Raw genomic sequence first — 44,668 nt, forward strand, 5'->3', positions numbered from 1 at the left:
GTACTGCACCGGGGACGGTGTGGGAGAGTAGGTCGCCGCCGGACAATCTTTCATGTGGGCCCTCACCTTTCGGTGGGGGCCTTCGTGTTTTCCGGGGAGAGGTCCCGCCGGTCGGTGAGAACCCTTCTGTTCTGGTATCTCGCGATGGGAAAGGGTCACACCGGGCGGTGCGGCCCTTTTTTGCGTTGAGGGTACTCGTGTCCGGAACCTGACCGGGACGTCAGTAGGCTGGAGACGTGGACTATCGAGCGGTTGAACAAGCGATCATGCAGCGCGGAGTCGAGTGGAACTTCGAGCCCAGTCTCGACAGGATCGCCGCGCTTGTGGATCTGCTGGGTTCCCCGCAGCACTCCTATCCAGTCGTGCACGTGGCCGGTACGAACGGTAAGTCGAGCACGACCCGGATGATCGAGGCGCTGCTGCGCGAGCGCAATCTGCGTGTCGGCCGGTTCACCAGCCCGCATCTGGTCTCCATGCGCGAGCGCATCAGCGTGGACGGTGCTCCACTGAGTGAGGAGCGCTTCGTCGAGGTCTACGAGGACATCGCGCCCTACCTGGAGATGGTCGACGCTCAAGGGCGGCGGCTCTCCTTCTTCGAGACGCTCACCGCGATGGCGTTCGCGGCGTTCGCCGACGCCCCCGTGGACGTCGCGGTCATCGAGACGGGAATGGGCGGCATCACCGACGCCACCAACGTCGCGGACGGCACTGTGGCGGTCATCACGCCCATCTCCCTCGACCATGTCGACTACCTCGGGCCCGATGTCGAGACGATCGCGGGGGAGAAGGCCGGCATCATCAAGGCCGGGGCGACCGCCGTGCTCGCGCAGCAGGAGCTCCCCGCAGCCGCGGTGCTGATGCGGCAGGCGGCCGAGACGGGCGCCACCGTGGCACGCGAGGGGCTGGAGTTCGGAGTGCTGGGCCGGGAACTCGCCATCGGCGGGCAACTGCTCCGGCTCAAGGGCCTCAAGGGGACCTATGACGACATCCTGCTTCCTCTCTACGGTGCCCACCAGGCGAGCAACGCCGCCTGCGCCCTGGCCGCGGTCGAGGCACTGACCGGCGGGGACGAGCCTCTCGACACCGAGCTGGTGCGACAGGCGTTCCTGGGGGTGCGCTCGCCCGGCAGGCTGGAGGTGGTGCGCCGGGGCCCCACGGTCATCGTCGACGCCGCGCACAACCCGGCGGGGATGCGCGCCACTCTGGACGCGGTGCACGAGTCCTTCGACTTCGCGAAGCTCATCGGAGTGGTGGCGGTGTTCGAGGACAAGGACGTCGAGGGCATCCTGGAACTGCTGGAACCGATGATGGACGAGATCGTGGTGACCAGGAACTCCTCGCCAAGGTCCATGGACGTGGACGATCTCGCCGCGCTGGCCGAGGAGGTCTTCGGTCTCGACCGGGTGCACCAGGTCGAGCGGTTGGACAGTGCGATCGACAGGGCGATCGGCATGGTCGACGCTCTGGGAGAGTTCAGCGGTGCCGGGGTGTTGATCACAGGTTCCGTGGTCACCGCCGGTGACGCGCGGCTTCTGCTCAAGGCGGACGAGACGCAATGAGCGGTGGGTGCCGACGGCCGACGGCCGGGCGACTGAGGAGGAGCGAGAAATGATCACGGTCACTCCGGGCATGAGGCGCCTCTGCGCCAGTGTGCTCGGCATGGAGGCCATAGTCGTCGGGCTGTTCACGCCGGTGGCCATCAACACGCAGGGTGTCGAACCGGCTGTCGCGGCCACCGTCGGGCTGGGTCTGGCGCTCCTCTGTGTTCTGGTCATCGGCCTGCTCAGGCGGCCTTTCGCCTACATCGTGGGAAGCCTGATCCAGCTGCTCGCCATAGCCTCCGGCTTCATGGTCCCGACCATGTTCCTCCTCGGAGTGATCTTCGCCGCGCTGTGGATCACAGCGATATTCGTCGCTCGCCGTGTCGAGGGCGTGACTTCTCGCTAAAGTCGGCCAACATGGCCGTCCCTCCCATCCAGCCGACCCGGGCAGTGGGCGCCGGGCCCACGGGCCTGGTGCGCGCACTCCGTGTCTCGTTGATGCTCGACGTCGTCCTCGGACTGCTCGTCGCAGTAGTGCTGCCGCTGGCGATCGTCGCCATCCCCAACACCATCTCGGTGGTCGCCGCCCTCCTGCCGCCGGAAGTCTCGCAGATAGCGATGATCAGGGCGCATGGGCTGGCGCTCCCCGCGATGGTCCTGACCATGCCGGTGGCCGCGGTGCTCGTACGCCGGGTGCGGGCGGCCCCGATGGTGGTCGCGGGGCTGACCCTGCTCGCCTTCGCGGACGCCGCCGGCGGCTATGCGGGGTCCACGATGCTGGTGGGGGGCCTGCGGGTCCTGCACGGTGTCGGCGCGGGCCTGCTGGTCCCCGCCACCCTGATGGCCGTCTGGGGGCGCTCGTCGTTCCTGCGGGCACTGTGGGCGGCCGTGCTGGCGGCGAGTCTCCTGGCCGCACAGGCGCTCGCGCTCTGGCCCCTCGACCAGGTCGACTCCTGGCGCGTCACCCTGCAGCCGTACCCGATGCTCACCGGGGTGGCGCTCGCGCTGGCCGCGCTTTACCTCGTGCTGTGGCTGAAGGACGGTGGGAGCACCGCCGGTCCGGGCGCGGCCGTCGCGGCACGCGGGCGCACGCTGTGGGCGGTCGTGCCCGCCGCGGGCGTCGCGGCCCTCGCGCTGGGAAGCACGTTCGACTGGTCGGCGGGTCTTGTGATCCGCGCGGCCCTGGTGTCCGTCGCCGTGCTGCTCGCCCTGGCCTCCTCGGGGGCCTCACGGGGAGCCGTCGGCCGCGCGCCGGCCTACGCGATGGTCGCGGTCGGCGTGGTGGTCCTGCCCACCGCGGCCCAGGTCACCTATGTCGAACTCGGCGGGCTGGGAGGTCCTGGCCTGTCCGGCCTCTGGTCGGCCTTCGCGATCGCCACCCTGGTGGCCCTCCTCGCCGCCGCGCTGACGAACCGGCTGGGCGCGACGGCGATGCCCATGGTCACCGCCGGTGGACTGGTGGTGGTGGTCGCGGGCCTGTGTGCGGTGCGGCTGTTCCTGCCCGCTCCGGGCGGGCTCGCGCTGATCCTCCCGTTCACCCTGCTCGCGGGCGGCGCCTCGATGGCCATCACCGGCGCGTTGCGCTCCTGTGCCGAGGAGGCCGCGCTCCTGGCGCTGTCGTTGTTCTTCCCCGCGGTGCTGGCCGGATTCCTGCTGGGCAGCGGCGTCCAGGTCGCCCAGCTGCGGGAGGCCAAGTCTCCGCAGGCGCTGGTCGACGGGTTCGTGGACGCTCTGCACCTGTGGGCGCTGATCGGGGGCGGCCTGGTGCTGGTGGTGATCGTGCTCGCTGCCGTGCTGGCCCGACTCCTGCCGGGGAGTCCGGGGAGTCCGGGGAGCCCGCCGGATGCCGGTACGGTGGACACCTCACCCGTGGCGAGCCCCTCCTCCGGGCTGGTGCCCTCTCCCGCGGGGGAGATCGATCCCGCCGGCGGTGCATGGCGGGAGGCCGTCACGCGAGGACAGCCAGGGCCCACGGTGGTGCGGCCGCGCTCCGAGGCGGTGACCGGTTCCCACACGCCGGCCCGCTCGAAGCCGGAGGCCGGGCCGGAGCGAGGGTCCGTCGCCGCGGCCGGAGGAGGTACCGGAGCGGGCAAGGGCAACAGGTCCAGGCCTCGGCACGAGCCGGACCGCGTTCCCGAGCGGGACCCCGACGCGGAGCCGGAGCCGGAGAAGGTGGTCGCGCCGCCGGTGGTGGTGCCACCGCCCGCGCCCTCCCCGGAGGACGGCCCGGGAAGCGGTCCGGCCCTGCAGTGACTCCGCCGACCACGGGAAAGCGCGCGAAGGGCGGTAAACTTCGCGCGATTACCGCAGTCAGCGACCCATACGTGTTCGAAGGAGAACCTCAGTGTCCGAGCGCACCCTTGTCCTGATCAAGCCCGACGGTGTGGCGCGTGGTCTCATCGGCGACGTGATCGCCCGTGTCGAGCGCAAGGGCCTGAAGGTCGTGGCGCTGGAGCTGCGCACCCTGGACGTCGACACCGCCAAGACGCACTACGCCGAGCACTCCGAGCGGCCGTTCTTCGGTGAGCTGGTGGAGTTCATCACCTCCGGTCCGCTGGTCGCGCTGGTGCTGGAGGGACCGCGCGCCATCGAGGCCTTCCGCTCCCTCGCCGGCCTGACCGACCCGGTCAAGTCCGCTCCCGGCACCATCCGCGGCGACCACGCTCTGGAGATCGGCGAGAACGTCGTCCACGGCTCGGACTCCCCCGAGTCCGCCGCAAGGGAGATCAAGATCTTCTTCCCGGATCGCTTCTAGGCGCCCGCTTTTATCGTGTTTGTCGGGCCCCGCCGTCCAGAAGGACGGCGGGGCCCGACCTGTTTGGCTAACCCAAGATTTTGCTGCGGTAGGCCGGCTCATTGCGCTCAAGGGTGGGTGCGTCACGTTACGATTCGAGTGCGTTCCGTAGTTTTCGCCGACGACCTGACGGAAGGAGGCCAGCCTTCCTCATGGGCAGCAATCTTGCTTTTTTGGGCCGTGACATGGCAGTCGACCTCGGCACCGCGAACACCCTCGTGTACGTCAGAGGGCGCGGAATCGTGCTCAACGAGCCGTCCGTCGTAGCGATCAACAGCATCACCGGGAAGATCGTGGCCGTTGGCATCGAGGCCAAGCGGATGATAGGCCGTACTCCAAGCAATATCATCGCGATCCGTCCGCTTAAGGACGGTGTCATCGCCGACTTCGACGTCACCGAGCGCATGCTGCGCTACTTCATCCAGCGGGTGCACAAGCGCCGCCATTTCGCCAAGCCGCGCATCATCATCGCCGTGCCGAGTGGGATCACCGGGGTCGAGCAGCGGGCGGTCAAGGAGGCCGGATACCAGGCGGGCGCCCGCAGGGTCTACATCGTTGAGGAACCCATGGCCGCCGCGATCGGCGCCGGGCTCCCCGTGCACGAGCCCACCGGCAACATGGTGGTCGACATAGGCGGCGGCACCACCGAGGTGGCGATCATCTCGATGGGCGGCGTGGTGACCAGCCAGTCGATCAGAGTGGGCGGTGACGAGCTCGATCAGGCGATCATCGCCTTCGCGAAGAAGGAGTACTCGCTCATGCTCGGTGAGCGCACCTCCGAGGAGATCAAGATGGCCATCGGCTCCGCCTGCATGCTCCCGGAGGAGAGCCATGCCGAGATCAGGGGGCGTGACCTGGTCAGTGGCCTGCCGAAGACGATCGTGGTGTCGGCGGCCGAGATCCGCAAGGCCATCGAGGAACCGCTCAACGTGATCGTCGACGCGGTCAAGACCACACTTGACAAGTGCCCGCCGGAGCTATCCGGAGACCTCATGGACCGGGGAATCGCCCTCACCGGAGGCGGGGCGCTCCTCAAGGGCATGGACGAGCGGCTGAAGGCCGAGACCGGCATGCCGATCCACCTCGTCGACAACGCCCTCGACTCCGTGGCGCTTGGCACGGGCAAGTGCGTCGAGGACTTCGACGCCCTGCAGCAGGTCCTGGTTCCCGAGCCGCGGCACTGATGAAGGACACCCGCCGGGCACGGGTCAACCTGGGGCTGCTGTTGGCCGCCGCGCTCGTGCTCGTGACCATCGACCACCGTTCGGCCACGCAGTCCCCGTTCGGGCCGCTCCGCATGGTCGGCACGACATTGTTCGGCACCGCGGAGAGCGTGGGGTCGGGGATCGTGCGGCCGGTCGGCGAGTTCTTCGAGACGATGACCGGGGCTCCTTCCGCGCGTGGACGCATCGAGGAGTTGCTCGCGGAGAACCAGCGGCTCAAGCGGGACCTGGTGGCGCAGAGCCTCGACCGGGGGCGTTCGGAGGAACTGCGCAAGCTGCTCGGAGTCTCGGGTACCGGCGGATACAAGATCCTGCCCACCCAGGTGATCGCCCGGCGCGGGGCTCCCGGGTTCGAGGAGGCCGTCGAACTCGACGTGGGGCGCCTTGACGGGGTGCGCACCGAGATGACGGTGCTGAACGCCGACGGCCTGGTCGGCAGGGTGATCCACGTGGGCGCGTCCACCTCGACCGTGGTCCTGCTCAGCGACCCCGCCTCAGCGGCCGGAGCCCGGCTGGAGGGAAGCAACGAGATCGGAGTGGTGCACGGGGTGGGGGAGAACGGCCGCCTGGTCCGCTTCCGGCTGCTCGACTCGACCGCGCCCATCATCCCCGGCCACCGCATCGTGAGTTTCGGCTCCCAGCGCGGCGCCCCGTACGTGGCGGGGGTGCCGATCGGGGTGGTGGAGCGGGTGGAGGCCACGCCGGGTGAGCTGACCCGCATCGCGTACGCACGGCCGTACGCCGACCTCACCGCGCTGGACGTGGTCGGCGTGGTGGTGCAGGCGCCGCGCCGCGACCCGCGTGACGCGGTGCTCCCCTCCGGCCCGCGAAAGGCGGCGCCTCCCCGCTTCCAGCGAGAGGGGGTCTGACGGGATGGGGCGCAACGCGATCTTCGTGGCGCTGCTCCTGGGAATCATGATTTTCCAGGTGACCGTCGTCAACAGGCTGCCGCTGCCAGGGCAGGCCGCGCCGGATCTGGTGCTGCTCGCCGTGGTGGGGTACGCGCTGGCCCGCGGGGCAGCGGCGGGGGCGGCCATGGGTTTCGCCGCCGGGCTTCTCAGCGACGTGCTGCCACCGGCTGCGCACCTGTTCGGGCACCACGCGCTGGTGCTCTGCCTCGTCGGCTTCATCGCGGGACGCGCCGTGGAGAGCCATCCGGGGGCGGGGCCGCTCGCGGCGCTGGCCTGCGCGGTCGCCGGTCCGGTGATCGCGGTGGCGACCGGCGCTCTGCTGGGAGACCCGCGGACCGGTGTGTCCATGCTCACGACCGCGCTGCCGCAGGCGGTGCTCTACAACCTGCTCGCCGCGTCGCCGGTGGTGTGGGTGGTGCGAAGGCTCGTCTGCGGGCCGGAGCCGCGCCCCGTCCAGGTGCTCGGATACGTCATGCGGAGCCGCCTGTGAGGCATCTCGTGCTGGGGAACACGTGAGCGGCGGTGGGAGGAGCGGGCATGGGCCTGATGCGGGGGCGGCTGGTCATGGTGCAGTTGCTGGTGGTGTCGATGCTGGCGTTGCTCACCGTCCGGCTCTGGCAGGTGCAGGTGGTGCGCGGTCCGGAGTACGTGGTGGCCGCCACCGAGACGCGTACGCGCGATGTCGTCGTTCCCGCGGTACGCGGACAGATCCTTGACTCGACGGGCCGTCCGCTGGTCCGAAACCGGACCACGCTGGTGGTCTCGGTCGACCGCACCCGCCTGAACCGGATGGAGGGCAACGGCAAGGAGGTGCTCGAGAAGCTGGCCGCCGTGCTCGGCCGTCGCCCTGCCGAGCTGCGGGAGCGCATCAGGGCATGCGGGCCAGGGGTCGCCCGTCCCTGCTGGCCGGGCTCCCCGTACCAGCCGATCCCCATCGACGCGGATGTCACCACGCGCGAGGCCCTGCAGATCCTGGAACGGCAGGAGGAGTTCCCCGGGGTCACGGCCGAGGTGCAGGCGGTACGGGAGTATCCGAGCCGGAGTGCGGGAGCGCAGGCGCTCGGCTACCTGCAGCCGATCACGCAGGAGGAGCTGAACAGGCGCGACGGGCTCAGGGCGGCGTTCTCCGGGGTCGACCTGGTGGGCAGGGACGGCCTGGAGTCGGTCTACGACGTGTCGCTGCGGGGGACGCCGGGGATGCGGCGGGTGCAGGTCGACCGGCTTGGCAAGGTCATCGGGGTGGAGCAGCACGTGCCTCCGGTGCCGGGTGACACGCTCATCACCAGCATCGACTCCAGGGTGCAGGCCACGGCGGAGAAGGCGCTGGCCGAGGCGATGAAGGGCGCGCCCACGGCCGACGGCGCGGCGGCGGTGGTGCTGGACGTGAAGACGAGCAGGGTCATCGCCCTGGCCAGCGCGCCGACGTACGATCCGGCGATCTGGACCGGGGGAATCTCCGAGGTGCAGTACCAGCGCCTGCTGTCCGGCAAGGCGGGTAAGCCGTTGGTCTCCCGGGCCATCAAGGGCGAGTTCGCGCCTGGCTCGACGTTCAAGGTGTCGTCGGTGGCGGCGATGCTCAAGGACGGCTACCCGTTGCACGGTCAGTACGACTGTCCGGGGTCCTTCATGGTGGGCGACCGGCCGTTCAACAACTTCCGGGGTATCGGGCTGGGAACGCTCACCCTGCACATGGCGCTGGTGAAGTCCTGCGACACGATCTTCTACCGGGCGGCCTACGAGCAATGGCTGCGCGACGGCGGGCTCAATCCCAAGGGGAGGACCAAGGAACCGATGGCGGCCATGGCGCGCGCCTACGGTTTCGGCCGCCCCACCGGCATCGACCTGCCGGGTGAGTCGGCGGGACGGATCCCTGACCGGGCGTGGAAGAAGACGCTCTGGTCGGTGACCAAGGACACCAACTGCAAGCGGGCCAGGACCGGCTATCCGGAGGTGGCCAGAAGCAGCCCCAGCAGGGCCGCCTTCCTCAAACGGCTGGCGTACGAGAACTGCCTGGAGGGGTACCAGTGGCGGCCCGGTGACGCCGCCAACTTCTCCATCGGGCAGGGCGACGTGCTGGTGACGCCGCTGCAACTGGCGGCGGCCTACGCGGCGCTGGTCGGGGACGGCAGGCTGCGCAGCCCCCGACTGGGCTGGGCACTGGTGCGCCCCGACGGCACCAAGGTCAAGGAGATCGAGGTGCCGGTGGTGGGCAGGCTGCCGCTCTCATCGCGGGAACGGGCCTACATCAAGGGAGCGCTGAGCGAGGTCGCCTCCGACGGCACCGCGGCCGGGGCCTTTGTCGGGTTTCCCATGAACAAGGTCAAGGTCGGTGGAAAGACCGGCACCGCCGAGGTCTACGGCAAGGCCGACACGTCGTGGTTCGCCTCGTTCGCCCCGACGGACAAGCCGCAGTTCGTGATCGTCGCCATGGTCTCCCAGGGCGGGATGGGCGCCCAGACCGCGGCTCCGGCGGTGCGGAAGATCTACGAGGGCATCTTCGGATTCAAGCCCGACGGCAAGCAGGTCTCCCCGATCCTGCCGGGCGGGCGCCCGGTGAGAGCGCTTCCGGTGATCGCGAAAGACGGGACGGTGGCGCGATGAGGTCCGCTGTGCTGTCCGCGGTGCGGTCCGTGACGGCGTCGGCGGTGACATCCGCCAGGAGGGCGGCGTGAACCGGGTGGCGGCCGCGCCGCCGAGGGCGTCGCTGGCCGGCAGGACGGTGGCGGCGGTCGCCGCGGTGGGCCGCATGGACGGGTTGATGCTGGTCGCCGTAGCCGCCCTGGGGGTCATCGGCACGATGCTGGTCTGGTCTTCGACCAGGACCTGGGCGGCCGGCTCCACCGGACTGGTCAAGAAGCACATCCTCAACCTCGTCATCGGGGCCGTGCTGGCCGGTACGGCCGCGATGCTGGACCACCGGACGCTGAGGACCTTCGCGCCGCTGGTGTACGGCGTGACGCTGATCGGGCTGCTTCTGGTGATCACCCCTCTCGGCAGCACGGTTAACGGCGCACACTCGTGGATCATGCTGGGCGGTGGTTTCGCGTTCCAGCCCTCGGAGTTCGCCAAGCTCGGCCTGGTGCTGATGCTCGCCATGCTGCTGGCCCAGCCCGCTCGCGGCACCGACCGGCCGAGGAGTTTCGACGTCGTGATCGCGCTGGTGGTGGCCGTCTTCACCATGGGGTTGGTGATGCTCCAGCCCGACCTGGGAACCACGATGGTCATCGGGGTGATCACGGCCGGTGCGATCGTCGTGGCCGGCGCCCGCAAGCGCTGGATCGGCGGACTCACCCTCGGCGTGGTCGGCGCGGGGGTGGCCGTCTGGTTCCTCGACATCCTGGAGCCGTACCAGATCGCCCGGTTCACCGCGTTCCTCAACCCGGCCAGCGATCCACGCGGGGTCGGCTACAACAGCACCCAGTCGTTGATCGCGATCGGGTCGGGAGAGGTGTTCGGCAAGGGGCTGTTCGGGGGTGGTCAGACCACCGGCCGCTTCGTACCCGAGCAGCACACCGACTTCATCTTCACGGTGGCGGGGGAGGAGTTCGGCTTCCTCGGTTCGGTCACCGTGGTGGCACTGCTCGGGGTGATCCTGCTGCGGGGGGTGCGGATCGCGCGGGAGTGCGAGGACCGGTTCGGCACGCTGGCGGCCGGGTCGATCGTGTGCTGGCTGGCCTTCCAGTCGTTCGTCAACATCGGGATGACGGTCGGGATCATGCCGATCACCGGTCTTCCCCTGCCGTTCGTCTCCTACGGCGGCACCGCCACCTTCGCCAACATGATTGCTTTTGGGATACTTCAAGCGATTCACATGCGCCGGCAGTCCTTCTAGCACCGGCATGGGTGACTGCCTATGGCACTCTCTCCAGGCGGATATTCTTGATGCCATGTCTGTCGAGTCGCTGTTTCCCCGCCTGGAAGCGCTCCTGCCCAGAGTGCAGAAGCCGATCCAGTATGTCGGAGGTGAGCTCAACTCGGCCGTCAAGGACTGGGACGAGACGACGGTCCGCTGGGCGTTGATGTATCCGGACGCCTACGAGGTAGGTCTGCCCAACCAGGGCGTCCAGATTCTCTACGAGATCCTCAACGAGCTGCCGGAGACGCTGGCCGAGCGGACCTACGCGGTCTGGCCCGACCTGGAGGCGCTCATGCGCGCCGAGGGCGTACCTCAGTTCACGGTCGACGCGCATCGTCCGGTACGGGCGTTCGACGTGCTCGGTCTCTCCTTCTCGACCGAGCTCGGCTACACCAACATGCTGACCGCGCTGGATCTGGCGGGCATCCCGCTGGAGGCGTCGGAGCGGGGCGACGATGATCCGATCGTCCTGGCCGGCGGTCACGCGGCGTTCAATCCCGAACCGATCGCCGACTTCCTCGACGCCGCCGTGCTGGGCGACGGGGAGCAGATCGCCATCGCGATCACCGAGGTCATCCGCGAGTGGAAGGCCGAGGGCTCGCCCGGCGGGCGCGACGGGCTGCTGATGCGGCTGGCCGAGTCCGGCGGGGTCTACGTGCCGAAGTTCTATGACGTCGACTACCACCCCGACGGCCGTATCCAGCGCGTCGCACCCAACAGGTCGGGTGTGCCGTGGCGGATCCACAAGCACACGGTCATGGATCTGGACGAGTGGCCGTATCCGAAGAAGCCGCTGGTCCCGCTGGCCGAGACCGTGCACGAGCGGTTCAGTGTGGAGATCTTCCGCGGCTGCACCCGGGGTTGCCGGTTCTGCCAGGCCGGCATGATCACCCGCCCGGTGCGTGAGCGCTCGATCACCACGATCGGCGACATGGTCGAGGCGGGCGTGAAGGCGTCAGGTTTCAACGAGGTCGGCCTGCTGTCGCTCTCCTCGGCCGATCACTCCGAGATCGGTGAGGTCGCCAAGGGGCTGGCGGATCGTTACGAGGGCACCAACACCTCGCTCTCGCTGCCCTCGACCCGGGTCGACGCGTTCAACATCGACCTGGCCAACGAGTTCTCCCGCAACGGCCGACGCTCCGGTCTGACGTTCGCCCCCGAAGGCGGCTCCGAGCGGATGCGCAAGGTGATCAACAAGATGGTCACCGAGGAAGACCTGATCAGGACCGTCACCACCGCGTACACCCAGGGCTGGCGGCAGGTGAAGCTCTACTTCATGTGCGGCCTGCCCACCGAGGAGGACGTCGACGTCGAGGGCATCGCCGACCTGGCCAAGAAGGTGATCAAGGCCGGCCGGGAGGCCACCGGGTCGCGCGACGTCCGCTGCACGGTCTCCATCGGTGGCTTCGTTCCCAAGCCGCACACCCCGTTCCAGTGGGCCGGCCAGGCCGACCACGAGACGGTCGACCGCAGGCTCAGGGCGTTGAAGGAGGCCCTGCGCGGTGACAGGGAGTACGGCCGGGCGATCGGCCTGCGCTACCACGACGGCAAACCCTCGATCGTGGAGGGCCTGCTGTCGCGGGGCGACCGCCGGGTCGGGGAGGTCATCCGCGCGGTGTGGGCGGACGGCGGACGGTTCGACGGCTGGAGCGAGCACTTCTCCTACCAGCGCTGGATGGACGCCGCGGCCAAGGTCGGCGTCGACGTCGACTGGTACACCACCCGCGAGCGCGAGGAGAACGAGGTCCTGCCCTGGGACCACCTCGATGCCGGTCTCGACCGCGAATGGCTCTGGCAGGACTGGCAGGACGCGGTCAACGACGTCGAGGTCGAAGACTGCCGATGGACCCCGTGCTACGACTGCGGTGTCTGTCCCACGATGGGGACGGAGATCCAGATCGGGCCCACCGGGAAGAAGCTGCTGCCACTGACGGTTGTCTGAGGTAGGCGGTGCGTGAGCGCCGCCCACCCAGGAAACGACCACGACTTTGGAAGGACGACACCACCCTGAAACCCGCTCCCGACGGGCCGCCGCCCGCGCCAGTGGTGCAGCGCCTCCGTGTGCGCTACGCCAAGCGCGGCCGCCTGCGCTTCACCAGCCACCGCGACATCTCCCGGGCGCTTGAACGCGCGGTCCGGCGAGCCGACGTCCCGGTGGCGTTCAGCGCGGGCTTCTCGCCCCACCCGAAGATCTCCTACGTGGGAGGGGCCGCACCCACCGGGGTCGCCAGCGAGGCCGAATACCTCGAGATCAGCCTGACGCGCGAGTGTGACCCGGAGCGGCTGCGAGTCGCTCTGGACGCCTCGTTGCCTCCCGGTCTCGACGTACTCGACGTCGTGGTGGCCGGCCCCGCGAGTCTGGCCGACCAGATGGAGTGCTCGGCGTGGGAACTGCGGTTGCCCGGAGCCGATCTCGCCCTCGCCGGTGTCGCGGTTGAGAAATTCGTTGCCACCGATCACGTCGAGGTCGAACGCCTTACCAAGAAGGGGATGCGACGTTTCGACGCGCGGGAGGCGGTGCTGAGCCTCGCGGCATTTGAGGGCAAAGGGACAACAGCAGGTCAGGCGTCCAGTCGGCCATGTGTCATACTTCGCATGGTTGTACGGCACGCAACTCCTGCCGTTCGACCCGACGACGTTCTCACTGGACTGCGTCTTGTGGCTGACTTCGCGCCGCCGGTGCCCCCCGAGGTGACCAGGCTGGCGCAGGGCCCGCTGGACGTTCGCACCGGTGAGCCCGCTGATCCGTTCGGCCTGGACCGCGACATTACGCGCGGCGGCGAAGCGGAACCGGTGGGCAGGCACGTCGGCGGCGACATATAGGACTTGGCGCCGGGCTATGAGCCTGGCGGACAGTGAGAGACGAGAGCTCCCGCGCGGCGCGGAGACGTGCCCGGGAGCTGAACGGGAGAGCGCCCGCATGCTCGACAACGAGCCCAACGCCGGGGTCAACAGCCTCGGTGGGGATACGACAACAGAAGAGACGCGGCCACCGGCGCCCCGGCGCAGGGCTGCGAGCCGACCTGCGGGACCTCCGCCGGAGGTGCCGGATTCGGTTCCCGAGGTCGTGACGGCACCCGCGCCCCGGGCGGCGTCCGGCATCTCGCCGGAACCGTCGGAGGCCGGTGCGTCCGGGCCCGCGGCGGAGCCCGCGAAGGCCGCGGAACCCGCCGAGGCCGAGGAGGCGAAGGCGGCGGCGCCCAAGCGCGCCACCCGGCGCAAGGCCGCCGCGACGGACGGCACCGTCACCACCGCGCGGCGTAGTCGTGCGAAGAAGGTGACCGAACCGGTCGCCGAGCCTGTCGAGACGGCGGCCGCAGAGGCGGCGCCCGCCGCCGCTCAGGAGCCCGCGCCGCAGGAGGCGCCCGCCGCCCCTGTCAAGCGCACCCGTACGCGCAAGAAGGCGGTCGTGCGGGAGGAGCCGGCCGTGGCCGAGGAGGTCACCGGCGAGGCGCCCATGGCGGGAGCGGAGGAGACCGAGGCGGAGCTGCTGCTCGAACTGCCCGTTGACGAACCGCTCGACGACGAGCCGGCGGGTGAGGAAGTCGTCGAGGAACGGCGGCCGGGGCTGTTCGCCGACCCCTTCGGGCTGGTCGCCCAAGAACGTTCCGAGGTGCCCTCGGTGACCTTCCAGGCACCCGCGGCGGTGTTCCAGCCGCTGTTCCAGGCCCCCGACCCGCAGCGGGCCACGCAGCCCGCCGCCCGGCTCGCGCCGGTCCAGCCTCCCGCGCCGCAGCCGGAGCCCGAGCCCGTCGAGGCGAAGGCCGCCGAGATCGCCGAGGAGCCCGAGGACGAGGACACGGACGGAGACGAGGACGCCGGCGGCCGTCGGCGTCGGCGCCGCAGGGGCGGTCGGGGCCGTGGCAAGACGCGGGACCTCGACGAGAGCGAGGAGACCGAGGCCGAGCAGGACGAGGAGGACAGCCCCGAGGCCGAGCAGGACGAGGACTCGGAGAGCGGCAGCTCGCGCCGGCGTCGCCGCAGGCGGCGCAGGGGCGCCGACGAGGCGGGTGAGGTTCACGACGATCCGCCGAACACCGTGGTGCGCATCCGCGCGCCCCGCGCCGGGCGCAGCACCTCGGTGGACGAGGTGCAGAGCGTGCGAGGCTCGACCCGTCTGGAGGCCAAGAAGCAGCGCCGTCGCGAGGGGCGCGAGCTTGGCCGCAGGCGTCCGCCGATCATCACCGAGTCGGAGTTCCTGGCCCGCAGGGAGTCCGTCGAGCGCATGATGGTGGTCCGCCGTACCGGCGGGCGCACCCAGATCGCGGTACTGGAGGACGGGGTCCTCGTCGAGCACTACGTCAACCGCGAGGCGAGCCAGTCGTATGTGGGCAACGTCTATCTCGGCAAGGTGCAGAACGTCCTGCCGAGCATGGAGGCCGCCTTCGTCGACATCGGCAAGGGCCGTAACGCGGTGCTGTACGCCGGAGAGGTGAACTTCGACACCGCCGGGCTGGAAGGACAGCCCAAGCGGATCGAGGTGGCGCTGAAGTCGGGCCAGTCGGTGCTGGTGCAGGTCACCAAGGACCCGATGGGCCACAAGGGCGCCCGCCTGACGAGCCAGATCAGCCTGCCCGGGCGCTACCTGGTCTACGTGCCCGACGGCTCGATGACCGGGATCAGCCGCAAGCTCCCCGACAAGGAGCGCACCCGCCTCAAGAGCATCCTCAAGAAGGTCATGCCGGAGAACGCCGGGGTCATCGTCCGCACGGCCGCCGAAGGCGCGTCGGAGGACGAGCTGAGCCGTGACGTGGCCAGGCTGTCGGCGCAGTGGGAGAACATCCAGCGCAAGGCCAAGTCGGCCAGCGCGCCGGAGTTGCTCTCCTCCGAGCCGGACCTGACGGTCCGGGTGGTCCGAGACGTGTTCAACGAGGACTTCTCCTCGCTGGTCGTCGCGGGAGACGAGGTGTGGGAGACGGTCGACGAGTACGTCCGTTACGTCGCCCCGCACCTGGCCGACCGCCTCAGCAGGTGGGAGGAGGACGGCGACGTCTTCGCCGCCTACCGGATCGACGAGCAGATCGCCAAGGCGATGGAGCGCAAGGTCTGGCTGCCCAGCGGTGGCTCGCTGGTGATCGACCGGACCGAGGCCATGACCGTGGTCGACGTCAACACCGGCAAGTTCACCGGTCAGGGCGGCAACCTCGAGGAGACCGTCACCCGCAACAACCTGGAGGCGGCCGAGGAGATCGTCCGCCAGCTCAGGCTGCGCGACATCGGCGGCATCATCGTCATCGACTTCATCGACATGGTGCTGGAGAACAACCGGGACCTGGTGCTGAGGCGGCTGCTGGAGTGCCTGGCCCGCGACCGTACCAAGCACCAGGTCGCCGAGGTCACCTCCCTGGGCCTGGTCCAGATGACGCGTAAGCGGGTCGGTCAGGGCCTCCTGGAGGCGTTCTCCACGGTCTGCGAGTGCTGCAACGGCCGCGGCCTGCACGTCTCGACCGAGCCGGTCGAGGGCAAGCCGGAGCCGCGTGGTACGCAGGGCAAGATGGCGGTCGAGAAGGCCGTCGCGGAGAAGCTCGGCAAGGACGGTAGCCACGCTGTGGCGGCCGGTGACCAGTCGGGTCGTGATACGGTGACCGATGCGCTTGATGGCGTCCAGAACGAGGACGGTCAGGCAGCACAGGCTTCTGGCCGGGGGCGGAGACGCTCCCGCAAGGCCAGGCCGGCCGAGTAGGTCCTGTCCCGCAGATTTTGCCGTGGCGTGGGTCTGCCGGATGGTGTCTCGTAGGGCGGAAGAGGAGCTCATAGCGTGCTATGGGTGACGGATACCGTCGCGAGGCCCCGTCCGGGTGACCAAGGCAGGCAGAAGATCCAAGGAGCAGGTCCTGAGGTCGGCACCCCCGACGTTCCGCCCGGTTCGACCAGGACACCGTCAATCCGGTATTCTGGTGAACCGGTGCGCTCATGGCGCGCCCTGTTCGCGCGCCTACCCGGTACGTCATCAATGACCACAGCCGGATGCGGGGCGCAGCATCCAGCGAGCAAGCAGTCAGAAGAAGGGTTCCGCGGTGTACGCGATCGTTCGTTGCGGCGGCAGGCAGCAGAAGGTCTCCGTCGGTGACGTCCTTGAAGTGGACAAGGTCGCCGGCGAGGTCGGTTCCACGGTTTCGCTGCCGACGGTCCTCGTCGTCAACGACGGCGACGTGACCACCGAGGCGGGCAAGTTCACGGTTGCCGCCGAGATTCTCGGTGAGACCAAGGGTCCGAAGATCCGGATTCTGAAGTACAAGAACAAGTCGGGGTACAAGAAGCGCCAGGGTCACCGTCAGCGGTACACCCAGGTGAAGATCACCGGCATCGACCAGGCCTGAGTTTCGGGAGTTTTGCGAGATGGCACACAAGAAGGGCGCGTCGTCCACTCGGAACGGCCGCGACTCCAACGCCCAGCGGCTCGGTGTGAAGCGCTTCGGTGGTCAGCTGGTCAACGCCGGCGAGATCATCGTTCGTCAGCGTGGCACCCACTTCCACCCCGGCGACAACGTCGGCCGTGGCAGTGACGACACGCTGTTCGCGCTGGCCGCAGGCCACGTTCTGTTCGGTGTCAAGCGCGGGCGCCGCGCGGTGAGCATCGTTCCGGTCGCGGAGTAGATTCGCACCGACAGACGTTGAGGGCAGGGGTGGATCGCATTCGGCGGTCCACCCCTGTTCGCGTTTTCCGCAGAAGTTCCCGTAGATAGAGGTAGGAAAGTAGAGATGCCGGACTTTGTGGACCAGGTGGTCCTGCACATCAAGGCCGGTGACGGGGGAAACGGCTGCGCCTCTGTCCATCGGGAGAAGTTCAAGCCGCTGGGGGGCCCGGACGGGGGCAACGGCGGCCGCGGCGGCGACGTGATCCTGGAGGTGGACGCCAACACGGCGACGCTCCTGGAGTACCACCGCCGCCCGCACCGCAAGGCCGACAACGGCAAGCAGGGGCAGGGCTCCAACCGCGACGGCGCCAACGGTCCCGACATCGTCATCCCGGTACCGGACGGCACCGTGGTCAAGGACGCCGACACCGGTGAGGTCCTCATCGACCTGGTCGGCGCGGGCACCCGCTATGTGATCGCCGAGGGCGGGCACGGCGGGCTCGGCAACGCCGCGCTGGCCTCCACCAAGCGCAAAGCCCCCGGTTTCGCGCTGCTCGGCGAGCCCGGCGACGAGCTCGACGTGATGCTGGAGATGAAGAGCGTCGCCGACGTGGCGCTGGTCGGCTTCCCCAGCGCGGGCAAGTCCTCCCTCATCGCGGCCCTCTCCGCCGCCCGGCCGAAGATCGCCGACTACCCGTTCACCACGCTGGTCCCCAACCTCGGGGTGGTCACCGCGGGCGCGACCGTCTTCACGGTCGCGGACGTGCCCGGCCTGATCCCCGGCGCCTCACAGGGCAAGGGCCTGGGGCACGAGTTCCTGCGCCACGTCGAGCGCTGCAACACACTGGTGCACGTGATCGACTGCGCCACGATGGAGCCGGGCCGCGACCCCATCAGCGACTACGAGGCGATCGAGGCCGAGCTCGCGGCGTACGGCAAGCTGGAGGACCGGCCGCGCCTGGCGGTGCTCAACAAGTCCGACGTGCCCGACGCCCGCGACCTGGCCGACATCGTCGGGCCGATGCTCGAGGAGCGCGGGCTCCGGGTCTTCTCGATCTCCGCGGCCACCCACGAGGGGCTCAAGGAACTGACCTACGCCATGGGGGAGATGGTCGCAGCGGCCAGGGCCGCCGCCCCCGCCCCCGAGCCGACCCGGCTGGTCATCAGGCCCAAGCAGCACGGTGACACGGGATTCGTCGTCCGCCGGGTCGACGAGGACACCTTCCAGGTCACCGGGGCCAAGCCGGAGCGGTGGATCCGCCAGACCGACTTCACCAACGACGAGGCCGTGGGCTATCTGGCCGACCGGCTGGAGCGGCTGGGCGTCGAGGAGGAGCTGACCAAGGCCGGGGCGAAGGCCGGGGCCGAAGTGATCATCGGTTCCATGGAGAACGGCTACATCTTCGACTGGCAGCCGACGCTCAACGCCGAGGCCGTGCACCAGGGGCCGCGCGGGTCGGACAACCGGCTCGGTTAGTACGCCTTCCGCTGTTCTCTCAATGATCATTTTTGAAAGGTGCGTGTCGTGGACTCTGCGCGCGAACGGATCCGTAAGGCCTCACGCCTCGTCGTGAAGGTGGGTTCGTCCTCGCTCACCACTCCGCAGGGAATGATCGACGTCGACCGGGTGGACGCCCTGGTCGACGTGCTCGGCGCCCGGCGGAAGTCCGGTACCCAGATCGTGCTGGTCTCCTCGGGCGCGATCGCGGCGGGCCTCGGCCCGCTGGGCCTGGCGGCCAGGCCACGCGACCTCGCCACCCAGCAGGCCGCGGCCTCGGTCGGCCAGGGCGTGCTGGTGGCCCGCTACACCTCCTCCTTCGCCCGGTATGGTCTGCGGGTCGGTCAGGTGCTGCTGACCGCCGACGACATGATGCGCCGCTCGCACCACGTCAACGCCGAGCGCACGCTGGCACGCCTGCTCGAACTGGGTATCGTCCCGGTGGTCAACGAGAACGACACCGTGGCCACCGACGAGATCCGGTTCGGCGACAACGATCGCCTCGCGGCCCTGGTCGCCCACCTGACCAGGGCCGACGCGCTGGTGCTGCTCTCCGATGTGGACGCCCTCTACGACGACGACCCCCGCCGCCCCGGCGCCCGCCGGCTCACCGAGGTGCGCGGGCCCTCCGACCTCCTCGGGGTCGAACTCGGCAAGGGCGGCGCGGTCGGCACCGGTGGCATGATCACCAAGGTTCAGGCCGCCAAGATCGCCACAGGGGCGGGTGTTCCCGTGGTGCTGACCGCCGCCGCGCACGCGGCTCAGGCCCTCGCGGGAACCGATGTCGGCACCTACTTCCACCCGGAGGGCCGCCACCCGGGCACCCGCCTGCTCTGGCTGGCCCACGCCACCACCGGCCGAGGCCGGCTCCACCTGGACTCCGGCGCCGTCGAGGCCGTGGTGAGCCGCCGCAAGTCACTGCTTCCCGCGGGGGTCACGGCGGTCGAGGGCGACTTCGCGGCGGGCGACCCGGTCGATCTGTGCGAGCCGCGCGGCCAGGTGGTCGCGCGCGGCCTGGTCAACTTCGACGCGGGGGAGATCCCCGAGCTGCTCGGCCGTTCCACCAGGGAACTGGCGACGGCCCTGGGGCCCGAGTACGAGCGAGAGCTCATCCACCGTGACGACATCGTCATACTGGAATCCCACCACTAGTTCATTTGGGAGCGCGAGATGTCCGAGGACTTCCTGAAGGTAGCCCTGGCGGCTAAAGAGGCCGCCGCCGAGCTGGCCCCGCTGCCGAGGGCGCCGAAGGACGCCGCGCTCCGGGTGATCGCGGACGCGCTCGTGGCCGGGTCCGCCGAGATCGTCGCGGCCAACGCGCTCGACGTCGAGAGGGCCAGGGAGAGCGGGACCTCCGAATACATGATCGACCGTCTCAGCCTCGACGAGGCCAGGATCGAGGCGATCGCCGAGGCGGTCCGTCAGGTCGCCGACCTTCCCGACCCGGTGGGTGAGGTGATCCGGGGCAACACGCTGCCCAACGGACTGGAGTTGCGCCAGCTCCGGGTCCCGCTCGGGGTGATCGGCATCATCTACGAGGGCCGGCCCAATGTGACTGTGGACGCCGCGGCGCTCTGCCTCAAGAGCGGCAACGCCACCCTGCTGCGCGGCTCCTCCAGCGCGTACGAGTCCAACAAGGTCCTCGTCAGGATCATGCAGGAGGCGCTGGCGGACACCGAGGTGCCCGCGGGGGCCGTCCAGCTGGTTCCCGGGTCGACCCGTGACTCGGTCAAGCAGCTCATGCGGGCCCGCGGCCTGGTCGACGTGCTGATCCCGCGCGGCGGGGCCTCGCTGATCAATTCGGTGGTGGAGGAGTCCACGGTCCCGGTGATCGAGACCGGCGTGGGCAACTGTCACGTCTACGTCGACGCCGATGCGGACCTCGACCTGGCGATCCAGATCCTGATCAACGCCAAGGTCCAGCGCCCCTCGGTCTGCAACTCCGCGGAGACGCTCCTGGTGCACGCGGCCGTGGCGGACGCCTTCGTGCCGCGCGCGCTGGCCGCCCTGGCGGCGGAGGGCGTCACGGTGCACGGCGACGCCCGCGTCGCGGCGTACGGCGACGTGGTACCCGCCGAGGAGGAGGACTTCCGGATGGAGTACCTCTCGCTGGACATCGCGGCCGCCGTGGTCGACTCGCTGGAGGAGGCGGTCGCGCACATCAGGAAGTACGGCTCGGCCCACACCGACGCGATCGTCACGCGCTCGGTCAGCGCCTCCCGCAGGTTCGTCGCCCTGGTCGACTCCGCGGCCGTGGCGGTCAACGCCTCGACCCGGTTCACCGACGGCGCGGAGTTCGGCTTCGGCGCGGAGATCGGCATCTCCACCCAGAAGCTGCACGCACGCGGCCCCATGGGCCTGCCGGAGCTGACCTCGACCAAGTGGGTCTACACCGGCGAGGGGCACCTGCGCACCAGCGAGGGCACGGTCCTCGCCTCGGCCGAAGCCGGCCTGAGGTAGGGCGCGGGGCCGGTGAGTGTTCCCGACGCCGGGGAGCAACGGCATCGGGAACACCCTGCGAGCCGCACGGCACGGGTGTGGTCCACCGGGGTTCTCGTTCACTCTCCCCGGTCGTCGCCGAGCGTTATGGTGTGTCGCTCCATGTGATCACGGTCACTTGTGGTTTGACTGGACTTCATGGAAATCGTCGTTGCGTTCCTTTTCGTAGCTTTTGTCGTTTTTGCTGTGGACCGTTTGCTGCTGTTCATGGAGAGCCGCGGGCATGTCAACTGGCGTCGCACCCGGCGCCGCGACCTGTCGGCGGAACCTGCCGCGGAGCTCGACAGCCTGCTGGAAGACCCGGTCCGCGAGCCCACGCGCGGGCCCTGAGACGGCTCCGCCCGCGGTCTGGCCCGAGTCTGGCGAGGCGCACGAGGGGGCGCGCGTCCCGCCATACCGATCTTTCCGGGAGTCCGGCGTGCCATCGGGAAAACGTCACACTCGCCCGCTATGGTGTGGTCTCCTACGGCTGGACAGCAGGGAAGCGAGCAGGAGCGAGCGACCCGATAGGCGCAGCGGTCCCTGACCCATGTGGCCGACGCAGGAGGTCATATGGGTCGTCTCGGGCGGGTCGGTCCTTACACGTTGCTGGAGCGTCTCGGCCGGGGAGGCATGGGGGAGGTCTACCTCGCCGCCGGTCGCCGTGGAGACAACGTCGCGCTCAAGGTCCTCCACGACATGGTCGACACCGACTCCGAGGCCCGGATACGTCTGGAGCGGGAGGTACGTGCCCTTCGCCGGGTCGAGAGCCCCTACGTGGCCCGAGTCGTCGACGCCGACCTCAATGGTGACCGGCCCTACCTGGTCATGGAGCACATCGAGGGAGAGACCCTCCTGGAGCGGGTGCGGCGCGGCGGTCCCCTGGAGGGCGGCCTGCTCACCCTCGCGCAGGGGCTGGCCACCGCCCTGTCGATCATCCACGCGGCCGGGGTCGTCCACCGCGACCTCAAGCCCGCCAACGTGCTGGTCAACGAGGACGACGAGCCCGTCCTCATCGACTTCGGCATCGCCCACGTGCTGGACGCCACCAGACTCACCCTGACCGGCACCTTCCTCGGCACCCCCGGTTACGCAGCCCCCGAGCTGTTCGCCGACGAGCCCGTGGGCGAGCCCGCGGACGTGCACGCCTGGGCGGCCACCGTGGCCTTCGCCGCGACCGGCAGGCCCACCTTCGGCAGGGGCACGGTCGAGGCACAGATGTACGCGATCCTCAACGGTCAGGCCGATCTCGAGGGTGTCCCGGCGGCCCTGCTGCCCCTGATCCGCGCGGCCCTGCACCGCGAGCCGGCCAAGCGCCCCACCGCGGCCCTCCTCGCCGGCCGCCTCGGCCGCCTCGCCCGGGTGGCCTCGCCCGAGGCGGGAATCTCCCAGAAGGCGGCCGGCTCCGCAGGGAAGAAGCCCGGCGGGGCCAGGAAACAGGAGAGCCGTCCCAAGCCCCGAGCCAAGGGCGACGAACCCGCGAGGAGCGGCCGATCGGCCAGGGCGGAGACGGGCAAGGGAAGGCCGCCCGCCCCGGCGGCGGAAGGCTCGGCGGGATCCGCGAGGGCGGTACGCCCCCCTGCCGCCGCGGAGGGCACGTCACGCGCCGGACGGGCGGCGCTCGCCTCAGGTGAGGCGCCCCGTGCGGGGCGAGCGCTCTCCACGACGGCTGAGACGTCGCGGGGCGGGCGTCAGGCCCCCCCGGCCACCGAGGCGCCCAGCGGTGGACGTGCGGCTCTCACGGCGGGTGAGACGTCGCGGGGCGGGCGTTCCTCCGCCGCGGACGGCAGGGCGCCCCGACGCCGGGCGGGCAGGCGGTCCGGCGGCGCTGCCGGGGAGACTCAGGTCCCTGGCCGGGCGGGGCCGCTGCCCACGGGCAACGCGGCGTTGCTCCTGCTGGCGGTGCTGGCCGTGCCGTGCGTCGTGGCCACGGTCATCTGGCCGCCGGCCACCTTCGCCGTCACCGGCCTGTTCGCCGCGCTGGCCCGCGCGCTCTGGGGCGGGCACTGGCTGGTCAGGAAGCGCAAGTCGGCCAGGGTCCGGGTGGCCCTGCGGGTGCTGGGCTTCCCGGTGATCCTCGCCGTCTCACTGCTGACCGTCCTGGCCTGGCCGGGGCTGCCGGCGGCCGCCCTGGCGGGTCTCGCGCTCTGGCTGACCCTCGGTGGCTCGCTGCCATCGGAGTGGTGGCTGCACTCGGCCCCGGTCGCCGTCTCCGGCGTCGTGTTCGGCGTCGTCTGCGGCGGCCTCCTCGGCCGGGAGATCGAGCGGATCGGCGCCGAGCTCGTCGAGCTCCGCAAGGAGGGGCTGCGGGCGCTCGCGGTGCTGGGCGGCTTCGTCGCCCTGTGCTCGGCGGCCGTACGCGCGATCGCCCTCCTCGTGTAGGGGCGTCCTTTCGTCAGGGAGGCTCCGGCGCCGGGTGCCGCCCGGTGGTGGGGGTTCGCGTCGGCTCAGGTCCAACGAAAAAGGGCCCGGAGAGGGTCCGGGCCCTTTTGGTGGAGCTGTCGGTTAATTTCCATCGCGGCGGGAGAAGCGGTTGAAGATGCGCTCCCCGGCGTTGACGGCACCTTCCGCCACGTCGCGCAGGACACCGATGAACGGGTCCTGCGACTGCGACCAGGACTCGCGGTAGGAGCGGGCGGCAGCCCGGACCTCCTCGGAGATCTTCGCGTTGGAGTCGTCGGCGCGGCGGGGGTAGTCACCGGCGATGATCGTGTCGTACTCGCCGCCACGGCGCCACTTGTCGAGCTCGGCGACGCGGGAGACAGCGAACGGGTGAGTGGTGCCCAGCAGGTTGAGGACCTTGAGCAGGCCGTCGCGGACGTCGCCTGCGGTGTCGTACTCCCGTGCCTGGTCGAGGAAGGCCTCGATGTTCATCTCGTGCAGGCGCGAGCCGCCGGCGAGCTTCATCAGGGCACGCAGCGCCGCATCGGGGTCCTGACCGCAGAGCAGGCCGCCGCGGTCGGCGGAGAGCTCGGACTTGCGCTGCCACTCCTCCAGGCCGGCCACGATCGCGCGCAGGCCGATGTAGCCGAGCGGGATCCAGGCCACGCGCGCGGCCAGACGGGTCAGGATGTCGAGCATGGTGCGGTAGACGGCGTGGCCCGACAGGATGTGGGCGGTCTCGTGGCCGATGACGAAGCGCTGCTCCTCCGAATCCATCAGGTCCAGCAGGCCGGTCGTGACGACGATGAACGGGTCGTCGAAGCCGATCGCCTTCGCCTGCACCAGCGGGCTCTGCTGCACGTAGACCTCGGGAATGCGGTGAAGGTCGAGCGTGTAGGCCGCGTCGCGGCCCATGTCGTGCAGCGCTCGGAACTGCGTGTCACCGGTGCGTACGGCCGAGGCGAGGTAGATCAGGCGCAGGCGGCGCTCGCTGACCAGGCCGGACATCTGCTTGAGCACCGTGTCGAATCCGCTGAGCGATCGGAGGGCGACCAGCGCGGACCGGTCAGTGGGATGTTCGTAGGCGCGTGAGCTGATGCCGGGAAGCTGCACGCGGTTGCGATCCGGGGTGGTGGTCATGTCCGGCATGCTACGTCGGGTCTGCCTGCCACGCGCGGGGGGTGATTAAAAGCTCTGTACGGCTTGCGCGTATGGTCCGTTTCATGATGAACGCGCCTACCGGTCGGGGGAAGCGGCGCCTGGGCGTCATGGGCGGGACCTTTGATCCGATCCACCATGGTCACCTGGTCGCGGCCAGCGAGGTCGCCCACCACTTCGATCTCGACGAGGTGGTCTTCGTGCCCACGGGACGGCCCTGGCAGAAAGCCGACAGGACCGTCTCCGCCGCGGAGGACCGCTATCTCATGACGGTCATCGCGACCGCGTCCAACCCTCGCTTCTCGGTGAGTCGCGTCGACATCGACCGCCCAGGACCGACCTTCACCATCGACACACTCCGGGAGATCTCCTCTGCCTGGGGGCCCGACGTCGATCTCTACTTCATCACCGGCGCCGATGCCCTGGCCCAGATCCTGAGCTGGCGCGACGTCGACGAGCTGTTCACCATCGCGCACTTCGTGGGCGCCACCAGGCCCGGCCACGTCCTGCACGACCCCGGCCTTCCCGAGGGGAAGGTCAGCCTGGTGGAGATCCCGGCGCTGGCCATCTCGTCGTCGGAGTGCCGCGAGCGGGTGGCCGCCGGGGAGCCCATCTGGTACCTCGTGCCCGACGGCATCGTCCAGTACATCAACAAGCGCGGCCTCTACGACAGGGCGTCAGCTGAAGGGGGGCGTCCTTGGCGGGTGGGGCAGGGCAGGCCGGAAGAGATTCCGTGAATCGCGATGATCTGCAGAAAAGGCGCAAGTTAGAACGCGTTTCGCTATGATTCGAGAAGTTTGCGTGGGGCGGGTATCCACAGCTCAGCCGGCTTGATCGTCGAACGACCCGGGCACCCGCCCGTCCCATCCGAGATCGGCAGGCGCGGCCCCGACCGCGCGGTAAGCCCCCGATCAGACCGCCAATCCGTTTGCGGTACGGAATCGGGCGGCCCACGATAGGCGTTGTTCAAACGGTGGCTCTTCAACGAGCGCCGAATCGGGCACCCTGATAGGTGACAGCGCCGACTAGCAGGAGGACTGACCCACACCGTGACAGCAACCGACAGATCCATCCAGCTCGTCAGGCTCGCCGCCGAGGCGGCGGCGGACAAACTGGCCGATGACATCCTCGCCTATGACGTGAGCGACCAGCTCGTCATCACCGACGCGTTCGTGCTCTGCTCCGCCACCAACGACCGCCAGGTCCGGGCCATCGTCGACGAGATCGAGGATCGGCTGCGGATCGAGGCCGACGCCAAACCCGTCCGCCGCGAAGGCGAGCGCGAGGGCCGCTGGGTCCTGCTGGACTACATCGACATCGTCGTGCACGTCCAGCACGAGGAAGACCGCACCTTCTACGCGCTCGAACGCCTGTGGAAGGACTGCCCCTCCATCGCGCTGCCGGACAGCGTGACCCAGGTCGCCGCCCAGCGCGCCCGCGGGGCGGTAGCTGAGTGAGCCGTCGCGTCGTCTGTCTCAGACATGGTCAGACGCTGTGGAACGTCGAGCACCGCTTCCAGGGCCACAGCGACATCCCGCTTGACGAGACCGGGATCGCGCAGGCGACCCGTGCGGCCTCGCTGCTCGCCGCGCTCCGCCCGAGCATGATCGTCTCCTCCGACCTCCAGCGGGCCTTCGACACGGCCTCGGCGCTGGCCCGCGTCACCGGCCTGAACGTCATGGTCGACAAGGATCTGCGAGAGCGGGGCGGCGGGCAGTGGGAAGGGCTCACCCGGGAGGAGATCTCCGCGGGTTGGCCCAGGGAGTTCGCGGCCTGGGAGGCGCCGGGCGGCGAGGAGGTCGGCGACGTCGCCGACAGGGTGGCGTCGGCGGTACGCCGCTGGGCCGCGCAGGTCGACTCCGACGGCCTGCTCGTCGTCGCCTCCCACGGGGCGGCGATCCGGCTCGGCATCGCCAAGCTCATGAACCTGCCGCAGGAGCTCTGGCCCGCCCTGGGCGGCCTGGGAAACTGTTCGTGGTCGGTGCTGGAGGAGTCGCGCAAGGGCTGGCGCCTGCTGGAGCACAACGCCGGGACCCTCCCCGAGCCGGTCAGCAGCGACGACAACCCCGAGGTCACCCAGGAGTGACCTCGCCGGTGCGGCTTGCGCCCCGGTGGCGGGCGCGGGCCGGGTGGCCGTCGATTAGGTGAACATGTCGGTGTCCTTATATGCTTCCCAAGCGCCGCGACGAGAGCACTCGAAGCGGTGACCAGGGGCTATGGCGCAGCTGGTAGCGCGCCTCCATGGCATGGAGGAGGTCTGGGGTTCGAATCCCCATAGCTCCACCGCCAAACCGCCTCTGACCTGCACAAAAGTGCAGCTCAGAGGCGGTTTTCGGTTCTGGTCGCGGACCTCGGCGCGTCTTGCCGGGCCGGCCGCGCGCCCTCCGTCTGAACGTGAGGCCGGCCCGGTGAGACGCGCGGGGGATCACGGACGCGGGTGGCGTGCGCGATCCCTGCCGCGCTCCTTCATGATCGTGCAGCTGGAATGGCGAAGCAGCATGCTTTAACCGCTTTTAAGGTGTGCTTACGTGTGATCTAAGCAATGCCTGACTTTTCCGCTCCCCGATGGAATCGGTTTCTCGCCTCCATCGAGCGAGGCGGGCGATGGCCAAGCCCTGCCTGTTTCCCGCGCCGGAACCGCGAAAGGTAAGAGGAGCGCCTGTCACGCGAACACGACGACCTTCAACGGGCTGTTCAACGCGGCGTGTTCCCGCGGGACCAGCGGCCGCGGACCAGGCGCCGGGTGATGCGCGGGGGCCGGTCGTGCCGGTCGGTGCGGAACCAGAGCTGGACCCTGGCGCCGCCGAGGGAGGAGGCGTCGATCCGCAGCGTGCCGCCGGTGGACTCGGCGAGCCGGCGGGCGATGTCCAGGCCCAGCCCGGTGGATCCCGCGCCGCTGCTCCCGCGCCGCAGCGCCGCCTCCGGGTCGGGGATCCCGGGGCCGGCGTCGGCGATCAGCATGCCGACGGTGCCCGAGCCCTGGTGCAGGGTCACCGTGAACGCCGTGCCCTCGGGGGTGTGCCGGAAGATGTTGCCGAGCAGGGCGTCCAGTACGGCGCTGAGCTCTCCTGCCGCGACCGGGACCTGAGTGGGGGTCGAGGCGCCGATCCACTCCCAGGCGCGCTGCTGATCCTCGGCCAGGGCGGACCAGAAGGTCAGCCGCTCGCGCAGCACCTCGGCGGCGTCACAGTGGACGAGCTCCGGGGCCAGGGAGGGTTGCCTGGCCGCCGCGATGATCTGGTCCACCTCCGCTTCCAGGCGGCCCAGCGCGCTCCTGCTCTGTTCGGCCTCGGGCCCCAGATGGTCCAGGCTGAGCCGGAGCGCGGTGAGGGGTGTGCGCAGGCGGTGCGACAGGTCGGCGGCCATCTCCCGCTCGGCGGCCAGGAGCTGGACCACGCGGTCGGCCATGCTGTTGAACGCCTCGCCGGCCGCGACCAGCTCGGGTGGGCCCTCCGGTTCGATGCGGACGCTGAGATCTCCGGCGCCCAGCGCGCTCGCCGCCCTGCCCAGGCGTCGGGCCGAACGCACCACCCGGACGCCCAGCCGGTCGCCGACCAGCAGGGCGCCGGCGACGAGTACCGCCGCCACCCCGCTCAGCACGGCCCACGACGCGGCGACGCCCCGGGTGAGGTCCTCCGAGGGGATGAAGATCTCAATGACCACGGTCCGCCCGCCCTCCAGGGCGACCGGGCGCAGCAGGAGGTAGCCGGTGTCCATCTCCGCGGTGATGGCCCTGGTCAGCCGGGAGGCGGCGGCCACGGTCCCGGCGGGGGCCCTGACGGTGCCGGCCGAGCCGCCGTCGGGCAGGTGGACCGCGATCCGGTCCTGCGCGCCCGTGCTGAGCAGCGCGTGGGTGAGCCGGGTCTCCTCGACGGTGATGGCCAGCACCGGAACCAGAGCCGACGCCTGCCGTTCAGCCTCGGCCATGGCCCGGCCGTGGGCGATCTCCCTGACGATGAGCCCGAGCGGGATCAGGAAGGCCAGGGCGACCATCGAGGTCCCGGCGACGGTGAGCAGGGCCAGGGTCCGTCTCACGGCGGTGTGATCAACATGACCCCCACGCCGCGTACGGTGTGCAGGTAGCGGGGGGAGGACGCGCTCTCGCCGAGTTTGCGCCGCAGCCACGACAGGTGGACGTCGATCGTCTGGTCGTCGCCGTAGGACTGCTGCCACACCTCGGTGAGCAACTCCTTGCGGGAGACCACCCGGTCGGCGCGGGCGGCGAGGTAGGCGAGGAGGTCGAACTCGCGCCTGGTGAGGGTGAGAGGGGCGCCGTCCAGGTGGGCCTCGCGCCGGTTCAGGTCCACCGACAGCGCGCCGACGCACAGTAGCGGCGGCGGGGTCGCGCTCCGCGCCCGGCGCAACAAGGCGTCCAGGCGGGCGTTCAGGTGGTCGCCGGAGAACGGCTTCACCAGATAGTCGTCGGCCCCCGCCTGGAGCAGACGGACGATCTCCGCTTCGTTGTCCCTGGCCGTGGCGATGATGACAGGGACGCTGGATACGCTGCGGACCATCTTGAGAGCCTCCGCCCCGTCCAGGTCGGGTAGCCCGAGGTCGAGGACCACCGCGTCCGGGGGGTTCTGGGTGATCTCTCTCAGGGCGTCGAGAGCCCGCCCCGCGCTGCGCACGGCGTGCTGGCGCCTGCTGAGTTCCTGGATGATCGCGGATCGTACGTACTCGTCGTCTTCGACCACCAGAACTATCGCCATGTCATGTAACGGTAGTGAGTCAAGGGACATATGACGTAATAATCCGTGACATGCGGCAAACGCTGGGGTTCATAGCGGTGTGGTGCGGCGCCACCGTCCTGGCGATCTCGGTCGCCTGGTTCGGTGTCCGCGACGTGCTCCGTAGCGAGGTCTTCGAGGACGCGAGCATCGAGCCCCTCAACGCCGCCATCGGTCGTACCGGAGAATCGCGGCTCCCGGCGGGGGCGCCGACGGGGCCGCAGGTCATCGGCGTGCCGACGGCCTCCTCGGAATCCGTCCGTACCCCGGCGCCCCGTCTCATCCCGCCCACGCGGGACACCACCGGCTCGCAGCCGGCCCGTTCCCCGTCGAGGACGGCCGCGCCGGCGCGCACGCGGGACGCCGGACCCTCCCGGCCGACGCCGTCGCCCGCCATGCCCAAGCCGACGGCCACCAGGACCAGGTCGATCTCGACCGGGAACCTGCGCGTGGTGAACGTCAAGGGCGGTTCGGTCTCGTTCGCCATCGAGAACGGTGTGTGCCGCCTGATCGCCGCGGCCCCCAACGCGGGCTACGAGGCCAAGGTCGCCTCGGCCACCGGGTGGATCCGGGTCGACCTGGTCAAGGGAGAGCACGGCTCGGCGGTCTTCTGCATCGGTGGGGAGAGCCGTACGGACCTGTGGGAATACTAGGACTCGCCGATCTCGCGCAGTCGTGCGGCGGCCTCGGTGACGCGATCCTCGCCGAAGACCGCGATGCCGTGCAGTTCGAGCAGGGCCGAGGTGACTCCGTGGCCGGGGACGCGCCGGCCGGCGAAGGTGCCGTCGTAGACGGTCAGGCTGCCGCAGGAGGGGCTGCCCTCCTTCAGGATCGCCACCTTCACGTCGAAGGACCTGGCGGCGGCGAGCGCCGCCTGAGCACCGGCGAGGAAGGCGGCCGTGACGTCGGTGCCCCCGGCGGTCAGCACCCGGGCCGCCCCGGAGAGCACCGCCGCGCCCCCGGCACCGCCCTCGATCTCCGCGGCGGGGCGCGGGACGGGCAGGCCGCCCTCGACCTCCGGGCAGAACGGGACGAGCCTTCCCTGGCGCCGCCACGCGGCCAGCAGCGCGTCGCCGCTCGTCTTGGCGGACCCGTCGTAACGGACCTTCCGCCCCATCAGGCAGGCACTGACCAGGATCCTTTCCACGGTCTCAGAATAGGCGCCGTGAAGGAGGGGGCGAGGAGGGCGGGCAGTACCCTACTGCTCATGCTTTTCGATCCCCTGCGGTCTCGATGATCGGCCCGCTCGCGACCGGCCTGATCCTGTTCTCCCTGGCGATCGGCCTGGTCAGCCTCCTGACCACCATGCGGAACAGAGCGATGGGCACCGTGCTTCTCGTCGCGCTCGGGGTGCTGGAGGTCGGACTGCTGGTCCAGGCCGGGTTCGTGATCGCCGCGATGGTGCGGGGCGAGGGGCCGGCGAGCTCGGCCACCCTCATCGGCTACCTGGCGGGCAGCGTGGTGATCCCGCCGGCGGCGGCCTTCTGGGGGCTCGGCGAGCGCTCACGCTGGGGTCCCGCGGTGGTAGCGGTGGCGGGCTTCGCGATTCCCGGCATGGTCGGGCGGCTGCTCCAGGTCTGGCAGGGCATGCCGTGAGCGAGCCGGCGATCGGCAGCGGACCCGGCCGCGCGCTGGTGGCGGTCTACGGGGTGTTCGCCCTGGCCGCGGGGGCCCGCGCGGCGGTACAGATCGCGACGCGCCTGCAGGAGGCCCCGCTGGCGTACTGGCTGTCGGCGTTCGCCGCCGCCGTCTACATCGTGCTCACCGTCGCGCTGGCCAGGGGAGATCGGACCCTGGCGCTGGTCGCCTGCGGGATCGAGCTGGCCGGGGTGCTCATCGTCGGCACGCTCAGCATGGTCTATCCAGAGGCGTTCCCTCGTGCCACAGTCTGGTCGGGTTACGGGAGCGGATACCTCTTCATCCCGTTTGTGCTGCCAGTCCTGGGGCTTTACTGGCTTCTGCGGCGGCGCTAGTTAGGTCCGGCCCGTACCGGGCAGGTCTGCCTCCCGAACCGACCAAACCACAAGGGAGGCACGGTCATGAGTTCGATTGAACAGTCAGTCGACGTCAACGTACCGATCCGGACCGCGTACAACCAGTGGACCCAGTTCGAGAGCTTTCCCGAGTTCATGGAAGGCGTGGAGTCGATCAAGCAGCTCAGCGACACGCGTACCGCGTGGGTCGTCGAGATCGCGGGGGTCCGCCGGGAGTTCCAGGCGGAGATAACCGAGCAGCACCCCGACGAGCGGGTGGCCTGGAGATCGGTGGAGCGGCCGCACCAGGCCGGTGTGGTGACCTTCCACCACCTCGGTCCGGACACCACCCGGGTCACGCTCCAGATGGAGTACGACCCCGAGGGGTTCGTCGAGACCGTCGGCGACTGGTTGCAGATCGTCCGTCTGCGGGTCCGCGGTGACCTGGAGCGTTTCAAGGCCTTCATCGAGTCGCGCGGCGGCGAGACCGGCGCCTGGCGCGGGGATGTGCCGGGACCGCACGAGCACGGCGCCCGTGTCGGCGGCACCGGCACGACAGGTGGCTATGGCTCCGACGAGCCCGCACCTCCGCGCACCGTGGGCCAGGGTTACCCGCCGGAGTCCGCCCTTCCGCCTCCCGGCGGTGAACCGCTGCCTCCGGCCGGCCGCCGGCTCGGCGAGGAGCCGCCGCTCACCCCGGGGCCGCGCATCTGACGCTCGCGGGTCCGGGATGACCGCCTGATGTCCGTCCGCAGGGGGCGTACTACTGCGGTTCGCCCGGACCGCAGGCTCGCCCGGCGCGGCCCGAGGTGTCCGGCGCCCTGACCGTCCGGGTTCTCTGGCGTCGGCGCCGGGGACACGCCGGCGCGGGAGAGAGCCGGGTCACGCCCTGTAAAGGGATGCGTGGCCCGGCTTTCATGTTGTCAGCGATTTTCGATCACCTCCGCACCGGCGCGCCGGTCAGGAACAAACGGATGTTTCAGTCCTGTTAAAGTTGTGGTCAGCCAATCATCCTACGATTGGATGAAACCATTGAGGAGGACTGAAACCAGCATGAGCGTGCTAACCCATCAGACCAGGGGCCGCACCGGTGGAACGACAGGATCTCTCGCCTGGTTGCTCGTGCTGGGAATCGTTCTCGCGGCGCTGAACCTGCGCACCGCCGTCACGAGCGTCGGGCCGGTTCTCGACCAGATAACCTCCGGCCTCGGCATGACCACCCTCGGAGTCGGGCTGCTCACCACGCTCCCCGTGCTCATCTTCGCCTCGGTCGGAGCGTTGACCCCGGCGCTGGCCAGGAAGGTCGGCGAACACCGCCTCCTGCTTCTCTCCCTCATCGCCCTGGGCGCCGGCCTGCTCATCCGCTCGATGGTGGACTCGGCCGAGGTGTTCCTCTACAGCAGTGCCCTGGCGCTGTCGGGCGGAGCGGTGGGCAACGTGCTCATCCCCAGCCTGATCAAGCGCCACTTCCCCGGCAGGGCCGGGACCATGACCACCGTCTACACCACGGCCCTCGCGGTGGGCACGATGCTCGCGGCCGCCGCGACCGTGCCCATCCAGCAGGCCACCGACGGCAACTGGCACGTTGCCCTCGGAGTGTGGGGGGCGCTCGCCGCCGTCGCCGCCATTCCGTGGCTTGCGCTCGCGCGCAGTGAGCCGGAGCGGCGCGGCGCGAGCGAGGGAACGAGTGCTCGTGCCCTGCTCCGCAGCAGGCTGGCCTGGGCGGTCGCCGCCTACTTCGGCACCCAGAGCATGGTCGCCTACATCATGTTCGGCTTCCTGCCGAAGATCCTCATCGATGGTGGCTACAGCAGCGGGCAGGCGGGTCTGGTGCTGGGCGTCTTCACCGCGATCGGTATCCCGATCTCGCTCCTCGTGCCCTGGGCGGCGTCGAAGTTCTCCGACCAGCGGCCCGTGGTCGCCGCCTTCGTGGTCTTCTACGTCGCCGGTTTCCTCGGTCTCTGGCTCGCGCCCGTCGGCCTGGCGTGGCTCTTCGCGAGCCTGGTCGGCATCGGGATGGGCTCCTTCCCGCTCGCGCTCACCATGCTCGCCATGCGCACCCGCACCCCCGATGCGACAGCCGCGCTGTCGGCCTTCGGGCAGAGCACCGGATATCTCATCGCGGGCGCCGGGCCCCTGGTCATCGGCTTCGCGCACGAGTCGACCGGTGGCTGGACGCTGCCGTTCCTGCTGCTGCTCGGGGTGGTCGCGGTGCAGTTCGTGGCCGGCTGGTACGCCGGACGGCCGGGTTACCTGGAGGACGAGCGGGCTCTGACGCGCTGACCCTCCCTGGCCGGCGCGGCCTGTGCCCTCTCGGGGGCGGCACAGGCCGCGCCGGCGCGGTCGCGCCTCCTGGACCGCGTCTTCGACGTCGGTCACGCCGCCCGGGATCCGGTGGGCGACCCCGGCCGGCAGGTCGCGGTGTCCTTCGAAACGCTCAACGGCCATAGGGGCGTACACGTCACGGCCCTCCGGTGTGACATAGCCCGGTAAACGGCTGTTTACTGCCGCGCCTTACCATGCGAGAGCAGAAGCCGGCAGCGAAGGAGTGTGCAGTGACGGGAACGATCGTCGCCGAACCGGGTACCGCCCAGCAGGGCAGACATCTCTGGCTGACCCTGGTGGCGCTCTCCGCGGCGGGAATGGTCGTCTCCGTCCAGCAGACCGTGGTCATCCCGCTGCTGCCCCGGCTGATGGCCACCTTCGGCGTGTCGGTGGCCGAGGTCACCTGGGTCTTCACCGCCTCGCTGCTCGCCGCCGCGGTGGCCACGCCGCTGCTGTCACGCCTCGGCGACATGTACGGCAAGAAGCGGATGATCCTGTTCACGGTCGGCCTGCTCGTCCTGGGCTCGCTGGTCTGTGCCCTGTCCGGCTCCTTTCCCGTACTGATCGCCGGAAGGGCCCTGCAGGGCGCGTCGGCGGCGCTGGTGCCGCTGGCCATCGGCATGATCAAGGACACTTTCCCGTCCGACAGGGTCATGACGGCCATCGGGGTGGTCAGCGCCACCATGGGCGTCGGCGGCAGCCTCGGCATGATCGTCACCGGCCTGATCGCCGACCGCACCCCCAGCCACCACCCGGTCTTCTGGATCACCGCGGGTCTCGGCGTGATCGCGATCGTCCTCATCGTGCTGAGTGCCCCCGGTGGTGGAACCGGTGCCGGAGGCCGCCCCGACATCATCGGCGCGGCGCTGCTGTCCGCCTGGCTCGTCTGTCTGCTGCTGGCGATCTCCAAGGGCAACGACTGGGGCTGGGGTTCGGGGGCCGTCCTGTGGTTGTTCGCGGGCGCGGGCGGATTCGGTGCCGTCTGGGTCTTCAGCCAGCTGCGGCTCCGGGCGCCGATGGTACGGCTCCACCTGCTCGTCGGCCGCCGTTCCCTCCCGGCCAACCTCGCCTCGCTGCTCCTGGGCTTCGCCATGTTCGGCTCCTTCGCCCTGATCTCCAGTTTCATCCAGACACCCCCGTCCGCTGGGTATGGTTTCGGGGGATCTGTCCTCGACGTCGGTCTCTACGCCCTGCCCAGCACCGTGACCATGCTGTTCTCCTCCTTCATGGCCGGCCGTCTCTCTGCCTGGTTCGGCCCCGCCCACTCCCTCGCTCTCGGTGCGGGCCTGTGCGCGATCGGATTCGGCTGGTTCACCCTCTTCAACGACTCGGTGCTCCAGTTGGTCGGCGCCAACGCGGTGCAGGGGCTGGGCTTCGGCATCGCCTACGCGGCGCTGGGCGCGCTCGCCGTGCAGCACGTGCCCAGGGACCAGAGCGGCATCGCCAGCGGTATCAACTCCCTGGTCCGCTCCATCGGCGGCAGCCTCTCCGGCGCCGCGACCGCCGCACTCCTCACCTCCATCACCATCGCCGGCACCGCCATCCCGTCCCGGGACGCCTATGTGATCTCCTTCGGGATCATCACCGCGAGCGCCCTGGGGTCGGCGGCCATCGCGCTCGTGTCCGGAATGATGGCGCGAGGGGTGTCAGAAGTCGGTTAAGATTTCATCTGCATCGCAAGGGGCTATGGCGCAGCTGGTAGCGCGCCTCCATGGCATGGAGGAGGTCTGGGGTTCGAATCCCCATAGCTCCACTTCGGTGGCTGGGGTTCGCTGTTCGCAGACGGAGGTCTGCTTCCGGCGGGCCCCTTCGTCGTTCACACGGGGGGACGACCCCCGAGTCCCCCGGTGCGAGGGCTTCGCCCCCGCGCCCCCGGCCCCTTCGCTTCGCTCGGGGAAGTGCCGCGCGTTGTGCGGTCTCCGTATTGCTGGTGGGCCGCGGGCGTGGCTGGTATACGGGCCAGGCTCGCGGTAGGGCGAGAAGGCGAAGCCTGGTGATCGGTATCCGTGTTCAGCGATCGACGCTCCGCTGGTGGGGGGCGGGGTCAGTCGTCGGAGGCGACGACGACGGCCAGGGAGCCCTCGTTCCGGTCGATCAGCACGAGCTCGTGGAAGTCGCCGAGGATCCATCCCAGGTCGTCGTCGCGGGCCGCCTCGTCGAGGTCGCGGAGGCGGTAGAGGGAGGTGGCCGCGCGGATCAGCCGGTAGACCTCGCTCTCCAGGTCGTGGGCGACGGCCTCGGGAAGATCGGTGTACCTGTCGGCCCAGGTGCGGATCGTGGCGGAGGCGGTTTCCGCGTCGACGCCCTCGAAGGAGGCGGTCGAGAGCGCGTCGAGGCGGTAGGGGCCGTGCACCGACCCACCGTCCTTCCAGGAGTCGGGGCCCAGGTAGTCGTCCCGGTACAGCTGGTGCGAGAGCAGCGCGGTGAGCAGCGGTTCGTCGTCCTGTCCGGGGACGATACGGAAGTGCTTCACGTCCACCCAGCGGTAGGTCCTGTCCTTGAAGTTGACCAGGGTGGTCGAGGTGAACGCCAGTTGCTCCATGGTTGTGACGATAGTGACTTCCGGGACCGGTTGATCACCGATTGACCGAACCGGACGAGCAGCCGGGAAACGAGGAAACCAGGTGCGAGCTGGGGGTGCGCGACGTTTGCCGCTCCGGTGCGAGGGCAGCCGTCAGCGTATCCGGCAGGGTGCTACAGGAGGTCAGATGCTGCCCCGGAAGCAGAAGGTCGGCACGGTCGCGGTAATCGCGCACCAGCGGAAGTCATTCGGCGGAGGGCTGGACGAGCTGCGCAGGCTCCTCGCCGACGAGGGAGTCGGCGAGCTGCTCTGGTACGAGGTGCCCAAGAGCAAGAAGGCGCCGAAGAATGCGCGGAAGGCGCTGAAGGAGGGCGCCGACCTGATCCTGGTGTGGGGCGGTGACGGCATGGTGCAGCGCTGCGTGGACGCGATCGCGGGCTCGGGCGTCACGGTCGGCATCCTCCCCGCGGGAACGGGCAACCTCTTCGCGCAGAACCTGGGCATCCCCGAGGACCTGCCCAAGGCCGTGCACGTCGCGTTCCACGGTGAGAACCGGAAGCTGGACCTGGGGAAGGTCAACGGGGAGCACTTCGCCGTCATGGCCGGGGTCGGTTTCGACGCGGCGATGATGGAGGAGGCCGACCGGGGGCTGAAGGACCGCCTGGGACGTGCGGCGTACGTCTGGACGGGCCTGCGTCACGTGCGCGGGGAGCTCGTGCCGATGGAGGTCAGGATCGACGGGGTGACGTGGTTCGAGGGCGAGGCCAGCTGTCTGCTGCTGGGCAACGTCGGCACCATCACCGGCGGCATCGAGGCGTTCGACGACGCGCGTCCCGACGACGGATGGCTGGAGATCGGCGTGACCACCGCGAACGGGCCGATCCAGTGGGCCCGCGTGCTCGGCCGGATGAGCGCGGGGCGGTCCGAGGATTCGCCGTTCGTCCGGATGACCCGGGCTCGCAAGATCACCGCCAGGTTCGGCTCCCCGATGACCTACGAGCTGGACGGTGGCGCCAAGGGGGCCGTCACCAAGCTCAAGGCCAAGGTCGTGCCCGGTGGCGTCACCATCCGCGTCCCCGAGTCCACCGGTTCCGAACAGCTGTGATCCCCGATCCCGGTCACCGTGGACCAAGGATCGGGGACGGGCGTCAGGTTGCCGCCGATTCTCCCTTTTAGTCAACATTCATAACAAATGCAGATTCGATATGGTTTGTCGACTAAATCGCTTGATGGAAAAGAGCGGCAATGACCAGTAGTCATTGGACGGAGGTCGACGGCCCCGGCCGCCCCGGGCGGGTCCGTTCCGGTGTTCGCTCGTATGCCACCCGAACCCGGTTGCGGGCGAGGTCCGAGGGTCCGGCGGGGATCGTGTACGAGCTGTGATCGAACTGAACGTATCGATCGAGATAGCGTGTCCGGCGGTCGAGATATGGCAGATCATCGCCGACTTCGGCCAGGATCCCCGATGGCGCGCGGGCGTGACCACCATGGCGCCGGACCCGCCGGGCCTCGTCGTCCCGGGCACCACCACGGACGAATTCATCACTTTCAGGGGCCGTGTCCACTACACCGGCAGCGTGGTCACCTCGGTGACTCCCGGGAGGGAGTTCGCCTGGCGGACGATCTCGGGGATCGACGCCGAGGGCGGCAGGTCGGTCGTGCCGCTGGGCGGCGACCGCTGCCTGGTGACCGTTCGCCTCAGAGTCAGGTTCCGCGGCCTGCGGCGCCTGTATGCCCCCTTTCTCGGACACGCGCTCAAACACAGGCTCCAGCAGGATGTCCGCCGCCTCAGCGATCTGGTCATCGCGCGCGCGTGACCGTCATCTGCAATTCGGTCACCCAGTTGTCAGGGTCGTCGGGTGGGCAGTCGATGGAGACCTCCCGCGCGAGCCCGACGCCCCGGTAGCCGTGCTCGTCGATCCAGTGGGCCAGCGTCTGGAACGTCGGGCCCGTCTGCTCCATCGAGCCACGGTGAATGATCGTGGCGGCCGACTCGATCTCCGGCAGGTCCACGATCGCGAAGTCGTGGTCGCCGCCCGCCTCCGCGGAGACCTCCACACCGGCGTGCACGGTCACCCGGCCGTCGGCCTCCGGCTCGTAGCGGGCGATGCCGTAACCGGTGATCCTCACTCCGGCGGTCTCGACCCTGCGGCACAGGTCGTCGAAGAGCGGCTGGATGACGGGGCCGATGTCCTCGGCGTCGTAGCTCGCCGCGACGGCGGTGAGCTCCGCCACGCGGGTCGCGGGGATCGGCTTGAGCAGAACCTCTTCGGGGTGCATGTGACCTTCCTTGACGATTGTCGTGAGTCTTACCTCAACCCGGATCAGCCGTGCCGCGTCCGCCGCGATCCGCTCCTCCAGCTCCGCGCGGCGCAACCGCAGCATCCCTTGAAGCTCCGCGGCGTCGACCCGCTCGTCCAGGATCGAACCGACCTGGTGCAGGGTGAAGCCGAGATCCTTCAGGGCGACGACGCGGTTGAGCCGCGACAGCTGGCCGGCCCGGTAGAAGCGGTGACCGGCCGGGTCGACATGGGCGGGCTGAAGTAGGCCGATCGCGTCGTAGTGGCGCAACATGCGCACCGACACGCGGCCGAGCTGGGCGAACTCTCCTATGCTGAACATGGTGCCTTCAGGTATAGGGGCTGACACCGTGTCAGCCGCAACCCCGGATCCCCCCGCGGATAACCGGTTGTCCGGCTCTTCCCACCTGGGAAACATGGTGGTCATGTCACTGCGTTTTCACGAGATCGCCGAGGGCGGTCACCGCATCCTCAACCCGTTCACGAACGACAAGCTGGCGCTGCTCGGCGAGGTCGCCAGGCTCCGGCGGGGAACCCGCCTGCTCGACCTGTGCTGCGGCAAGGCGGAGATGCTCTGCCAGTGGTCTCTCGCCCACGGGATCGAGGGGGTCGGGGTGGACATCAGCGACGTCTTCCTCGACGCGGCGCGTGCCAGGGCCGGGGAGCTCGGGGTGGCCGATCGCGTACGCCTGGTGAAGGGCGACGCCGGAGCCTACCCGGCGGAGCCGGGGACGTTCGACGTCGTGTCCTGTCTGGGGGCGACCTGGATCGGCAACGGGCTGGAGGGGACGGTCAAGCTGATGCTTCCCTCGCTGAAGGAGGACGGGATCCTGCTCGTCGGTGAGCCGTACTGGAACTCCGAGCCGCCCGCGGCGGCATACGAGTCGTTCGGGTTCGGACCGGACGACTTCACCTCGCTGGCGGGGACCTTCGACAGGTTCGAGGCGGCGGGGGTCGAGGTGCTGGAGATGGTCCTCGCCGACCAGGACAGCTGGGACCGTTACGTGGCGAGCCAGTGGTGGACGCTGAGCGACTGGCTGCGTGACAACCCCGACGATCCCGACGTCGAGGGGGTGCGCGGCTTCCTGGAGCGCTGCCGCCGCTCGCATGTCGAGTACGGCAGGCGACACCTGGGCTGGGGTGTCTTCGTGCTGCGCCGTCATTGACGGCTACTGACGGGTAGGAATAGGTTCCCAGAGACCGGCTGGTCGGTTCGAGGGAGCTTGCATGCGGGTGCGGGACAAGGTCGTGGTGGTGACCGGGGCCGCGAGCGGGATCGGCCGGGCGATGGTCCGCAGGTTCGCCGCGGAGGGTGCGGCCGGCGTGGTCGTGGCCGACATCGACGCGGTGGGTGCGACCGCGGTGGCCAGGGAGATCGGTGACCGGGCGGTCGCGGTACGGGCCGATGTGTCGGTCGAGGAGGACGTACGCGGCCTGGTCACCACCGCCGAGAGTGCCTTCGGCCCGGTCGGCCTGTTCTGTTCCAACGCCGGCGTCACCACCGGCCGCGGGCTCGACGCCACGAGCCCGGACTGGACCCGGACGATCGCGGTGAACGTCCTCGCCCACGTCTACGCGGCGCGCGCGGTCGTGCCCGGGATGGTCGAGCGCGGTGAGGGCTATCTGCTCAACACCTGTTCGGCGGCCGGGCTGGTGAGCTGCCCCGGAGACGCCCCCTACGCCGTGACCAAGTCGGTGGCGATCTCCTTCGCCGAGTGGGTGTCCATCCACTACGCGACCAGGGGTGTCAGGGTCAGCGTGCTCTGCCCGCAGAGCGTGCGCACCGCCATGTTCGAGCGTGGCGTCGCCGCGGACCATCTCAGCGCGAGGGCGGCGGGCGCGTCGGGACCCGTCCTCGACCCCGAGGCCGTGGCCGACGTGGTGGTCGAGGGCCTCGCCGCCGAGCGGTTCCATATCTTCCCGCATCCCGAGGTCGCCGGTTTCGTCCGGCGCAAGGCAGAAGACCCCGACCGCTGGCTGACCGGAATGGCGTATTTCGTCGACTCGTTGCGGACGTGATCGCCGACGTCCGGCCTGACCGTCCGGGTCGGCTCAGCTCCTGGCGGCCGGATCGCCGACCTGGCCGATGAACAGCGGGGTCAGCGTCGGCCGATGGACGATCACGAAGGCGAACGGGTGGTCGGCGCGGACCTCGGCCTCGGGCGGGGCAGGGGCCGACACGGTGAAGGCGAGGCCGGTGACGGCGGCGGCCTCGGTGCCCCACTCGTTCACCGTGATGTCGGCGCGGTGGACGGCCTGCTCAAGAGAGGCGCCGTCGGTGATGCCCGAATAGTCGGTCCCCCGCAGTCCCAGCTCCCCGAGCGGCTCCGCCAGGTCCAGGCTCGTGGAGAAGTCCCAGCGTGGCATGGCGAGCCGCACCGGCCGTTCCCTGAGCTCGGCGGCCACCCGTGCCATCACGGCGGGGGAGAGCAGATCGCCGGGAGAACCGCCCGCTCGCGGTACGAGAACCCACATGGCCAGGTCACCGCCGGCGTACCGCAACTCCACGGCCTGCCAGCCGGGCCCCGCCGCGTACGGGAGGCCGCCGTCGCGGCGCATCAGGGCCGTACGCACGGTCGTGCCGTCCGCACGGGTGAAGGAGACGCCTTCCTCGGCCGGTTCGGTGAACGGCGTCGTCCACTCGGCCCTGAGGTAGCCGGCGTTGGCGATGACCAGCCTGGTCTGTGGGCTCAGCTTGTCGAACACCTTCCTGATCCGCCCGGCTGTCCGCTCCTCGGCCCAGGCGTCGATGACCTTGGCGCCATCCCCGGTGAAGTCCACCTGGTGCACACCCACGCCGTACTGTGCCGCGAGCGTGCGCAGGAACTCCGCCCTGACGCTCAATCCTTCCTGGGCGAACAGCGCATTGGCCATGCTCACGATCGCAGGGGCGGGGGCGTCTTGGGCATTCCGCTCCGCGTCCGGGACGGGAGGGGGCGGCGGGTCCTCGGTCGTGATGATCTGCCTGGTGAGCGCGTTGAGCGAGGCATGTGGTCCCGCGGAGGGGAAGCCGAAGACCGTGTCGAGCTCGTTGGCGGTGTCCGCGGCGGCCCCCGCCCTCGCCATGCCGAAGGCGTAACCGATGCTCAAGGGTGACAGGACGGCGTTGCCCCCCGGGCTCGTGGTCGCGGTGAACAGGGCATGTCCGAAGGACGTCAGACCACGCACGGTCTCCGCGACCGGAGGGTTGTCCGGGACCTCCCGCCGCACCCCCTCAGCAGTGATCACGTTGGGCTCGGCGATGGCGCACGATGACAGGACGGCGACGGCCAGCAGGGCGGGAAACAGTCGGCGCATGCCTCTAGAACGCATGCCGCCGCACGGCGGTTCACCTTCGGCGTGGCGGGTGACGTCAGGTGAGTGCGGCGAAGACGCCCGCCCCGATGAGGGCGACGGCCCAGGCGAGGTCGAGGTTGAACCACGCCCTGCGGAGTACCGCCACCCCCAGCCGTTCGTAGACGACCAGCGCCAGGACAGTGGTCGTCACCAGCATGGCCAGCGTGTGCGCCCCGGTCGCCAGCAGGCTCTGCGAGGCCAGCGCGGTGGCGTCATGGCCGCCATGCCCGCCATGTCCCTCATGCCCGCCGCGCAGGGTGACCGGGAGCACCATCAGGCCCGCTCCGTGAGCGGTGGCCATCAGGAACGACCAGCCGGCCAACTGCCACCTCGTCACCCTCATGCCGACCCAACGGGGATGGCGCCGTCTGAGCAGCCGCCAGAGGCCGAAGGCGCACACCACGGCCGCCACACCGTACGAGACCGCTTTCGGCGGGGCGGCGAGCCGTGCCGCGGACACCAGCCCGAGCGTGATCAGCACCGAGCCCGCGTGGCCGAACACGATGGGCGGCAGCGCTCGTAGGACTCCGTCGCGCGAGCGCTCCTGCAGGCCGAGCGCGACCGCGAAGAGCCAGCCCATGGCGGGGTTCAGGCCGTGGAAGGCGCCGAGCCCGGCCAGGACGAGCAGGGACGTCAGATCCATCGAGCGGGCCTTCAGGGGAAGCAGTAGGAGTCGGAGGAGGAGTCGCCGCCCTGCAGGCGGATCTGGTGCGCACGGCGGCCGTCGGCGGCGAAGTCGACGAAGAAGCCGGGGTCGAGTGCGATCGAACCGTCGTCGGCGATGTCCACCTTCGCCATCCAGCTGGAGATGCCGTCGGGGTAGAAGACGTCGTCCCAGGACCGGTAGAGCGAGTTGGTGAAGTAGACCCGCCGCCCGTCCCTGCTGGCCTCGACCATCTGCGGCCCCCCGTTCAGCGCCCGGTCAGGGGCGGCAGGGTGGGCGTCGCGCCGGACGATCCCGCCGATTCGGACAGAGCCGGTCTCGCGCGGCGCGAACGGGTCGGAGACGTCGTACGCCTTGAGCTCGCCGGTGCCCCAGGCCGAGACGAGCAGGATCCGGTCGTCGAGGGTCAGAGAGATGTCACTGACCAGCGGCGGTACCGCGCCGAACTGCTTGAGTGGTTCGGGCAGCAGGTCGGGGTCGGCGGGCTCGGCTGGAATTGTGATCGTCTTGCGGGCCTTCCAGAGACCGTCCTCCAGGTACCAGGTGAAGATGTTGGCCGACAGGTCCTCGACGTTGATCACCGTGTTGACGAAGCCGTGGGTCTTGGTCGGGTCGTGGGCAGGCCGGAGCTCCAGGGCCATCTGATGCTGGTCACCCAGGTCGATCTCCTGGAGATGCCTGCGCCTGGCCAGGTCCCAGACGTGCAGTCGGTGACCGTACCGCCGGCCGACCAGCAGCTCCAGCGAAGGGCCCGGCTCGATCTGGTTGGGCGTCCCCCACTCGCTGGTGATCATCGTGTCGTGCCCGAGATGCCACCAGAAGTCGTAGTGCAGCCGCTGTGGCCCCCGGTCGGACTCCCAGCGGCCTTTTGGCTCGAAGGTGTCGTGGTCGAGAGTGAACACCCCGCCGGGCGCGTCGCCGTTCACGTTGCCGAGCGCGCTGACATAGATGGCGTCCGTGCCGCAGTGGACGGTGTGCGGGCGGCTGTAGCCGGTCTTCTTGAAGACCGTCTCCGGTTCGATCGTCTTGACGAGCTTGGGATGCCGGGGATCGTCCTTGACGTCGAAGATGTAGATCCGGCTGGACCTCAGGCCGGGGAGGACCAGGTAGCGCCTTTCCACGTGCGGGTGCGGCGCGTACGGGCACAAGGCCGCGCTGCACACGTTCCAGCCGAAGTGATGGAGCTCGTCGCCGGGGACGGACATGTCGTGCACATCGGTGATCGTTCCGTCCGAGAGGTCGATCGTGGCGAGCCCATCGGGCCGGCCGTCGCTGGCCGGGTCGAGGAGGGCGACGTAGGCGAGCTCCTCCGGAGGGGCCAGCATGGCCTCGCGGGCGGACGGGTAGAAGGTGGGGTCAGGCTGGATGAGCGGCACAGTGAACTCCTGGACTCGTAGCCGGAACCAATATCCAACTAATCTTGTAGGAAAACTTCCCGCTGTCCAGGGGGGCATATCGCGTAATCGGAGCGGAAGGCCGCGACGCCCGGCGGTGTCGATTCGCTGTCCTACGGAAGTGGAGACGCCCCGCGGGCGTGAGGACTTCCGGTAGGGGGCGGACAGGCGGAGAGGTACGGAGCGTCATCGCCCCGTACCTCTCCGTCTGTCGGTTCTATCTGTCAGTCGACGGCCACCTGTCCTGCGCAACCGTTCCCGAAGGCCACTTCCTTGGTCCTAGAGACCTTCGGAGCGAACCACTGGGCTGGGAGGTGTCAGTCGACCTGTGTCACGAGCCCCCTGGAGAACCTCAGCAGATTTTCGTAGGAGTGCAGACATGCATGGGAGTCCAGATGACCGGGACAGTGATGATCGGCGTCCTGACAACCGGCGGCCTGCTCGTCGAGGTACTCAAAGTTCCCGATCCGGGAGGTCCGGGCGGTCCTTGCGGTCCTTCAGGTCCTTGCGGTCCTGCGGGGCCTTCGGGCCCTTGCGGTCCTTCGGGGCCGGGTGCGCCGTCAGCGCCTGCCGGTCCTGCGGGTCCTTCAGGTCCTGCGGGGCCTTCGGGGCCTTGCGGTCCTTCAGGTCCTGCGGGTCCTTCGGGGCCGGGTGCGCCGTCAGCGCCTGCGGGTCCTTCGGGTCCGGGTGCGCCGTCGGCGCCTGCCGGGCCTGCGGGTCCTTCAGGTCCTGCGGGGCCTTCGGGCCCTTGCGGTCCTTCGGGGCCGGGTGCGCCGTCAGCGCCTGCGGGTCCTTCGGGTCCGGGTGCGCCGTCGGCGCCTGCCGGGCCTTCGGGCCCTTGCGGTCCTTCGGGGCCGGGTGCGCCGTCGGCGCCTGCGGGTCCTGCGGGTCCTTCGGGGCCGGGTGCGCCGTCGGCGCCTGCCGGGCCTTGTGGGCCTGCGGGTCCTTCGGGGCCGGGTGCGCCGTCGGCGCCTGCCGGGCCTTGTGGGCCTGCGGGTCCTTCGGGGCC

At 69.8% G+C, this 44,668-nt stretch carries 41 protein-coding genes, 2 tRNA genes and 1 pseudogene; 34 read left to right on the top strand and 10 right to left on the bottom strand.

All coding sequences use genetic code 11. From position 1 onward, the window contains the following. The first annotated feature begins 266 nt into the window (after window positions 1-266). From AB0J58_RS32890 to AB0J58_RS32980, 19 genes are all read left to right on the top strand, one after another. The gene (locus AB0J58_RS32890; RefSeq protein ID WP_364223376.1) at window positions 267-1,559 is read left to right on the top strand and encodes a folylpolyglutamate synthase/dihydrofolate synthase family protein; all 1,293 of its coding nucleotides are present in this window, start codon (window positions 267-269) and stop codon (window positions 1,557-1,559) included. Between the two features lie 49 nt (window positions 1,560-1,608). Then, window positions 1,609-1,947: a DUF4233 domain-containing protein gene (locus tag AB0J58_RS32895; RefSeq protein WP_364223302.1), complete on the top strand. Its 339-nt coding sequence runs from the start codon at window positions 1,609-1,611 to the stop codon at window positions 1,945-1,947. 11 nt (window positions 1,948-1,958) lie between these two features. Next, window positions 1,959-3,794, top strand: a complete 1,836-nt coding sequence (locus AB0J58_RS32900; protein WP_364223305.1) for a hypothetical protein — start codon at window positions 1,959-1,961, stop codon at window positions 3,792-3,794. Window positions 3,795-3,885: 91 nt separating this feature from the next. After that, window positions 3,886-4,296 (top strand): nucleoside-diphosphate kinase, encoded by a 411-nt coding sequence (ndk, locus tag AB0J58_RS32905; protein WP_030924808.1) that lies wholly within the window; start codon window positions 3,886-3,888, stop codon window positions 4,294-4,296. Window positions 4,297-4,487: 191 nt separating this feature from the next. Then, window positions 4,488-5,519, top strand: coding sequence for a rod shape-determining protein (locus AB0J58_RS32910; protein WP_030924806.1), 1,032 nt, complete (start codon window positions 4,488-4,490; stop codon window positions 5,517-5,519). After that, complete coding sequence (gene mreC / locus AB0J58_RS32915; RefSeq protein ID WP_343977179.1) at window positions 5,519-6,427, top strand: rod shape-determining protein MreC; 909 nt, start codon at window positions 5,519-5,521, stop codon at window positions 6,425-6,427. The genes AB0J58_RS32910 and mreC overlap by 1 nt, the downstream gene beginning before the upstream one ends. Window positions 6,428-6,431: 4 nt before the next feature. Further along, window positions 6,432-6,959: a rod shape-determining protein MreD gene (mreD, locus tag AB0J58_RS32920; protein WP_343977176.1), complete on the top strand. Its 528-nt coding sequence runs from the start codon at window positions 6,432-6,434 to the stop codon at window positions 6,957-6,959. Between the two features lie 47 nt (window positions 6,960-7,006). After that, entirely contained in the window at window positions 7,007-9,070 is a 2,064-nt protein-coding gene (mrdA, locus tag AB0J58_RS32925; protein WP_364223308.1) for a penicillin-binding protein 2, read from the top strand. A gap of 67 nt (window positions 9,071-9,137) precedes the next feature. Then, the gene (gene rodA, locus AB0J58_RS32930) at window positions 9,138-10,301 is read left to right on the top strand and encodes a rod shape-determining protein RodA (protein WP_364223311.1); all 1,164 of its coding nucleotides are present in this window, start codon (window positions 9,138-9,140) and stop codon (window positions 10,299-10,301) included. Between the two features lie 55 nt (window positions 10,302-10,356). Then, complete coding sequence (locus AB0J58_RS32935; RefSeq protein WP_343977167.1) at window positions 10,357-12,267, top strand: TIGR03960 family B12-binding radical SAM protein; 1,911 nt, start codon at window positions 10,357-10,359, stop codon at window positions 12,265-12,267. Between the two features lie 101 nt (window positions 12,268-12,368). Then, window positions 12,369-13,148 carry a TIGR03936 family radical SAM-associated protein gene (locus tag AB0J58_RS32940; protein ID WP_343977164.1) on the top strand — a complete coding sequence of 260 codons (780 nt, stop codon included), beginning with the start codon at window positions 12,369-12,371 and terminating at the stop codon, window positions 13,146-13,148. A 97-nt stretch (window positions 13,149-13,245) separates the two neighbouring features. After that, window positions 13,246-16,008, top strand: coding sequence for an Rne/Rng family ribonuclease (locus tag AB0J58_RS32945; protein ID WP_364223314.1), 2,763 nt, complete (start codon window positions 13,246-13,248; stop codon window positions 16,006-16,008). Between the two features lie 334 nt (window positions 16,009-16,342). Beyond that, a complete protein-coding gene (gene rplU, locus AB0J58_RS32950) occupies window positions 16,343-16,645 on the top strand; it encodes a 50S ribosomal protein L21 (protein WP_030924785.1) in 303 nt (100 codons plus the stop codon). 19 nt (window positions 16,646-16,664) lie between these two features. Then, a complete protein-coding gene (gene rpmA, locus AB0J58_RS32955) occupies window positions 16,665-16,922 on the top strand; it encodes a 50S ribosomal protein L27 (RefSeq protein WP_030924780.1) in 258 nt (85 codons plus the stop codon). Between the two features lie 105 nt (window positions 16,923-17,027). Next, window positions 17,028-18,380, top strand: coding sequence for a GTPase ObgE (gene obgE / locus AB0J58_RS32960; RefSeq protein ID WP_343977151.1), 1,353 nt, complete (start codon window positions 17,028-17,030; stop codon window positions 18,378-18,380). A gap of 48 nt (window positions 18,381-18,428) precedes the next feature. Continuing rightward, window positions 18,429-19,553 (top strand): glutamate 5-kinase, encoded by a 1,125-nt coding sequence (gene proB, locus AB0J58_RS32965; RefSeq protein ID WP_364223317.1) that lies wholly within the window; start codon window positions 18,429-18,431, stop codon window positions 19,551-19,553. 18 nt (window positions 19,554-19,571) lie between these two features. Continuing rightward, window positions 19,572-20,861, top strand: coding sequence for a glutamate-5-semialdehyde dehydrogenase (locus tag AB0J58_RS32970; RefSeq protein WP_364223320.1), 1,290 nt, complete (start codon window positions 19,572-19,574; stop codon window positions 20,859-20,861). A 177-nt stretch (window positions 20,862-21,038) separates the two neighbouring features. Then, complete coding sequence (locus AB0J58_RS32975; RefSeq protein ID WP_364223323.1) at window positions 21,039-21,230, top strand: hypothetical protein; 192 nt, start codon at window positions 21,039-21,041, stop codon at window positions 21,228-21,230. Between the two features lie 222 nt (window positions 21,231-21,452). Further along, window positions 21,453-23,261 carry a protein kinase gene (locus AB0J58_RS32980; RefSeq protein WP_364223326.1) on the top strand — a complete coding sequence of 603 codons (1,809 nt, stop codon included), beginning with the start codon at window positions 21,453-21,455 and terminating at the stop codon, window positions 23,259-23,261. 123 nt (window positions 23,262-23,384) lie between these two features. Here AB0J58_RS32980 and AB0J58_RS32985 read toward each other — a convergent pair whose 3' ends face one another. Next, entirely contained in the window at window positions 23,385-24,410 is a 1,026-nt protein-coding gene (locus AB0J58_RS32985) for a M48 family metallopeptidase (protein WP_343977137.1), read from the bottom strand. Window positions 24,411-24,484: 74 nt separating this feature from the next. Here AB0J58_RS32985 and nadD point away from each other — a divergent pair, with 74 nt between their 5' ends. The 4 genes from nadD (at window position 24,485) to AB0J58_RS33005 (ending at window position 26,702) form a co-directional block, all read left to right on the top strand. After that, a complete protein-coding gene (gene nadD / locus AB0J58_RS32990; protein WP_364223329.1) occupies window positions 24,485-25,156 on the top strand; it encodes a nicotinate-nucleotide adenylyltransferase in 672 nt (223 codons plus the stop codon). 312 nt (window positions 25,157-25,468) lie between these two features. Next, window positions 25,469-25,876: a ribosome silencing factor gene (rsfS, locus tag AB0J58_RS32995; protein WP_030924760.1), complete on the top strand. Its 408-nt coding sequence runs from the start codon at window positions 25,469-25,471 to the stop codon at window positions 25,874-25,876. Next, window positions 25,873-26,505 (top strand): histidine phosphatase family protein, encoded by a 633-nt coding sequence (locus AB0J58_RS33000; RefSeq protein ID WP_343977129.1) that lies wholly within the window; start codon window positions 25,873-25,875, stop codon window positions 26,503-26,505. Before rsfS ends, AB0J58_RS33000 begins: the two co-directional genes overlap by 4 nt. A 124-nt stretch (window positions 26,506-26,629) precedes the next feature. Then, a tRNA-Ala gene (locus AB0J58_RS33005) sits at window positions 26,630-26,702 on the top strand. Between the two features lie 411 nt (window positions 26,703-27,113). Here the strand turns inward: AB0J58_RS33005 and AB0J58_RS33010 are convergent. Together AB0J58_RS33010 and AB0J58_RS33015 are read right to left on the bottom strand one after the other, a co-directional pair. Continuing rightward, on the bottom strand, window positions 27,114-28,454 hold the full coding sequence (locus AB0J58_RS33010; RefSeq protein WP_364223332.1) for an ATP-binding protein: 1,341 nt from the start codon (window positions 28,452-28,454) through the stop codon (window positions 27,114-27,116). Next, a complete protein-coding gene (locus AB0J58_RS33015) occupies window positions 28,451-29,128 on the bottom strand; it encodes a response regulator transcription factor (RefSeq protein WP_364223335.1) in 678 nt (225 codons plus the stop codon). The genes AB0J58_RS33010 and AB0J58_RS33015 overlap by 4 nt, the downstream gene beginning before the upstream one ends. Before the next feature lie 50 nt (window positions 29,129-29,178). On the opposite strand from AB0J58_RS33015, the gene AB0J58_RS33020 reads away from it, so the two are divergent. Further along, window positions 29,179-29,799, top strand: coding sequence for a hypothetical protein (locus tag AB0J58_RS33020; protein ID WP_364223338.1), 621 nt, complete (start codon window positions 29,179-29,181; stop codon window positions 29,797-29,799). On the opposite strand, the gene AB0J58_RS33025 is transcribed toward AB0J58_RS33020, so the two are convergent. Then, window positions 29,796-30,293: a DUF523 domain-containing protein gene (locus AB0J58_RS33025; protein ID WP_364223341.1), complete on the bottom strand. Its 498-nt coding sequence runs from the start codon at window positions 30,291-30,293 to the stop codon at window positions 29,796-29,798. The genes AB0J58_RS33020 and AB0J58_RS33025 overlap by 4 nt on opposite strands. 86 nt (window positions 30,294-30,379) lie before the next feature. Between AB0J58_RS33025 and AB0J58_RS33030 the strand changes: the two genes are divergently transcribed. The 6 genes from AB0J58_RS33030 to AB0J58_RS33055 all read left to right on the top strand — a co-directional run bounded on the left by AB0J58_RS33030 (window position 30,380) and on the right by AB0J58_RS33055 (window position 35,197). Continuing rightward, window positions 30,380-30,742, top strand: coding sequence for a hypothetical protein (locus AB0J58_RS33030; RefSeq protein ID WP_343977114.1), 363 nt, complete (start codon window positions 30,380-30,382; stop codon window positions 30,740-30,742). Further along, window positions 30,739-31,119, top strand: a complete 381-nt coding sequence (locus tag AB0J58_RS33035) for a hypothetical protein (protein WP_030924741.1) — start codon at window positions 30,739-30,741, stop codon at window positions 31,117-31,119. Before AB0J58_RS33030 ends, AB0J58_RS33035 begins: the two co-directional genes overlap by 4 nt. A 66-nt stretch (window positions 31,120-31,185) precedes the next feature. Then, entirely contained in the window at window positions 31,186-31,833 is a 648-nt protein-coding gene (locus AB0J58_RS33040) for an SRPBCC family protein (RefSeq protein ID WP_343977108.1), read from the top strand. A gap of 339 nt (window positions 31,834-32,172) precedes the next feature. Then, window positions 32,173-33,402, top strand: coding sequence for an MFS transporter (locus AB0J58_RS33045; RefSeq protein ID WP_364223345.1), 1,230 nt, complete (start codon window positions 32,173-32,175; stop codon window positions 33,400-33,402). A gap of 272 nt (window positions 33,403-33,674) precedes the next feature. Next, window positions 33,675-35,105 (top strand): MFS transporter, encoded by a 1,431-nt coding sequence (locus AB0J58_RS33050; RefSeq protein WP_364223348.1) that lies wholly within the window; start codon window positions 33,675-33,677, stop codon window positions 35,103-35,105. Between the two features lie 19 nt (window positions 35,106-35,124). Further along, window positions 35,125-35,197: transfer RNA gene (locus tag AB0J58_RS33055), tRNA-Ala, on the top strand. Window positions 35,198-35,488: 291 nt separating this feature from the next. Here AB0J58_RS33055 and AB0J58_RS33060 read toward each other — a convergent pair. Further along, window positions 35,489-35,986 carry a hypothetical protein gene (locus tag AB0J58_RS33060; protein WP_364223351.1) on the bottom strand — a complete coding sequence of 166 codons (498 nt, stop codon included), beginning with the start codon at window positions 35,984-35,986 and terminating at the stop codon, window positions 35,489-35,491. Window positions 35,987-36,152: 166 nt separating this feature from the next. Between AB0J58_RS33060 and AB0J58_RS33065 the strand changes: the two genes are divergently transcribed. Further along, the gene (locus tag AB0J58_RS33065; RefSeq protein WP_364223354.1) at window positions 36,153-37,070 is read left to right on the top strand and encodes a YegS/Rv2252/BmrU family lipid kinase; all 918 of its coding nucleotides are present in this window, start codon (window positions 36,153-36,155) and stop codon (window positions 37,068-37,070) included. A gap of 274 nt (window positions 37,071-37,344) precedes the next feature. Further along, window positions 37,345-37,782, top strand: coding sequence for an SRPBCC family protein (locus AB0J58_RS33070; RefSeq protein WP_364223356.1), 438 nt, complete (start codon window positions 37,345-37,347; stop codon window positions 37,780-37,782). On the opposite strand, the gene AB0J58_RS33075 is transcribed toward AB0J58_RS33070, so the two are convergent. Then, complete coding sequence (locus AB0J58_RS33075; protein WP_364223359.1) at window positions 37,766-38,587, bottom strand: MerR family transcriptional regulator; 822 nt, start codon at window positions 38,585-38,587, stop codon at window positions 37,766-37,768. The two genes, AB0J58_RS33070 and AB0J58_RS33075, sit on opposite strands and share 17 nt — an antisense overlap. Window positions 38,588-38,690: 103 nt before the next feature. Between AB0J58_RS33075 and AB0J58_RS33080 the strand changes: the two genes are divergently transcribed. After that, a complete protein-coding gene (locus tag AB0J58_RS33080) occupies window positions 38,691-39,431 on the top strand; it encodes a class I SAM-dependent methyltransferase (RefSeq protein ID WP_364223361.1) in 741 nt (246 codons plus the stop codon). A gap of 61 nt (window positions 39,432-39,492) precedes the next feature. Further along, window positions 39,493-40,284, top strand: a complete 792-nt coding sequence (locus AB0J58_RS33085) for an SDR family NAD(P)-dependent oxidoreductase (protein ID WP_364223364.1) — start codon at window positions 39,493-39,495, stop codon at window positions 40,282-40,284. A 33-nt stretch (window positions 40,285-40,317) separates the two neighbouring features. On the opposite strand, the gene AB0J58_RS33090 is transcribed toward AB0J58_RS33085, so the two are convergent. The 4 genes and pseudogenes from AB0J58_RS33090 to AB0J58_RS33105 all read right to left on the bottom strand — a co-directional run. Next, on the bottom strand, window positions 40,318-41,562 hold the full coding sequence (locus AB0J58_RS33090) for a serpin family protein (RefSeq protein ID WP_364223367.1): 1,245 nt from the start codon (window positions 41,560-41,562) through the stop codon (window positions 40,318-40,320). A 55-nt stretch (window positions 41,563-41,617) separates the two neighbouring features. Continuing rightward, complete coding sequence (locus tag AB0J58_RS33095) at window positions 41,618-42,244, bottom strand: hypothetical protein (protein ID WP_364223370.1); 627 nt, start codon at window positions 42,242-42,244, stop codon at window positions 41,618-41,620. Between the two features lie 11 nt (window positions 42,245-42,255). After that, window positions 42,256-43,641 (bottom strand): selenium-binding protein SBP56-related protein, encoded by a 1,386-nt coding sequence (locus AB0J58_RS33100; RefSeq protein ID WP_364223373.1) that lies wholly within the window; start codon window positions 43,639-43,641, stop codon window positions 42,256-42,258. A gap of 471 nt (window positions 43,642-44,112) precedes the next feature. After that, window positions 44,113-44,668, bottom strand: a pseudogene (locus tag AB0J58_RS33105) (hypothetical protein); the annotation flags it as partial.

Source organism: Streptosporangium sp. NPDC049644 (assembly GCF_040675205.1).
Taxonomy (GTDB): domain Bacteria; phylum Actinomycetota; class Actinomycetes; order Streptosporangiales; family Streptosporangiaceae; genus Streptosporangium; species Streptosporangium fukuiense.

Excerpts from the sequence above, each read along its gene's own strand:
- AB0J58_RS32890 (WP_364223376.1), top strand. The coding sequence starts at position 267 with ATGCAGCGCGGAGTCGAGTGGAACTTCGAGCCCAGTCTCGACAGGATC.
- AB0J58_RS32895 (WP_364223302.1), top strand. The coding sequence starts at position 1,609 with ATGATCACGGTCACTCCGGGCATGAGGCGCCTCTGCGCCAGTGTGCTC.
- AB0J58_RS32900 (WP_364223305.1), top strand. The coding sequence starts at position 1,959 with ATGGCCGTCCCTCCCATCCAGCCGACCCGGGCAGTGGGCGCCGGGCCC.
- AB0J58_RS32910 (WP_030924806.1), top strand. The coding sequence starts at position 4,488 with ATGGGCAGCAATCTTGCTTTTTTGGGCCGTGACATGGCAGTCGACCTC.
- mreC (WP_343977179.1), top strand. The coding sequence starts at position 5,519 with ATGAAGGACACCCGCCGGGCACGGGTCAACCTGGGGCTGCTGTTGGCC.
- mreD (WP_343977176.1), top strand. The coding sequence starts at position 6,432 with ATGGGGCGCAACGCGATCTTCGTGGCGCTGCTCCTGGGAATCATGATT.
- mrdA (WP_364223308.1), top strand. The coding sequence starts at position 7,007 with ATGGGCCTGATGCGGGGGCGGCTGGTCATGGTGCAGTTGCTGGTGGTG.
- AB0J58_RS32935 (WP_343977167.1), top strand. The coding sequence starts at position 10,357 with ATGTCTGTCGAGTCGCTGTTTCCCCGCCTGGAAGCGCTCCTGCCCAGA.
- AB0J58_RS32945 (WP_364223314.1), top strand. The coding sequence starts at position 13,246 with ATGCTCGACAACGAGCCCAACGCCGGGGTCAACAGCCTCGGTGGGGAT.
- rpmA (WP_030924780.1), top strand. The coding sequence starts at position 16,665 with ATGGCACACAAGAAGGGCGCGTCGTCCACTCGGAACGGCCGCGACTCC.
- obgE (WP_343977151.1), top strand. The coding sequence starts at position 17,028 with ATGCCGGACTTTGTGGACCAGGTGGTCCTGCACATCAAGGCCGGTGAC.
- AB0J58_RS32970 (WP_364223320.1), top strand. The coding sequence starts at position 19,572 with ATGTCCGAGGACTTCCTGAAGGTAGCCCTGGCGGCTAAAGAGGCCGCC.
- AB0J58_RS32975 (WP_364223323.1), top strand. The coding sequence starts at position 21,039 with ATGGAAATCGTCGTTGCGTTCCTTTTCGTAGCTTTTGTCGTTTTTGCT.
- AB0J58_RS32980 (WP_364223326.1), top strand. The coding sequence starts at position 21,453 with ATGGGTCGTCTCGGGCGGGTCGGTCCTTACACGTTGCTGGAGCGTCTC.
- AB0J58_RS32985 (WP_343977137.1), bottom strand. The coding sequence starts at position 24,410 with ATGCCGGACATGACCACCACCCCGGATCGCAACCGCGTGCAGCTTCCC.
- nadD (WP_364223329.1), top strand. The coding sequence starts at position 24,485 with ATGATGAACGCGCCTACCGGTCGGGGGAAGCGGCGCCTGGGCGTCATG.
- AB0J58_RS33015 (WP_364223335.1), bottom strand. The coding sequence starts at position 29,128 with ATGGCGATAGTTCTGGTGGTCGAAGACGACGAGTACGTACGATCCGCG.
- AB0J58_RS33020 (WP_364223338.1), top strand. The coding sequence starts at position 29,179 with ATGCGGCAAACGCTGGGGTTCATAGCGGTGTGGTGCGGCGCCACCGTC.
- AB0J58_RS33030 (WP_343977114.1), top strand. The coding sequence starts at position 30,380 with ATGATCGGCCCGCTCGCGACCGGCCTGATCCTGTTCTCCCTGGCGATC.
- AB0J58_RS33040 (WP_343977108.1), top strand. The coding sequence starts at position 31,186 with ATGAGTTCGATTGAACAGTCAGTCGACGTCAACGTACCGATCCGGACC.
- AB0J58_RS33045 (WP_364223345.1), top strand. The coding sequence starts at position 32,173 with ATGAGCGTGCTAACCCATCAGACCAGGGGCCGCACCGGTGGAACGACA.
- AB0J58_RS33060 (WP_364223351.1), bottom strand. The coding sequence starts at position 35,986 with ATGGAGCAACTGGCGTTCACCTCGACCACCCTGGTCAACTTCAAGGAC.
- AB0J58_RS33065 (WP_364223354.1), top strand. The coding sequence starts at position 36,153 with ATGCTGCCCCGGAAGCAGAAGGTCGGCACGGTCGCGGTAATCGCGCAC.
- AB0J58_RS33075 (WP_364223359.1), bottom strand. The coding sequence starts at position 38,587 with ATGTTCAGCATAGGAGAGTTCGCCCAGCTCGGCCGCGTGTCGGTGCGC.
- AB0J58_RS33080 (WP_364223361.1), top strand. The coding sequence starts at position 38,691 with ATGTCACTGCGTTTTCACGAGATCGCCGAGGGCGGTCACCGCATCCTC.
- AB0J58_RS33085 (WP_364223364.1), top strand. The coding sequence starts at position 39,493 with ATGCGGGTGCGGGACAAGGTCGTGGTGGTGACCGGGGCCGCGAGCGGG.
- AB0J58_RS33090 (WP_364223367.1), bottom strand. The coding sequence starts at position 41,562 with ATGCGCCGACTGTTTCCCGCCCTGCTGGCCGTCGCCGTCCTGTCATCG.
- AB0J58_RS33095 (WP_364223370.1), bottom strand. The coding sequence starts at position 42,244 with ATGGATCTGACGTCCCTGCTCGTCCTGGCCGGGCTCGGCGCCTTCCAC.